The following is a 54,964-nucleotide window of genomic DNA, read 5'->3' on the forward strand; positions in this document are numbered from 1 at the left end:
AGGCGCTGGATAAGATGGAATTCGTGGGCTCTATCCTCACGCTACACAACGTGTCGGAGTTCAAGAAGCTGGACCAGGCCAAGTCGAACTTCCTGGCCACGGTGTCGCATGAGCTGAAAACGCCGCTTTCCAGCATCAACTTCAGCCTGAAACTGCTGCAGAACGGCAAAGTGGGCTCCGTGAACGAGGAGCAGCAGCGCATTCTGGCCACCATCAAGCAGGAAAACCAGCGGCTATTGAAGCTGGTGGGCGAGCTGATTGACGTGTCGAGGCTGGAATCGGGCAACATTCAGCTCAACTTCCAGCCCACCCAGGTGCGCGACATCGTGCAGTTCGCCGCCGATACCATTCAGCTCCAGCTCCAGCCCAAGCAGCTCACCCTCGACATCCAGGTGCCCGCCGAGCTGCCCCCCGTGCGTGCCGACATCGAGAAAACCACCTGGGTGTTGCTCAACCTGCTGGCCAACGGCATCCGCTACTCCCCCGAGCAAGGGCAGCTGCATATTCGGGCGGCGCTGGCCGCGGGCGGGCAGCAGGTGGAGGTGTTGGTGCAGGACCACGGCCCCGGCATTGCGCCCCAGTACCAGGAAAAAATCTTCCAGCGCTTCGTCCAGATTCCCGACAAAACCGGCTACCGTGGCGGCTCGGGCCTAGGCCTGAGCATTGCCCGCGAGTTCATCGGCAGCCAGGGCGGGCAGCTGTGGGTGGAAAGCGAGCTGGGCAGCGGCAGCACCTTCCGCTTCACGCTGCCGGTGGCGGGCTGAATAGGAAAGGGGCTGAGGCAGAGTTGATAGACATGGTTGCGTCTGTAGAGTCGTTTGCGCTCAGCATGACCGTTCTGTATCAAACACAACCAGGGCAAAGCAAGCTCAACGGAGTATAAACAAGATTTCGGGTTCGGCCAGCGAATAGAAGTAGCCTCACGTACAGCTACCTGCCACCCTGCTATTGGGGCGGGCCTTTTCTTTCGCTGATTTATTTCACTATGAAATTTTCCCTGTGTACTGCCGCGCTGCTGCTGACTGTCACGGCCGCCTCCGCCCAGATTTCGCCCTCCGAGCCGCAAAGGGGCGGAACGCTTAACCAAACTACTGTTCCTCCCCAAAATCCGGCAAATCCCACCATCAACCCCGGCACCATCGACCAACGCACGCCCACTACCAGTAACCCGACTCAGACCAGCCTGCCCGGTGCGCCCAATCAGCGACCCACTACCATGCCAGCCGGTGCGTCGGGAACCATGCGTCGCGGCGTGGGTACTCAGTCTGGAATGCCGCGCACCACTACCACTAATAGCCGCCGGGTGCGAACAGTAACTAACCCGGTTTCCACCACGCCAGCCGGTACTATTCGCCCGTAACCTGCTGTGTTATTCAGTAGAAAAGCCGCCCCCTGCTAGCAGGGGGCGGCTTTTCTACTTGAAATTTTTACTGATGCTAACGGGCTTCTTCCAACTGGCCCCCAGCTTTCAGGAGCTGATCGGAGAGGGCGGAAAGGCCGCCACGTACCTCGTCAGGCGCAGCGCGTACTACCTCTGCTACCTGGCTGCCCAGCATACTCAGGGAGCGGCCAATGGCGGCTCCGTTAAGGCCGCCGTTGCCGGCACTGAGCAACGACTGCAGGTTTCCCAGTTCGCGGCCAATATCCTGCAGGGCCGGTTCGCCGCTTTGCAGCAGGTGCTGCTGCCAGGTTTCCGTGTTATCCATGGCAGCGGTAAGCGGAATACCTGTTAGGCCGTTGCTGAGGGAGTGAGTGGTGGCGTTGAGCAGATCAATAAATACCATGAGTAGGGGAGAAGTAGGTGAATGTGAACCGGACTGACAGGGGGCTCCCGAAGCAATACGGCCCGCTGATACTATGGGTTAAGTGCCCGTGTCGCGGGTATTACGATGCCTCGGCCACGGCAATGCGGCCCAGGTTGCGCAGAATACCGCAGGCCCGGCCGGCACTGGCCTCCTTGTCTTTAATTTCAAGCATGATATCCACATCTAGGTCGCCCAAGTCATGCAGAAAGCCGTGGAACAATTCTTCCTCCAGGGAGGCTGTATGCTTGCCTTTCCGCTCCCCGTGGGCCTGGGAGCTGTAGTCCATCATCATCACGCCGTCGTGGGTGGGGTGCCAGGTGGCGGCGGCCAGACGTAAGGCCTCGGCCATTGGCTCGCCGTGGTTCAGGCATTCATGATGAAAGTTATCGAACAGGATAGGAATGCCCACGGCCTGGTGCACGCGCAGGCAATCCTGCAGGCTGAATAGCCGGTCATCGTTTTCAATGACGAGGCGGACCCGCACCGCCTCGGGCAGCCGCTGATAGGTGGCAATGAAGCGGCTGATGGCCAGCTCCCGGTCGCCGTAGAGGCCGCCCACGTGAATCTGCAGCTTATGGGTACTGTCGAGGCCCATCAGGTCCAGCATCGAGCCTTGGTAGATGAGTTCCTGAATGCTGCGCTCCACAATATCCTCACTGGGCGAGTTGAGCACCACAAACTGGTCGGGGTGAAAGGAGATGCGCATATCGTGGGCCTTCACGAAGTCGCCCACCTGCCGGAACTCAGCCGCAAAGCGCGTTTGCCAGGGAAACGTGTTGATGGGGTGGGAGCCAAATGGCACTACGCCTGAGCCAATCCGGAAAAACAGCAGACCCTGTTCTACGTTCCAGGCCAAAATGCGCAGCAAACAGCGTAGGTTGTTACTCACGGCCGTTTCCACCCGCTCATCGGAGTAGGAGGCCAGCCGAAATGTGCTGGTAGTGGTGCAATCCAGCGACTCGTTTACACAGGGATATCCAATCTTCATTCCTGGCTGTACGGGAAAGGGGAATGAAGGATAAAGCAAAATGTGGCGGGCATCCTGAACAGAGCAAAATTGTTGTAATGCGGGCCAGGGCCTGCGTTGGGCTCAGGCTGACAATTTCTTGCCGCTTATTTCACAAATCCGCTGCTATTTCACCTCGTAGCCGGTATTGTCCTTAAAGTTCTTGTTGTAGCGGCGACGGTTCTGGCGGTCCAGCTCGGCGGCTTTGGCGGCGGCTTCCTGCTGGTTGATTTCCTCCATTTTGCGGCGCTGCTTGCCTTCACGGGAGAACTGCTCATACAGCAGACTCACGGGGCTGGCCAGGGTGGGCACCGGAGCTTTAGGCGCGGCCGAATCGACGGGAAACAGGGGTTTGGGCGCGGGTGGGCGCTTCACGGCGCTGGTGGGTGCGGTACTGGGCCGCTTGATGTTACGCAGGGCCCGGTTGATGGTGGCGCGGTCGGGACGGCCTTCCGTGATACGTACCTCACCCAACTGCACGGTATCCTGCTGTAGCCTGATCTGCACGATGAGCTGGGAGAGGCCGGTGCCCGCCAGCAACAGCCGTTGTGGCTTGTGCCCCACGGCCCGAAAAACCAGTGTGTCGGTGTTCTTGGCCGTGATGCTGAAGTCGCCCTCATTGGTGGCCATAATACCAGTGCGGGTGCGCTGTAATAACACTGTTGCACCGGGAATAGGACGGCGGGAAACCGCATCAGTAACGGTACCCGTAACCCGAACCTGCGCCTGCACCAGCCCCACCACTAGCAGCAGTGGCAGCAGTAATAACCCACGCAACGCCCAACGGGCCGGCAAACGAAAACGCATCATCAGGCAGCAAACTAACGCACCCCGGGCACATAAACCCAATAAAACCTACCGGCGCTGGGGCAACATCGACGGAGCAACGCCAAAAGGAGACAAAAAGAGCCCGCCACGTTGCAGGGCAGGGAGCCGCCGGTGAGCCGGACAAAAAAAGAGCCACACCCGGCGGATGTGACTCTTCTTGCGAAATAGGTGCTGGCAGGCCAGCCTTACATCTTGGACTTTTCGCCGTCGGCGTCTTTCATTTTTACCGTGCCGTCGCTTTTCACTTTCATCTTGCTGCCGTCTTCGGCTTTCACCTTCATTTTTTCCACGTTGGTGCCCGACTGCATGTTGTCAGTAGAGGAAGTGGTGCTCATATCGGACGAGCTGCTCATGTTGCTGTTGTCCATGCTCGAGGACGAACTGCTCATGTTGCTATCATCCATGTAGCGGCTGTCCATGTAGTCCGCGCGGCTCGATTCGTAGGCTGAATACTGCGTGGGGTCGGTGAAAATGCCCTTCATCTCCGTGTCGGTGGAGGTGTATACGTCGCGCATGGCGGCGGCGCGGCCCATTGTGTCGGTGGCGTAGCGGGTTTCCAGCTCGGCCAGGCGCTGGCCGCGGTTCATGTAGGCGGTGCGCACCTTGTCGCGGGTGGCGTCGTCGAATTTCATCTTGCTAGCCATGTCCATCGACATTCGGTCGGCGCGGCGCTCAATGGCTTCGGGCGAGTAAGATGTCTGGGTGGCCGTGGTGGTGGTGGTCGTAGTCATGGCGCCGTCATTCATGGCGTCGGTGGTTTCGGCGGTTTTATTCTCGGAGCAGGAAGCCGTCAGGAAAGCGGCAGCAGCCGAGAGGATAAGCAGGGACTTGTTCATGAGTTGAGAGAAATCTGATGAGAGAAGAAGGTGGGAAAAATATAATGCAGCCTATACGGAGTGCAAGCTCGGCCGGTTACTACCGGGCCAGCAAAAAGCCACTGCGGTAGTCCACAGTGGCTGTTATTCAGATGCCGGAAAATCAAGGGTTTATCCGCGTCGCAGCTCGAATACGGTAATTTCGGGCAGGAAGCCAACCCGGCCGTGGTAGCCGATAAAGCCCAGCCCGGCATTCACGTACAAATACTGTTTGCCGCGCTGATACAGGCCTGCCCACTGCTTATAGGCATATTGCACCGGGCTCCACTTCATAAACGACAGGTTCACGCCGAACTGCATCCCGTGCGTGTGACCCGACAGCGTCAGGTCGATATCCTCGTACTGGTGCACCTGCCCGTCCCAGTGCGAGGGGTCGTGGGAGAGCAAAATTTTGAACGGTGCAGTAGGGTCAGCAGCAGCGTGGGCTTTGGCCAAGTTGCCGTACTGGGTAAAGCCCCGGGCTCCCCAGTTCTGCACGCCCAGAATAGCAATTTTCTCGCCGTTGCGCTCCACGGTGCGGGCTTCGTCGAGGAGCAGCTCCCAGCCAATTTTGGCGTGGTTCTGCTTCAGGCGGGCCAGGTTGGCGGTCCACAACGAACGGTCCTCCTTGAATTCTGGCACGTAGTCTCCATAATCGTGGTTGCCGAGGATGGAGTAAATGGGCAGCTTGGACTGGATGCCGGCCAGCGTGTCGATGTGCTCCTCCACCTCGGTGGCGTAGTTGTTCACCAGGTCGCCGGTCATGAAAATCTGGTCGGCCTGCTGCTCGTTGATGAGCTGCACCGCCCGTTGCAGCGGCTCTTTGGAGTGGAAAGAGCCCGTGTGCAAATCAGAAATCTGCAGCAGTTTGAACCCATCGAAGGAAGCCGGCAGATTGGGGAAGCGCAGCGTTACCCGGCGCACGGTGTAGTCGGTGCCGCCCTTGGCCATGCCCCAGACGAGCGATACGAACGGCACGGCCCCCAGCACCAGGGCCGCCTTGCTCAGAAACTCACTGCGCGAAATACTGGACCCGGCATTGCCGGCCGGGCGGCTGCCCAGCTGTAAGGCCCAGCGGCCCAGGCGCGTCAGGTCTTCCAGCAGCAGCGGAATCAGGATAACGATTTTGGCCGCCAGCACGGCCAGCAGCACCCCACCCAGATAGGATTTAAAGGAAGGATGCTCATGGCGGTTGCGCATGGCCCAGATGCCCAAACCCCAAACCAGCAGTGAAACCGCCCAGTACACCCCCGCCACCACGCGGCGGTTCCCGGACTCGGAAGAGGCAAAAGCGGTACGAAACGCCTGATAGCCGTACCACTCGGCGGCGGCTACCAGGGCGAAAAAGAACACGAGAAACGATGGATTGCGCATACGAAAATCAACAAATCCGCCGGCCAGGTAGTGGCCGGTACCGGATTGTTACTGGTAGAAACGGGGTTGCGGGGTTTTTGCTTTAAATTCCGGGGCTAACAACAACGGTGCCCTATGCAAGAGTTTGACAATCTGACCGAAAATATCCAACTGCCCCTGCCGCCCGAGGCTGCCACGCGGCCCTATGAAACGCCCACGGCTTTCGGTATAAAAAGCTGGGCCGAGGAAGACCGGCCCCGCGAAAAGCTGATGCAAAAAGGCCGCGCCGCCCTTTCGGATGCCGAGTTGCTGGCCATTCTGCTGGGTTCTGGCACCGCCAAGCTCTCGGCCGTGGATGTGGCCAAGCTGGTGCTCAACGCCGCCCAGAATGATTTGAACGCCCTGGCCCGCTTCTCCCTGAAAGAGCTGATGCGCCAGAAGGGAATAGGGGAGGCCAAGGCCATTACCATTATGGCGGCCCTGGAGCTGGGCCGCCGCCGCAAGGAAGCCGATGCCCCCGCCCGCGCCACCATCACCTGCTCGCGCGACATTTACCGCGTAGTGCGGCCTCACCTCCAGGATTTGCCCCACGAGGAGTTCTGGGTGGTACTACTGAACCGGGCCAACGTGGTGATGCGCACCGTGAGCATCAGTCGGGGCGGCGTGGCCGGCACCGTGGCCGACCCCAAACTCATTTTCAAGGAAGCCCTGGAGCAGCTGGCCAGCAGCGTGATTCTGGTGCACAACCACCCCAGCGGCAACAAGAACCCCAGCGCCGCCGATATTGCCCTCACCCGCAAGCTCAAGGAAGCCGGCCAGTTCCTCGACCTGCCCATCCTCGACCACCTCATCTACACCGACAACGGCTATTATAGCTTCGCCGACGAGGGCATGCTGTAGGGTGAATGTTGAGTGATGAATGATGAGTTATGAAATACCAGAGCGCTTGGATGTGCTGTGAAGAAGTTTGAATCAGGCCGTATTCACCCTACCATTCCGTAGGCGTAACGAGAGTTGCGCCGGGAATGAAGAACTTTGGGCCGGTGGTGAATCTGCTTCCGGTGTCGGCCGCTCAATTCATCACTCATCATTCATAATTCAACTCTCCCCAAGGTGCGCTTAAATCCCAAACTGCTCATTGCCCTCGGCCTGCTGCTGGTGTTCGGCTACTTTGCCCAGGATATTCTCTTCAACGACGACCAGTACGCCGCCCAATTGCGCAAGGCCCGGGAGGCTAAGAATACGGGCTTCCGCCGGGCCGAGGATTCGCCCCTGAGCCCGGAACAACGTCAGACCTTCGACAGCCTGAAATACTACGCTCCGGATACGGATTACCGCTTTGAGGCCCAACTGGAGCAGTTTTCGCAGCGCGATACCGTGGAAGTACCCCTCACCGACGGCAAGGCCGATAAGTACCTGCGCTGGGGCCGGGCCAGCTTCCTGCTCAACAAGCAGGAGTACAAGCTCACGCTGTTCCTGAAAGCCGACGGCAAAGACACCACGCTGTTCGTGCCCTTCACCGACCGCACCAACGGCTTTGCCACCTACGGCGGCGGCCGCTACCTCGACGCCCCCCTGCCCGCCGCCGGTGACACGGAAGTAGTGCTGGATTTCAACGAAGCCTACAACCCTTACTGCGCCTACGCCGACGGCTACGCCTGCCCCGTACCCCCCGCCGACAACCGCCTGCCCGTGGAAATCAAAGCCGGGGAGAAGACGTTTAAGTAATAGTATTCCACAAATGCGTGTCATTCCGAGCGGAGCGAGGAATGACACGCATTTACTCCTCCCGTAACGGCTGCAAATCCAGGCGGAAACCGGGTAAGACGGGTGCTGCATCCAGCTCCCGGGCGTAGCCGTGTAATTCCTCTGCAGGCTGGCCGACACGGTACACCCAAGCTGTTTCGGTTTCTACATCCAGCAAAAAACCTAACTGTGCGCCGTTGCTGAGCCACTGCTCCATTTTGGCTTGCAGAGTGGAAATTCGGTCGGAGGGAGATTTAACTTCAACCACAAACTCCGGGCAGATGGGCAGGAACTTGTTGCGCAGTTCCGCTGGCACCCGCGCCCAGTTTGCCTGACTAAACCACGAAGCATCGGGTGAGAGCGTGGCCTTATCGGGCAGCACGTACGCCGCCGACGATTCGCCGACGCGGTCCAGCTGGTGCTGCTTATTCCAGAGCTTGAGCTGAAAAACGACTTCGGCACTGGCCGAGCTGGAGAGGAAACCGGCGGGCGACATAAAGATAATTTCGTGGTCGGAGGTGCGCTCTACGCGCAGGTCCCGGTTGTCTTGGCAGAACTGGAAAAACTCCTCGTCTGTGAAGCCAGTAACCAGCGGGCCGCGCAGTACAATGGCCTCCTCCGAAATAGCAGGGCGGTTCGACATATAGATACTACCGGTTGTTGTACCGAAATATACACCGAAACTACCCACGCGGGTTCGTTTTCTGCCGCCCGCCCGAATCCGTACCTTTGTAGTCAGTGAGCTGCTCGTGGTTTGTTGCCAGCACAATTCTGGCAGCGAACCGCCGAGCAACCGGCAACTGACAACTCGCAACTCGTAACTGATGAAAATATCCCTCGACTGGCTCCGCACGCTCATTCCTACCGATAAACCCGCCGAGGAGATTGGCAAGCTGCTGACCGGCTCCGGGCTGGAGGTGGAAGGCATTGAGGAGCTGGAAAGCGTACCCGGCGGCCTGCGGGGCGTGGTGCTGGGCACCGTACTCACCCGCGAAAAGCACCCCGACGCCGACAAGCTCAGCGTTACCACCGTGGACGTAGGCGACGGCACCACCCGCCAGATTGTGTGCGGCGCCCCCAACGTAGCCGCCGGCCAGCGCGTGGTAGTGGCCCTCGACGGGGCCGTGCTGCACCCCTCCGAAGGGGAGCCGTTCAAAATCAAGAAGTCCAAAATCCGGGGCCTGGCCTCCGAGGGCATGATCTGCGCCGAGGACGAAATCGGCTTGGGTCAGTCGCACGCCGGCATTATGGTGCTCGATACCGACCTGCCCAACGGCACACCCGCCGCCGAGTACTTCGGCCTGGGCTCCGATGCGGTCCTGGAAATTGGCCTGACCCCGAACCGCGCCGACGCCGCCTCGCACTACGGCGTGGCCCGCGAGCTACGCGCTTTGCTGCGCCAGCCCTGCCACCTGCCCGATATCAGCGGCTTCCACGCCCCGGCCACGGCTGCCGCGCCCATCCGCGTAACCCTGGAAGATGCCGCCGCGGCCCCGCGCTACGCCGGCCTGCTGCTCGAAAACGTGCAGGTAGGTCCCTCGCCCGAGTGGCTGCAGCGCCGCCTGCGCAGCATCGGCCTTTCGCCCATCAACAACGTGGTGGACGTAACCAACTTCGTGCTGCACGAGCTGGGCCAGCCCCTGCACGCCTTCGACGCCGACCAGATCAGCGGCAACCAGGTGCGCGTGAAGCGGGCCGTGGAAGGGGAGAAGTTCACCACCCTCGACGGCACCGAGCGCACTCTCCGCGCCGAGGATCTGGTTATTGCCGATGCCAATGGCGCGCCCATGGCCCTGGCGGGCGTGTTCGGGGGCAAGGCCTCGGGCGTGAGCGAAGCCACCACCCGCGTGTTCCTGGAAAGCGCCTACTTCGCCCCGGCCGTGGTGCGCAAAACCGGCCAGACCCACCAGCTCAAAACCGACGCCTCTTTCCACTTCGAGCGGGGCACCGACCCGAACATGGCGCTCATCGGATTGAAGCGGGCGGCCCTGCTGCTGCAGGAAGTGGCCGGCGCTACCGTGGCCGCCCCCGTGGTAGACGAGTACCCCGCCCACATCGGCCATACGCCGGTGCGCCTGCGCCTGCCCCGCGTGGAGAAGCTGGTGGGCCAGTTCATTGCCCCCGAGCGCATCCGTCAGATCCTGACTGACCTCGATATCCTCATTGCGGAGGAAATTATGAGTGATGAAGTAGGAATTATGAATGGGCAAACGGGCTCAACTCATAACTCTGCACTCAACTCTCATAATTCCCCGCAAGAGTGGATTTTGTCGGTGCCGCCGCATAAGGTGGACGTGACCCGCGAGGCCGACGTGATTGAGGAAATCCTGCGCATCTACGGCTACAATCACGTGGCTCTGCGCCCCCACAACTCGGCTACGTACCTGGCCCAGTTCCCCAACCCCGACCCCGAAATTATCCGCCAGAATACGGCGCGGCTGCTCAGCGGCCAGGGATTCTCGGAAATCATTACCAACTCCATCACCAACTCGCTGTACTTTGAGAAGGAAGGGGAGCAGGACGAGACGCTGGTGCGCCTGCTCAACTTCAACAGCGCCGAGCTGAACGTGATGCGGCCCACGCTGCTGCACAGCGGCCTGGAGGTAATTCGCCACAACGTGAACCGCCGCCAGCGCGACTTGAAGCTGTACGAGTTCGGCAAAGCCTACCGCCAGAAGGCCGGCGGCCAGTACGAGGAGTACAACAAGCTGGTCATTTACCTCACCGGCAACACCGCCGCCGAAACCTGGCAGCAGAAGTCGGACAAGAGCAGCTTCCACCAGCTGGCCGGCGCGGTGCAGCAGGTGCTGGCCTCGCTGGGATTCCCGCAGCCCACCTCGCAGCCGGTGCAGCACCCGTACCTGGCCGGTGGCCTCACGCTGCTGGCCCAGAACCAGCCGGTAGCTCAGCTGGGCGCGGTATCAACGGCCATCCTGAAGCGCCTCGACGTGAGCCAGCCGGTGTGGTACGCCGAGTTGGACTGGGACTGGCTGATGCGCAAGTACAAAAACGCGCTGGTAGCCCGCGAGCTGCCCAAGTTCCCGGAAGTGCGCCGCGACCTATCGTTGGTGGTGGATAAAACCGTCACCTTCGACCAGCTCCAGCAGATTGCCCGCCGCACCGAGAAGAAACTCCTGCAGCAGGTGAACGTGTTCGACGTGTACGAGGGCGACAACCTGGGCCAGGGCAAGAAGTCCTACTCTGTGAGCTTCCTGCTCCAGGACCCTGCCCAAACCCTCACTGACCAGGCCATCGACTCGGTGATGAACCGCCTCATCCAGCAGTTCGAGCAGCAGGCTGGGGCCCTGATTCGGAAGTAAAATCAGTTACGAGTTTCCGGTTGCCGGTTACCAGTGGCAGATTAGTTATAATTTGACCCGGTAACTGGCAACCAGTAACTCCTGACTGGCAACTGGTAACTGGAAACTCGCAACCCAAAAAAATGGCATCCACCCAGCAGCTTGCGCAACTCGACCGCCTGGAGCGGCAGGTGACCACCTTAGTGGCTGCCTATCAGCAGTTGCGCGAGGAGCTGGCCGATTCGCAAACCACCATTCAGCAGCTGCAGGCCGACGTGCGCGACCGGGAGCGGCAGTTGAAGGATTTCCAGAATCAGGAGAATATCACTAAACTTGTCAATACCATAGCCGGGGAACCGGCCAATGTCAACGAGCTGAAACTTCGCCTCAACGAATACATCCGAGAAATAGATAAGTGCCTTGCCTATTTGAGGGAGTAACCACCACCATACCAACCCCACCGCCCACTGGCTACTGATGTCCGATTTATCCATCAAAATCCGCGTTGCCGATCGGGACTACCCCATGCGGGTAAGCCCTGAGGACGAGGAACGTCTGCGCCTGGCAGGCCGGCTGCTAAACGAGCGGCTGAAGGAGTTTCGGGAGCAGTACGGCATTCAGGACAAGCAGGATCTGCTGGCCATGATTGCCTTATCAACGATGGCTGACCGCCTGAAGGTCACGAAGGAAAAGGATGGGACCGATGCGGCTCTGACTGAGCGCCTCGCGCGCCTGGACAAGCTGTTGTCGGGGATGGTGCTGGTGTAGCCGAGAGCGGCTTGCCGCCACGCGAAGTAGCAGCCCGAGCAGGGCGGGGCAATCGGCCCTGCTGCCTGCGCGGGCATTGGCGTTTCTACGGAGCTATGGGTTTCTTTCTTCCTTTAACCCCCTCTTATAGCTCATGTCCGAACCTCTCTATATTGTCCTGGCCGCCGTGCTTGCCCTCGTGGTAGGCGTGGTACTGGGGCGCCTGCTGGCTGGCAAAGCCCGGCAGGACCACGAAGCCGATGCCAAAGCCCGGGCTCAGCAGTTGCTGGCCGAGGCCGAAGCCCAGGCTACCCGCACCCGCGACGAGCGGATTCAGCAGTCGAAAGATAAATTCCGCACCCTCAAGCAGGAATTCGAACAGGAAAGCCGCCGCCAGAAGCAGGCCCTCGACCAGGAACTGACCGAGCGCCGCGCCGCCGTAGTGGAGCAGGAGCAGAGCATCAAACAGCTCAGCCTCACCACCCAAAAGCAGCTGGAGCAGATTCAGCGCAAGGAAAAAGAGCTGGATGCCACCCGGGAGCGAATTGAAACGCAGGCCCAGCAGCAGCGCGAAAAGCTGGAAGCTCAGGAAGAAAAACGCAAAGCCACCCTCGAAGCCCAGCTGGCCAAGCTGGAGCAGCGCGAGCAGGAAGTGGAGCAGGAACTGGAGGAAACCCGTCAGGACCTGAGCGAAAAGCTGCAGCAGGTAACTTCCCAGCTCGAAACCATTTCGGGCCTCACGGCCGCCGAAGCTCGCGAGCAACTGGTGGAAAGCCTCAAGAACGAAGCCCAGATTCAGGCCAGCTCCTACATCAAGGACGTGGTGGCCCAGGCCAAGCTCACAGCCACCAAGGACGCCAAGAAAGTAGTGCTGGAAACCATTCAGCGCACCGCCGCCGAGCACGCTATTGAGAACTGCGTGAGCATTTTCAACATCGAATCGGACGACGTGAAGGGCAAGATTATCGGCCGGGAAGGTCGCAACATTCGGGCCCTGGAAGCCGCTACCGGCGTCGAAATCATCGTGGACGACACGCCCGAGGCCATCATCATCTCGGGTTTTGACCCGGTGCGCCGCGAGGTGGCCCGCCTGAGCCTGCACCTGCTGGTGAAGGACGGCCGCATCCACCCGGCCCGCATCGAGGAGATTGTGGCCAAAACCCGCAAGAACATCGACGAGGAAATCGTGGAAATCGGGGAGAAAACCATCATCGACCTGGGCATCCACGGCCTGCACCCCGAGCTGATCAAGATGGTGGGCCGCATGCGCTTCCGCTCGTCGTACGGTCAGAACCTGCTCCAGCACAGCCGCGAGGTAGCCAACCTCTGCGCCACTATGGCCGCCGAGCTGGGCCTGAACGTGAAGCACGCCAAGCGCGCCGGCCTCCTGCACGACATCGGCAAAGTAAGCACCGAGGAGCCCGAGCTGCCCCACGCCATCCTGGGCATGGAAATGGCCAAAAAGTACAAGGAACACCCTGACGTGGTAAACGCCATTGGCGCCCACCACGACGAGATGGAAATGACGGCCATGATTTCGCCCCTGGTGCAGGCCTGCGACGCCATTTCCGGCTCGCGCCCCGGTGCCCGCCGCGAGATGATGGAGAGCTACATCAAGCGTCTGAAGCAGTTGGAGGAAACCGCCAACGGCTTCAAAGGCGTGAACCAGTGCTTCGCCATTCAGGCCGGCCGCGAGCTGCGTGTGATGGTGGACGCCGAGAACGTAACCGACGAACGGGCAGCCGAGCTGAGCTACGAAATTTCCCAGAAAATCGAGAAGGAGATGCAGTACCCCGGCCAGATCAAAATCACCGTTATCCGCGAAATGCGCGCCGTGGCCTACGCCAAGTAGCACACGCTTTAGCTTGTGATAGTACACAACCGCCCCCGCAGCCTTGGCTGCGGGGGCGGTTGTGTTTTGGCAGTAATGCAACGCGGCAAGCAATTTCCGACTCCTGGGTAACGGTTACCTCACATAATAAAACTATATGCGCCCAACTATACTTCTTTTTAACCTGCCGGCCGCTAGTGCATCCCTGCTACTGGCCAGTTGCTCCGTGTACGCTCCGTTGCAGCCGGCAGCCCCGCTTATCCGGCAGAAGGGACAGGCCGAAGTAGCCGCCAGTGCTTACATCAATGGCCGGTTGGAAAGCGCCGTAACCTACTCACCAGTGAACAACCTGCTGGTGCGGGTTGCGGGCGGGTTGAAAACGGGCGGCGGCGACTCCAGCTACTTCCGCATCAGGCAACTGGAAGCGGGTGTGGGCACATACCGGGACCTGGGTAACGGGTGGGTAATAGGCGGGTTGGCCGGTTACGGAGGCGGAAAAAGTAGCCGACGGTTTGAGGATGGTGGTTTCGAAGCCCGCTGGGATACAGTGAGATTTCGCAGCTATGCGGCTAAATTTCAGAAGCTCCACGCGGAAGTGTACGTGGTGCGGGATGAAAGCTGGCTGAACGCCGGACGTCTGGGGTACGGAGCAAGCGTGCGGCTGGCGCAGGTGCGGTTTACCTCCTTAACAGACCAAGGCACACCTGTGCCACTGCGCCAGATGACGCGGGTAGAGCCGATGGCCTTTATCAGTTTTAGCAACCCGGATGCATTTTCCTGGCTACAACTGCGTTTGACCACTAGTCTGTCCATATCACCGGATGAGCGGAACCAGCCCTCCCCGGATGAGCGTATTCGCAATACCAAGGAAGGCCGGCTATTCACTTCCCTGGGATGTACGATTTACCCACATCGGTTCAGGGAGTAACCGTATTAGCTCGCCTTCACCAGCTTGGCGAATAAGTTGTTAAGCGCCTCCGCCCAAGTAGGGTGGGCGAATACGGTGTTCTGCAGGTCGTCGCAGGTGAGGCCGCCGGCCATAGCCAGCTGAATCATCGACATGATTTCGCCGCCCTGCTCACTGAAGATAGTGGCCCCGAGGATGTGGTTTTTGTCATCGACGAGTACCTTCATAAAGCCGTCGGTAAGGCTGGTTTCCTGGGCCCGGCCCACCACGCGTACCGGCATGGTGGCTACGCGGTAGGCTATCTTTTCGTGGCGGGCCTGCTTTTCGCTGAGGCCGATGCGGCCCAGCTGGGGCTGGGTGAATACCACGTAGGGCAGGGGGCGGGCTTTGGCCGAGCGGCGCTTGCGGTGCAGAATATTGTCGCGCACCACGCGGTAGTCGTCGTAGGCCAGGTGGGTGAACTGGGGGCCGGGGTGCACGTCGCCGAGGGCGTAAATACCACGCACGTTGGTTTGCAGCCGCTCGTTTACCAGCACGTAACCTTTTTCATCGGTTTCCACGCCGGTGGTTTCCAGGCCTAGGTCGTCGGTGTTGGGCTCCCGGCCCACGGCCACCAGCAGGTGGGAACCGCGCAGGCGCCGCTCCCCGTCGGGGGTACTGGCCGTGAGGGTGTACTCGCCGTCGGCGTTGCGTGAGACGCGGCGCACTTCGGCTTCCAGCACAAACTCCACGCCGTCGGCTTCCAGCTGCTGGCGCATGGCTTGGCACACGTCGTCGTCCTCGCGCTCCAGCAGGTTCTTGGCCGCGTCGATGATGGTGACGCGGCTGCCGAAACGGCGGAACATCTGCCCGAACTCCAACCCAATGTAGCCCCCGCCCAGAATCAGCAGGTGCTCGGGCAACTGCTTGAGGTCGAGGATATCTACATTAGTAAGAAAGCCGCTTTCGGCCAGCCCCTCAATGGGCGGTACGGCTGCCCGGGTGCCGGTGTTGACGAAAATGAGCGGGGCCGTCAGTTCCTGTATTTCTCCCGAATCAAGCTGTACCCGCAGCACGCGGGCACTGCGGAAGCGGGCATGCCCCATGAGCACGGTAATACCTGTCTGCTCCTTGGTCAGATTAGCGCGCACTCCGTCGCGCTTGTGCTGAATGATGGCGTTCTTGCGCCCGATGATAGCCGGAAAATCTGGTTTAGGGACACTGGTTTTTACGCCGTATTCGGCGGCGGTGGCTACTTGGTGCACGCGCTCAGCAGAGGCCAGCAGGGCCTTCACCGGTGAGCAGCCGTAGTTGATGCAGGAGCCACCCAGCAGGTATTTTTCAATGAGGGCTACCTTACGGCCCGCTTTAGCCAGCGCCGTAGCCAGTGGGTTGCCGGCTTGGCCGGAGCCAATGATGATAGCATCAAAACGAGTAGGACGGGGCATACGTGGAGAGGCAGATAAGTGAGCCGTCCGGAAGCCGGACAGTATTCCCCTATACGGCCAAAACCGGTAAACTGCCGGTCCGGGGCCGAAAGCTGCACAACGAAACCCGTCTGCCGACGTTGTGGGGTCAACTTCCTATCTTCCCGTTGCCTATGCTGAGCCTGCTTCGTCGCGTTGCATTTTTGGGGGTGCTGCCGCTGCTGGCCGGCTGCTCGTCGTTGTACTTCCCGCCTCCGCCGCAAGTGCCGCTACTCACCCAGAAGGGCGAGTGGAGCGGGGGCATCCATACTAACTTCAGCCAGAATACCGCCGTACAGGGGGCCTATGCCGTGTCCGACCATCTGGGTGTGATGGGCTCGGCCTCGTTTCTGCACACCGATAAGAAGAAGCGGGCCGAGGACCACGACTTCGGGGAACTGGGCTTGGGCTACTACACCCGTCTGCGCGACTCGCGGGTGCTGGAGGTGTACGGCGGCTACGGCCTGGGCCACACCAAGCGCGTGGAGCGCACGCCCGCTGAGGGCATTACCCGCACCCTCGAAGGCAGCCTCGACAAGTACTTCGTGCAGGTCAACTACACCTCCAAGGACAAGAAAACCTACCACGTGCTCGGCCGCGACTGGCCCGTAACCTACGGTACAGCCCTGCGCGCCAGCTACGTTACGCTCACCAACTTTCGCCTCGACGGCCAGCCCCATACGCCTGAAAACAACATCTTTCTGGAGCCTATTACCTACACCCGCATCAACCTGGTGGGGCCCATTGACTTTCAGTTGATCAGCGGCAGCAATTTCGGGCTGCGGCACCGGCGGTATTTGAAGGCGGCTAACTCCGTGTTTCAGTTTGGGCTGGTGGTGAACGTGGGCGGGCAAAGCGGAGGAAAATAACTGGGAATACGGAATCGGAAAAAATTTAACCCGCCAGGACTGCTATTAACCGAACTCTGTTGATGGCCTGAATGGTAGCTATACCTTGTGAAAGATTCTGCTCTTTCTGGTGTTTCTCATTCAGTGGAAACACCTACCTGCCTGAAGCTCCGGAAAAGACGCCGCGTTGATGAGCAAGCCGGAAAGCGGCAGGTGTAGTGCACGGTAACGGGCAAAAATAAAAGAACCCGGAAGGCCGGCGACGCCGAAAAAAGTTAATGGATTACTGAGAGTCGCTGCCGTCGCAGGTGGGTGCCCACCCGCAGCTCGGCAATGTATGTTCCGGAGGCAGGGAAACCCTGGATGTCCAGCCACTGCTCATGTTGACCCGGTTGTTGCACCGCGCCGCGCTGTAGCAGTAAAATTTCGCGCCCCTGCATGTCCAGAATGCGCAGCCACACCGGTGCCGCCACCGGAATAGTATAGATCAGCTGAGTGGAAACGGCTACCGGATTTGGGTAAGCGGGGGCAAACCGCATGTATTTTTCAATGAGTTCATCATTGTCCGCCTCCTCCATGTCCGTCTCATCCCGGGAAACGGGTGTGTTATCCACAATTGGTTTGCCGGTTGGCTCCAGCTGTGGGCCGGCCTGGTGTTTCACCTGTACATACTGGTGCCCGATAAAAGCGAGGTGTTTGGCATCCCAGACGTCCTCCTGCCCTTGGTCTAGCATCGTCTGGCAGTAAGCTCGGTACACTTGACGCTGGTTGCTTATCTGGGCGGCGGTGAGGTTCACGGGGCGTTTGCTCACATCGTAGCCCACATACTGAAAAAACCGGCATTCCAGCTGCTTCATTACGTTCAAGGCGAGGGAGCCCGCCAGGTAGTGGTCAGAGTGGTCACTAGGGTTACACCGGGTATCCGTCTGCGGAATGTGCAGCGTGAGTTGACCTTTAATGGCCTCTTGTGCCAGCAGAGTCCGGATAGTCTGCGTTAAATCGTTCCAGGAGGTATAGGCGGGCCCGCCATTCAGCGGCACCAGCGGGCGGTTGGCGTCGCGCAGCTGCTGCAGGCTCTGAAAGCGGCCCCGGGCTAGGCCTTTGCCCTGCAAGCCTCCATCGGGCAGGTGAAGGTAGAATGCCACCGCATTCCGCGAACGGTACGCGTCAATGGCGTGTCCGTTTACGAGTACTTTTTCCGAGAATGCCGTGGCTGTCACCGGTGACAGCGGGTTGGTAACCTGTTGCACGGAGGCCCGATGGCCCGCTTCCCGCCCCTGCCAGTAACGATCTGTGGTTACGTCGGCCTGCCCGCCAGTAAGGCAGATAAATACCAGCTTACGACGCGTGTGCCGGGCCTCCTCGCAGATGGCGGCACCCATAAACAGTTGCCAGTCATCAGGATGAGCCGTGATGATGGCCGTCCACCGGGGAGTTTTCTGGAGGGATTTGGGTTGATTTGGAACGACAAACGGACTGGCAACGGGGCCCTGCGCCAAACAGGGCAGGGGGCAGAGTACTCCCAATAGGAAAATCCAGAGTAGCAGTTTTCTCATACGGTGCTGGCAGTACGGTAGCAGAACAAAGCCCCGTTGATTTCAAAGTTATTGGTCCAGCTTCAGGAATCCAGACAATTTTTCAAACCTCTGGGCGAAGCTGCCAGAAATCTTGCCCAATGCACGCTATGGATAGATCAACGGCGCAAAATGGCCGGTCGAACACATTAAATAGATGTCCTTGATGAAAGGAGGAGCTGTTTAAAATAAAAAGCGGCTTCCAGTGACGGAAGCCGCTTTTTATGAAGCTAACTTGTTGATATACTGATTATTTGCTGCCCAGCACGCGCAGCATTGTGTCGCCGATTTCGGCGGGCGAGTCCACTACGTGGATGCCGCACTCACGCATGATGGCCATTTTAGCCGCGGCCGTGTCGTCGGCACCGCCTACAATGGCTCCGGCGTGGCCCATGCGGCGGCCGGGAGGTGCAGTCTGGCCGGCAATGAAGCCTACTACGGGCTTTTTGTTGCCGGTTTCCTTGATCCAGCGAGCTGCTTCGGCTTCCATGCCACCGCCGATTTCACCGATCATCACGATGCCCTCGGTTTCGGGGTCGTTCATGAGCAACTCTACGGCTTCTTTGGTGGTGGTGCCGATGATGGGGTCACCGCCGATGCCGATGGCCGTCGTCTGGCCCAGGCCGGCTTTAGTGAGCTGGTCCACGGCTTCGTAGGTCAGGGTGCCCGATTTGGACACGATGCCCACGCGGCCTTTCTGGAAGATAAAGCCGGGCATGATACCCACTTTGCACTCACCAGCCGTCATTACGCCGGGGCAGTTGGGCCCAATCATGCGCAGGCCTTCGCGGCCTTTCAGGTACTCCTTCACCGCAATCATGTCCTTGGTCGGAATGCCTTCAGTGATGGTCACAATCACCTTGATGCCGGCATCGGCAGCCTCCATGATGGCGTCGGCGGCAAACGCCGGCGGCACGAAGATGATGCTGGTATCGGCACCGGCCTGCTGCACAGCTTCGGCTACGGTGTTGAACACGGGCCGGCCGAGGTGCTGGGTGCCGCCTTTGCCGGGCGTTACGCCGCCCACCACGTTGGTGCCGTACTCAATCATCTGCTGGGCGTGGAACGAGCCTTCGGAGCCCGTAAAGCCCTGCACAATCACTTTGGAATCCTTGTTTACCAGAACACTCATGAGAAGAAGTGGGGTTAGCGGAAGATGCTGATGGTTGGGGTGGGATGCTACCGCAGCGGCGGGGCCGGCGGCGGGGCAAAAGTAGATGTTTTTGCCGCTTAGCCGAAGCGAAGCCCAGATTTATCGGTTCGCGGCGGAGGGATAATGCCTGGGAAGTGCTTTTCCGCCGCGTGGAAGCCTTCTATAGGCCCCCGGCAAACTTTGGCGCGCAGCCAGTGGCTCCCGTCCGGAATCCGTACCTTTGCGGCCTCTCTTCCCGTACCTCTTACCTCTCTCACCCACAGTATGTACCTGAATAACATTGTGGAAGCCGTGGGCAATACGCCCCTGGTGAAGCTCAATAAACTCGCGGCCGGCATTAAAGGCACCGTGCTGGTTAAAGTAGAATACCTGAATCCGGGTAACTCGGTGAAGGACCGCATGGCCATTAAAATGGTGGAGGACGCCGAGCAGGCCGGCCTGCTGAAACCCGGTGGTACCATCATTGAGGGCACCAGCGGCAACACTGGTATGGGCCTGGCCCTGGCGGCCATTGCCAAAGGCTATAAGTGCATCTTCGTGATGAGCGATAAGCAGAGCAAGGAAAAGCAGGATATCCTGCGGGCCGTGGGCGCCGAGGTGGTGGTATGCCCCGTGGACGTAGCCCCCGAAGACCCCCGTTCCTACTACTCCGTAGCGAAGCGCCTGAGCGAGGAAACGCCCAACTCGTTCTACCCCAACCAGTACGACAATATGTCGAATACGGCGGCGCACTACGAGAGCACCGGCCCCGAAATCTGGGCGCAGACGGAGGGTAAAATCACCCATTTCGCGGCCGGCGTGGGCACGGGCGGCACTATCTGCGGCTCGGCCAAGTACCTGCGGGAGCAGAATCCCAACATCGTGACGGTGGGCCTGGATACCTACGGCTCCGTATTCAAGAAATACAAGGAAACGGGCATTTTCGATGAAAACGAAATCTACCCGTATAAAACTGAGGGCATCGGGGAAGATATTCTGCCCAAAAACGTAGATTTCGATCTGATTGACCTGTTCATCAAGGTAACCGATAAGGATGCGGCATTGATGACGCGGCGGCTTGCCAAGGAAGAAGGCCTGTTCGTAGGCTGGTCGTGCGGTTCCGCCGTGCACGGAGCCTTGGAATATGCCAAAGAGCATCTGCAGGAAAGCGATACGATGGTCATTGTTCTGCCCGACCATGGAACCCGCTACCTGGGTAAGATTTACAATGACGACTGGATGCGGGAGCAGGGCTGGCTGTAAGCCCCTTCTCCTCTTCTTTCTCACACATAACTAGGGCTAGGGTATGGCTAACAAATTGCGCACTGTAGTGCTGGTGGATGACAATGAAACAACTTGTTTCCTGAACAACCGGCTGTTGAGCCGGCTGGATGTGGCGGAACAGGTGCTCACGTACTTCCGGGCCGAACAGGCTTACCAGGAGCTGTGGGGCACTACCAACGATGGCCAGGCCCCCACGCCGCCGGAGCTGGTGTTCGTGGATTTGAAGATGCCCGGCATGGATGGCTTCGAGTTTCTGAAACTGTATAGCTCCCTGCCCGAAGATGTGCGCAAAAAAACCGTGTTGGCCGTGCTAACCACCTCTATGCACGCCGCCGATACTGCCCGCGTAGCCCAGCACGAAGGGGTGGAGTACCTCGCCAAGCCCCTCACGGAGGAGAAAATGGAAAAGCTGCTGCAAAAGCGGTTTTAACTCTAGAACTGAGAATTTAGAAGCAAGAAGTGAGACGTACGTTCAGTGGCGCTTTGCCAGAACGTACGTCTCACTTCTTGCTTCTAAATTCTCAGTTCTAACATTTACACGACTGCCTCTACGAAGCGGAAGGCTTCGCCGTCGAACAGGCCTTTGTCGCTGAGTTTGAGGCTGGGGATAACCAGTAGGGCCATGAAGGAGAGTGTCATGAAGGGAGCCTGAAGGCCGGAGCCCAATTCCTTGGCCAGAGCATCAATGGCCGTATAGGCGGCCGCCACCACCGGGCCCGGCTGGTCGGACATGAGGCCTGCCACTGGCAGGGGCAGAATCAGTTCCCGGCCATCGGGAGCTACCACGGCGAGGCCGCCCCGGGCCTCAATTACCAGGTTTACGGCTCGGGCTAAGCTTTCATCGTCGCAGCCTACGGCGGTAATGTTGTGCGAATCGTGGCCGACGCTGCTGGCCAGGGCCCCGTGCCGGAGCCCAAAGCCCTGAATGAACGCCACTGCTGGCGGGGCCGCGTGGTAGCGGTTTACCACCGTGAGCTTAAGTACATCCTGCGGCACGTCGGGTATCACCAGTCCGTTGGCTACCCGGGCCGGTACGTCGTGGCGGGCGGTGATGAGCTGCCCGTCGAAGCACTCAATGACGCGCACGGTGGCGGCCGCCTGCGGAGCAGGCAGCCGGAAGTCGGCGGCCCGCACGGGGTTGGTGTCAAAGTTGTTGATAACGTCCACGGGCACTCCGGCAAGCAGGGACTGGCCGTTTTCGGCTACCAGCGCACCATTCAGGTAGGTCTGCTGCACGGTGAAGTCGCACAGGTTATCCACCACAATAAAGTCGGCCGGGTCGCCTTCCCGGAGCAGGCCTACGGGCAGGCGGTAGTGCTCTACGGGGTTGCGGCAGGCCACGCGCAGTACCTTCAATACATCCTGGCCCCGGGCCACGGCCCGCTGCACCAGGTGGTTGATGTGGCCCAGCAGCAGGGTGTCGGGGTGCTTGTCGTCGGAGCAGAACATCAGGTGCTCGTAGTGTTCCGGCAGCAAATCAATCAGGGCCTCGAAATTGCGGGCCGCTGAACCTTCCCGAATCAGCACCTTCATGCCCACGGCCAGCTTGTCGAGGGCTTCTTCGGCCGTAAAGCACTCATGGTCGGTGCTGATGCCGGCCGAGGCGTAATGAGCCGCATCCGGGCCGCGCAGGCCGGGGGCGTGGCCATCCACGGGGCGGTTGTACTGCTGGGCCAGCCGGATTTTCTCCATCACCTGCTCGTCGCGGCTAAGCACACCCGGCCAGTTCATCATCTCGGCCAGGTAGCCGACTTCCGGATGGTCGCGGAACAGCAGCTCAATGTCCTGGGCGGTTATTTCGGCCCCGGCGGTTTCAAACGGCGTGGCCGGTACGCACGATGGGGCCCCAAAGCAGAACTTAAAGGGCACCTGAGCCCCGTTGCGCAGCATGTACTGCACACCGGCCACCCCCAGCACATTACCGATTTCGTGCGGATCCGATACGGTGGCGACGGTGCCGTGCGCCACGGCCAGGCGGGCAAACTCGGAGGGCACCAGCAGGGAGCTTTCCACGTGCACGTGGGCATCCACGAAGCCGGGCAGGGCGTAGGGTAGGGCTGCGTCGGGCAGAGTAGCGCCGGTGGGCTCAATGCGCCGGATGCGGCCGCCCGCCACGTGCACCGTGGCCGGGGTTATGGTGTTGGCAAACAGGTTAATAACATTGGCGCGGAGCTGAAAATCGGCGGACATGAGGCGGGGGCGGGGCTCAGTGAAAAGTACTATTATCGGGCGGCTAACGGGTAAAGAACCGTATATTTGCCGAAAATCCGTGCCGTGAGAAAGATTGTGACTTTGCTACTGGCCGCCCTGCTTGGAGGGTCGGGCCTGCTAACGGCCGGGTGTGCTACCCGCAGCCCCCAGCAGAAAAAAACGGCTTCCATCAAGCGCAAAGCCAAATTCGGTAAGCTGCCCTGTCCCTGCGAAAGTCATTAGCGCTTCTGCCGGTAGTTCTGATAAAAGTTGTCCGGTTTCGTATCTAACGCTCTGCCCGTTTCCGTGAAGTACATTGTCTGCTATAGTTTGCTGCTGGTTGCGTTGCTCCTCGGCGCTGGTACAGCGCATGGGCAGATGAACCCAGTGTACCATAATATGGGCGGGCGCACCGCCCGGGCCCTCAGCGGACCAGGTGCCTGCCAGTTGGCCGATGGACGCTGGCAGTCCGGCAAGCTACGGTTGGAGCCCTCGGGCCACCTGCGGATTCAGCCCGCAGAAGGGGAATCCAATGTGTATCAGGCGGGGGAAGTGCAGGGGTTTACACTAAAAACCGATACGTTCGGCGTGGTTCGCAACGTGCATACTCCCTCCCAAAGAATAGGTGCGGCATTTGCCCAGAAACTGTACCGGTACGGGCAGTTCACGGCGTATAAGTTTGACCCGCGCTACACGGGCGCAACGGAAACTTTTCTGGGAATGGAAACCGCCAATCCTTCCTATGCAATGGACCTAGTGCTGCAACCCGCCACCGGCGACGCGGTGCTGGTGCCAACGGGCCGGAATGCTTTCACGCAAACCATGCTCCGCCTGGTAGGAAATTGCCCGGAACTAGCCACGCAGATCACCAAAGGCAAGCTGGGCCGCCAGCACATGCGGCAAATTTTACAGACCTACGCCCGCTGGCAGCAAGCCAATCCGCAGTCTGCTACCAATTAACCCCTTGAGTATGCCCGATGAGAATCCGCTGGCTGCGCTGGTAGCCGCCGCCGAAGCCGTGCGCCAGCAGCTGCACGTGAACACCTACGATGCCGCCGCCGTGCAGCGCCTCGCTGAATTTATCGAGGAGCAGCGCCCCACCATCAAGGAGGCGGAACGCCAGGGCGTGATTACCGCGTTGGGTTGCTTTCTGGGCCAGTGCCTGGTAGAAGCTTACCAGGGCGAGTGGGCCACCGGCCGCGACGGCACCACGGGCGTGGGAATCAACGAGGTGAATTTCTTTAACCCTTTTTACCGCGTAAGCGAGCAGCTGACCAAGGGCCTGAGCCACTCAGTTGCCACGTTTTTCGCGAGTGTACCCGAGCGCCTGGCCGCCAAGCCAAGCCGTAAAACCTGGATTTAGTGAGCCCTTTTCGTCAGCCCGAGCCTAGCAGCGAACCTGTCATGCGAAAAATCGTCATTGCCATCGACGGCTATTCTTCCTGCGGTAAAAGCACCACGGCCAAGGCCGTGGCCGCCGAGCTGGGCTACGCCTACATTGATACCGGGGCTATGTACCGGGCCGTCACGCTCTACCTGCTGGAGCACGGTATTGCCTTCGATGACTTGCCCCGCGTGGAGCAGGCCCTGCACGAGATGCACATCAGCTTCAAGCGCAACCGCAAAACCGGCCGCAACGAGCTGTGCCTGGATGGCGTGATTCGGGAAGACGAAATCCGGCAGATGCGCATTTCCAACCTCGTGAGCGAGGTATCGGGCATACCGGCCGTGCGCCACGCTATGGTGCGGCAGCAGCAGCGCATGGGCCGTAAGCGCGGCGTGGTAATGGACGGGCGCGACATCGGCACCACCGTATTCCCGGATGCCGAAGTCAAGGTGTTTATGACGGCCGAGGTGCTCACCCGGGCCCTGCGGCGGCAGGAGGAGCTGGCCGTGAAGGGTGAGCAGGTATCAGTGGAGGAAATTGCCGATAACCTCAGCAAGCGGGACCATCTCGACTCTACCCGCACCGAAAGCCCTTTGCGCCGCGCCCCCGATGCCGTACTGCTCGATACTACCCACATGCTCATCGATGAGCAGGTGGATTTCGTACTGGAACGGGTGTCGGCCACGCTGTTTTCCCTGGCCGCGGCGGGCTGGACACAGAATACCACCAACTAGCGCGGGTTTCGCGTAGTAAGGGAGAGGAAAATGCCTCCCGATTGTTACTCTCAGATTGCGGCACAGGATTCGCAGCAAAAGGCAGCGGGCGGGGCTAGTTTGGCCCTGCTCTCCACGTTAAGGAGCTCATGAACGTCACCATCGATAAAAATTCCGGCTACTGTTTCGGCGTTGAGTTTGCCATTCAGATGGCCGAGGACGAGCTGGCCCAGCAGGAAACTCTGTATTGCCTCGGCGACATTGTGCACAACCGCATGGAAGTGGAGCGCCTGCACGCGCTGGGGCTGCGCATCATCGACCGGGAGCAGCTGGAGCAGCTGCACGATGCCAAGGTGCTTATCCGGGCCCACGGCGAGCCACCGGCAACGTACGAGCTGGCCCTGCGCAACAACATTGAGCTGATTGATGCTTCCTGCCCCGTGGTGCTCAAGCTGCAGAACCGCGTGAAGCACGCCTTCGACGCCAGCACCCGCCAGAACGGCCAGATTGTGATTTACGGTCAGCCCGGCCACGCCGAAGTAACCGGCCTTACGGGCCAGACGCTCAACCAAGCCATCATCGTCATGACGGAGCAGGACCTCGACCAAGTGGACTTCTCCCGCCCCGTTACCCTGTTCAGCCAAACCACCAAAAGCACGGCCGGCTTTTACCACATGAAGGCCATAATAGAAGACCGGATTCGGGCCGCCGGGGGCTCTCTGGAAGAGTTTGATGCCAACGACAGCATCTGCCGGCAGGTGAGCAACCGGGAGCCGGCGCTGGCCAAGTTTGCCACCCAGCACGATGTTGTCATCTTTGTGAGCGGCCGCAAAAGCTCCAACGGCAAGGCTCTGTTTTCGGTGGTCAACAAAACCAACCCGCGCAGCTACTTCGTGGAGAACGAGGAGGAACTGCAGGACGAGTGGTTCCACGGGGCCGACTCAGTGGGTATCTGCGGGGCTACCAGCACGCCCATGTGGCTGATGCAGCGCGTGAAGGACCGCATTGAGGAAGTAGCCGAGCACGTAGCGTAAGCACGTAATGCGCTCATTCCGAACGAAGCGAGGAATCTGGCACAACCACCAACCGGTTGCCTCAGATTCCTCGCTTCGTTCGGAATGACAGTTTTCAGGGTATCCGTCTCTGCCTAACTTGCCGGCTCTATCCCTTCCTCATGCGGCGCATTCTCAATTACTTTCTCAGCGGTTTTCTGATTGTAGCCCCCATCGGGCTGACGATTTACATCCTGTACGCGCTGCTGCGCTGGCTCAACGACCTGTTTACGGGCCTGAGCTTTGATGTACCGGGCCTGGGGCTGGTGGTGGCCGTGCTGCTGATAACGGCGGTGGGGTTCGTGGCCAAATCGTTTCTGGTGCGCCCGTTCCTGATTATCACCGAGCGGCTGCTGCACCGCACGCCGCTGGTGAGCATCATCTATTCCAGCCTCAAAGACCTGTTCGACGCCTTCGTGGGCGACAACCAGAAGTTCAACCGCCCGGTGCTGGTGCGCCTGAGCGCCGCGGACCAGACCTTTAAAATGGGCTTCGTCACCCAGCCCAGCATGCAAGCCATCCACCGCGACGACCTGCTGGCCGTGTACTTCCCGCACTCCTACAACTTCTCGGGCGAGCTGGTGCTGGTGCCCATCCAGAACGTCACTTACCTCGATCTGCCCAGCTCCGAAGTCATGAAGTTCATCGTGTCGGGCGGCGTCTCGCGGCTGGGGTGAACGGTGAAGTGGTGAAATGGTGAAATTGTGATTTAGTGAAGTGGTGATTTAGTGAATGTTCTGGCGGCACTGGTGCAGCTGCAACGCCAGAACATTCACTAAATCACCACTTCACTAAATCACAATTTCACCTTTGTACAGTTGCTCACTTTCTTCGTCGAATACCACGAACGTGACTTCCAGCTCTTGGTGCTGCGCTAGAAACGTGTGCACTTCGTGCACGGCAATGGCGGCGGCTTCGGCTTTGGGGTAGCCGTAAATGCCGGTGCTGATGCCGGGGAAGGCCACGCTGCGGGCCCCGTTCTCCACGGCCAGCCGCAGGCAGTTGCGGTAGCAGCTGGCCAGCAGCTCCGGTTCCCGCTTGTGGCCCCCGTTCCAGACCGGCCCCACCGTATGGATGACGTAGCGGGCCGGCAGCCGGCCGCCGGTGGTCAGCACGGCCTCGCCGGTGGCTAGGCCCCGGCCGTAGTGGCCGGCCCGCAGGCGGCGGCAGGCTTCCAGAATTTCGGGCCCGCCGGCCCGGTGGATGGCGCCGTCCACGCCCCCGCCGCCCAGCAGGCTGGAGTTGGCGGCATTCACGATGGCGTCGGTATCGAGGTGGGTGATGTTGCCGCGGTAAAGCAGTACGCGGCCGAAACGGTGGGCGGCCGCCCGCCAGTTGGTAAAGGAAGCAGGCATACAGGGAAGCAGAAGTGCCCGGGCCGAAACAGTTCGGGAGGCTTATTTGACGGTTCAAGTACGCGAAATGGCCGCTTGGGTAACCCGGGTTTTGGGTATCTTCTTGAAAAGAATAGGTTTGTTTCATCCTACTACCTAAACGCCCCCGCACTATGGAAACCCCGGCCCGTGACCCCCAACTGTGGCGCCTTGCAAAGGCCCGCGCCAAATTCAAGTCGCACCTGATTACCTACGTGCTGGTGAACCTGCTGCTGTGGGCCATCTGGGCTTTCACAGATGGCTATTCCCGCCGCCACGGCTATAACTCCTTGCCCTGGCCCGTTTTTCCTACCGTGTTCTGGGGCTTCGGCCTGGCTATTCAGGGCCTGACCACGTACGGCGTGCTGGGAAAAACCAGCCTAATGGAACGGGAATACGAAAAGCTGCTGCGCCGTCAGGACAAACAGCAAGCGTAGTAGCCGCGTGGCGGCCGGGCAACCTTCCGGCCGCCTCCGCGGTTTCACGCAGTATATGACACTGACCTCCCCGCTTTCCGCCCTGCTGCTGGCCCCGCTGCTGCTGGTTTCGGCCGCTACGCCGCCCCATCCGGCTCCGGCCCCCGATGCCAACCTGAGCAAGATCAAGCTGCCCGCCGGCTTTACCATCAGCTACTTTGCGAAGGGCGTGAAAAGTGCCCGGGAGCTGGCCGTGGGCCCCGATGGAACCGTGTATGTGGGCACCAAGGACGACAAAGTGTACGCCCTGCCCGACCGCAACAAGGACGGCCGCGCCGACGAAGTTGTTACCATTGCTACCGGCCTGAACGCGCCCAACGGCGTGGCCGTGCGCAATGGGGCCCTCTACGTAGCCGAAATCAACCGGATTCTGCGCTACGACAACATTGCCCGGCGCCTGAAGCAGAAACCCCAGCCGGCCGTGGTGTACGGCAAGCTGCCCACCAAGGAGTGGCACGGCTACCGCTACATTGCCTTCGGGCCCGATGGCAAGCTCTACGTGCCGGTGGGCGCGCCCTGCAACACCTGCCTGCCCGAGGAACCCATCTACGCCACCATCAACCGCATGAACCCCGACGGTTCCGGCCTCGAAACCTACGCCTACGGGGTGCGCAACACCGTCGGTTTCGACTGGAGCCCCCGCGACAAAGCCCTCTGGTTTACCGACAACGGCCGCGACCAGCTGGGCGACAACCTGCCCGCCGATGAGCTGAACCGCGCCGCCGGGCCCGGCCAGCACTTCGGCTTCCCGTATTTCTTCGCCGGCGACGTGGCCGACCCCGAGTTTGGCAAGGGCAAATCGGCCGCTACCTACGTGAAGCCGGCCCGCAAGCTGGGGCCCCACGTGGCGGCTTTGGGCATGAAGTTTTACACCGGCACGAAGTTTCCGGCCCAGTACCGCAACCAGATTTTCATTCCCGAGCACGGCTCCTGGAACCGCAGCAACAAAATCGGCTACCGCATTAGTCTGGTGAAGCTGGATGCCACCGGCAAGCAGGCCTTGAGTTATGAAACCTTCGCCGATGGCTGGCTACAGGGCCAGACGCCCTGGGGCCGTCCGGTATGCCTGCTGGTGCTCCCCGACGGGTCCCTACTCGTGAGCGACGACCAGAACGACGCGGTGTACCGCATTAGCTACAAGGGGTAGCGGTGAAATAGTAAGATAGTGAAATGGTGAGTTTGCTGTGCTATTAGCGCTGCCTGTGCATATTGCGCTGGTAGCACAGCAAACTCACTATCTCACCATTTCACCTTTGCTATGAAGCAGCGCGCACCGAAACGCACCGTGGGACGGCGGGAACTGGTCGATTTTCCGCAGTTTCAGCTCTGGGGAGTAGAGGCCAAGATTGATACCGGGGCCTACACCGGGGCCATTCACTGCTCCAACATCCACGTGGAAACTGACGCCGCGGGCCGGCAGCGCCTTCACGTGCAGCTGCTTGACCCCTCGCACCCCAATTTCGACGGTTCCCCCATGCAGTTCGAGCAGTTTACCCTGCGCGACATCCGCTCCTCCAACGGGGAGGTGCAGGAGCGCTACGTCATCCGGGCCGTGCTGCGGCTGTTTGGGGAAGACTTTGAAACCGAGTTTTCACTTTCCGACCGTTCCGATATGCGCTACCCGGTGCTGCTGGGGCGGGTGCTGCTGCGGCAGGCCCGGCTGGTGGTGGACGTGGCCCGGCGCAATATTTCCCACAAAAATCAGCTGGCGGCTCGCTAAAAAACCGTGGGGCGTGCCGCTGGGTGCGCCTATCTTTGCGGCGGTGAGCCCTGCAGCTCCCGTAACTCTTCCATTACCTATTCCTGTTCAATGAAACTGGCTATTCTCTCGCGTGAGCCGAAGCTATACTCTACCACCCGGTTGGTAGAAGCCGCCGCGCAGCGCGGGCACGAAGCTGTGGTAGTGGACCACTTGCACTGCAACCTGGTGCTGGAAAAAGGCAAGCCCGGCATTATCTATCAGGGGCAGAAGCTGGAAGGCTTCGACGCCATTATCCCGCGCATCGGGGCTTCCGTCACGTTTTACGGCTGCGCCGTAGTGCGTCAGTTTGAAATGATGAAGGTGCGCACGGCCGTGGAAAGCCAGGCCATCGTGCGCAGCCGCGACAAGCTCCGTTCCATGCAGATTCTGGCCCGCGCCGGCGTGGGCATGCCCAAAACGGCCTTCACCAACTACTCCGACGAGGTGCCCGAGATGATCCGGCAGGTGGGCGGCGCGCCCGTCATCATTAAGCTGCTGGAGGGTACCCAGGGCCTGGGCGTGGTGCTGGCCGAGTCGGAAAAGGCGGCGCAGTCGGTGATTGAGGCCTTTCACAACCTCAAGGCCCGCATCATTGTGCAGGAGTTCATTGCCGAAAGCAAGGGGGCCGACCTGCGGGCCTTCGTGGTGAACGGTGAGGTGGTGGGGGCCATGAAGCGTCAGGGCAAGGAAGGCGAGTTCCGCTCCAACCTGCACCGAGGCGGCTCGGGCACCCTCGTGAAGCTCACCCGGGCCGAAAAAGCTGCCGCCCTGCTGGCTACCAAGGCCCTGGGCCTGGGCATTGCCGGGGTGGATATGCTGCAGAGCAAGCGCGGCCCACTGGTCCTGGAGGTGAATTCTTCGCCCGGCCTGGAGGGCATCGAAAAAGCTACCGGCCTCGATATTGCCGGCAAAATCATTGAATACACGGTAGATCTGGCCAAAAAGAAAAAGGGGAAAAAGCCCGCCGCCGCACCCGCTCCCGCTCAGCCGGACGCCCAGCCGGAGTAGGGGGCCGCGCTTGGCCTTACCGGCCGGAGTTGCGTATGACCGGAAAGGGGGGCGCGAGTCGGCCGGTGGTTGGGAGTGGGAGTGGCCGGGGAGTTGTCCGTTTTTTTCTGCCACCGGGCCCGCTGCGGGGCCATAACCGTTGCCTGCCAGTGTACTCCATCACGCCTCCCGGGCCGCTTTGCCTCAACAGCCTCACCATTCAGCCCGGCGAGCAGGTGCTCACGCGGCTGGTAATTTCGCGCCTGCCTTCCGGAACGGTCATTGACATTCCGGTGCACGTGTTCCGCTCCCTGGAGCCCGGCCCCACCGTGCTGCTGCTGGCCGGCATGCACGGCGACGAGGTAAACGGTATTGAGGTAATCCGCCGCCTGATCCGCCGCAATATGCTGCAGCCGCTGCGGGGCACCATCATTGCCATTCCCATCCTCAATATTTACGGTTTTCTGAACTTTTCGCGGGAAGTACCGGATGGCAAGGATGTGAACCGCTCTTTTCCTGGCAACCCGCGCGGCTCCCTGGCCAGCCGCGTAGCGCACCGCTTCATGCGCGAAATCATGCCTCTCATTGATTACGGCATTGATTTCCACACAGGTGGCGCGGCCCGGGCCAATATTCCGCAAATCCGCTGCCTGCTGCACCAGGACGCTGAAACCGATGCGCTGGCCGAGGCATTTTCGGCCCCCTTCACCCTGCATGCCGGCCTGCGTCCCGGCTCATTGCGCGAAACCGCCATGCAGGAAGGCCGCCGCATTATCGTGTACGAAACCGGCGAGTCGCTGCGGCTCGATGAGGAGGGTATTGACCTGGGTATTGCGGGTACGCTGCGGGTGCTGCATCACTTGGGCATGCTGCCCGAAGCTGCGCCGGCCAACCAGCCCTCGGTGGTGTGCGTGCGCTCTACTTGGCTGCGGGCCAAGTACGCGGGGCTGTTTCGCAGCCTGGTGAAGTTGGGTGATTACGTGGAGAAAGGTCAGGTATTCGGCTCCGTGGCCGACCCTTACGGGGAGCGTTCCGTGCGGCTGGAGTCGCCGGTGGCGGGCTACATCATCGGCCTCAACCACATGCCGGTTGTCAACCAAGGCGACGCGCTGGTGCACGTGGGCCGCACCGACCTGGTCCCCAGCCGCACCGATCTGGCTGCTCCCTTCGACGAAAAACCCACCAAACCCACCGAGGTAGAAACCGAGGAAGACGAAGAAGCCGGGGAGGAAGAACCGGTATAGACAGCGGGGCTTGAGAAGTATCCGGAGCTGCGCCGTGCTGTCGGCAACTTTCCCGTACTTTGGCCTGCCCAACAGCGGCATTTCTCCTTATTTCCTCATTTTTGAATGAAAAATTCTCTTCAACTGGCCATTAACGCAGTGCTGGTCATTGCCGTAGCAGTGCTGTTTTACCTGCATTTTGCCAGCAAGCCAACCACGGCGACGCGCAAGCCGGTTGCCGTGGTGACCACCACCGATTCCGCCAACACCGTAACCACCGTCCCGGCCGAGGAGGAGGAACCAACTGCTACCGCAGCCGTGGCCGATACCAATAAAGTAGCCTACGTGGAGTCGGGCAAGCTGCTGGATGGCTACCAGGGGATGAAGGACGCGCGTAAGAGCTTTGAAGCCAAGGCCCGGCGCTGGGAAGCCCAGAACCAGACGCTGGTCCGCGGCTTCCAGACGGCCGTGCAGCAGTACCAGCAGAAGGCCGAAGGCATGACGCAGGAGCAGCGCGCCGCCACCGAGCAGCAGCTGCAGCAGCGCCAGATGCAGGTAGGGCAGGAGCAGGAAAAGCTCCAGCGCCAAGCGCAGGAGGAAGAAGCCAAGATGACCCAGCAGGTGCTGGAGCGTATCAATAAGCAGATTGAGAAGTACGGCAAAAGCAACGGCTACCGCCTCATCCTCATTGCCGCCCCCAGCGGCACCATTGCCTACGGCCGCAAAGACCTCGACATTACCAACACCGTGCTTAAGCACCTCAACGACGAGTACCGGGGCGTGAAGAAGTAACATTTCAGGTTTTACCTACATTCCAGCGGCCCGGCTTTCTTGAAAGTCGGGCCGCTGGTGCGTTAAACCCGTGGCAGCGGGCCGTGTCTAACTTCCGGTTCAGGTGCCTCACTCCGGGGCTCCTCCTGTTACGCTTCTCACTGCCCATGAAAAATCTGCTGAAGTTTCCGGCTTTGCTGGTTATGTTGCTGCTGGTGGGTTCTGTACTAACGAGCTGTGTAGCCACCGCACCAGCGGCGGCGGTTGTAGTGCAGTCCCGCCCGTACTACCGGCCCCATTATCGGCCATACTACCGGCCGGCCCCCGTGGTGGTAGCCCCGCGCTCGATTATTGTAGCGCCGGCTCCGCGCCCCTACTACAACTACCGCCCGCACCGCTTCTACCGGGTTCGGTAGAGGAGCCTGCTCCATTGCAAACGAGTCCCGTTGCGCCATACAGCGGGACTTGTCTGTGATATTTACTGCCGGATGAACGGCCGCATCAGCAGGCCGTGGCGTGTACGTACCCGCAGGCTGTACCAGCCCGGCGGCAGCTGGTGCACCGGCAACTCTAGGCGGAGCTTGCCGGCCCGGGGCACAGCGGAAAGCTGCTGCACCAGCTGGCCCGTAGCGGCCCGGATTTCCAGCGTTACGGGCCGGGCCGCTGGGTCGTCGGCGTCCAGTTCCAGCTGCAGCACATCCGTGGCGGGCTGGGGGTACAGATGTAGCGGCCGGGTTGCCAGCGTTGCGGATTTGGTGGGGGTTAGGGTCTGGAAGCTGCTGTAGTTGGTGCGCCGCTGGTTCACGAACTGAGCCAGGAGCGGCGCGTACAGCTGCTCCGTGCGGCGCGTGAGGCGGTTTTGGGCATCATAGCGCAGCTGGGCCCGCAATTCATTGGTGAGCACCCAAATTCCGTTCAGCCAGTCTTCCTGGCGGTAGCCGGTGCTGTTGCCCTGGGCATCAACGGGCTCAGTGTAGCGCATAAAGTTCTGCCAGCTGCCCGCACTGGCTTCCTCCACCAGCTGCACCACGGTGCCAGTGGGAGAGTAGCTGAGCGTGTGCCGCTGAAAATCGGTCCATTGGCCGGTGTTCTGCCAGCTCTGCACCCGGAAGGAGGCGGGTTGCTGCCGGTTCCAGTCGTGCCAGACCAAGTCGAGGAGGCGCTCCTCGTTTACCCATTCGGTACCATTCCAACGCTGGGCCAGGGCCTCCGTCCATTGGCCGTTGCCGAGCTGGTACCGGAAGCGAATGTCATCGACAAATATACCGGCCTTGAAGAGCCGGACCACTTGTTCAGTAAGCGTCGGGCCGGTGTACGTGTTCACGTACCGGTAGCCGTCGGTGGTTTCCCAGGCCCCATTTACCCAGGCCTGGGTGAGCTGCTCGGTCAGCTGCTGGCGGGCATCATAGGTGGAGAGGTAGCGGAACTCATTTACCCAGGGCGAGCCGTTGCCAGTCTGCCTGATGTTTTCCAACAGATTGCCTTGCGCGTCGTACGCGAAGGTTTCCCGCTGGAAAATGGTGGCCGTGGCCGAGTCGGCGGTAATGCGCTCAGCCAGCTGACCCTGAGCCGTGTACGTCAGCCGGTCAAGCAACGGCTGGGTCCAGGCCGCTTGGGCGGGCTCCCAGTCGTAGCGCACGGCCTGCTGAGGGCGTGAAAACGTAGCCTGAGGGCCGCGCGACAGCGGCTGCATAGCCCGGACTGCGGACCGACTCACGGCCGCAGGCAACCGCTGAGCCAGCACTGGCAGAGGATCAATTACCCAGAGAAGCAGCAGTAAACACAACGCTTTCATAGCCTGAGAAGAAAGAGATTCCGCAGCTGATGCTGGCCGCGTGCTACTAAAATATACAGAATTGATGAAGGTTTGTAAAGGAAAATTTATATTTAATAGTGATAAAAATAAAAAGTGGTTCTTCCTTTCAGAAAAACCACTTTTCAGGAAATGCATTCTAGGTACGCCTGTCCACCAGCGGTGCTGACAGACGGAGAATTGCTGGCTAGAAAGCGAAGCGCAAGCTTACGGCCGCATCGTTGTAGAAGCCGGTGTAGCCATCAAACACCTCAAAGAACGGCTTGTAATCAACACCCACCGTGAAGGGCAGATCTTCCATTTTATACTCCAGGCCCAGCACCAAGTCGGCTCCGCCCACAATGTAGCGCTGGTCGTCGCGGTAGTACACGTAGTAGAAGTCCCGCTCCTTACGGCCCCGCACGAACCGGCTGTCCAGCACATAGTAGCGGCCCTGGTAGGAGCCGATGTGGCCTCCGGCCCCGTAATAGAACTGCAGGCCTTTAAAATCGGAAATGGGCAGGTGCTTTTCCAGCAGCAGCGTGAGCCGTCCGCCCCGGGCCTGGTACTCACGGGTGAGCAGGCCCTCGAAGGCTACGTTGTTTTTCCCGCTCAGAAAGTGCTTGAAGGTGAGGCCCGATGACCACCCGCCGCCCCGCAGACCAATGCCAGTTTCGTAGCCAGCCCCGGCACTGCCTTTTTTGCGGCTTTGGGCCTGTACTCCCTCACTCGTAGCCACTACCAACCCCAGCGCCACGGCGCCTACTAACAACTGCTTCATGCAAAAAGGTACAAATGGTTATCCGGCAAAAGTACAAACTGACTCGCTAATCTGCAGATGCGCGCCAGAAGTGGCAGCCCGCTCCAAGGCAGGTCTGGTTTATTCGGGAGCGTGGAGCAACTGGGTATGCTCGGGGGCGAGCTGAACCAAACCCTGTTTGTACAAGGTGCCGAGAGCTTTCTTGAAGACTTTCTTGCTCATGCCCAGGCGACGGTAGATGGAATCCGGCTCACTCTTATCTCCCAGGGGCAGCAGGCCGTTGGGGGCGTTGCGTAGGTGCGCCAGCAGGGTCTCGGCGGCGGCCAGGGCCTCATCGTAGCCGGGTTTCTGCAGGCTCAGGTCCAGCTTGTCATCGGGGCGCACCTGCTTCACGTAGCCGGTCAGCACGTCGCCGAGGCGCAGGGGGCGGAATACCTCATTGTGGTACACCAGGCCCTGATGGGTGCCGTCCACAATCATTTTGTAGCCCAGGTCGGTTTCCTCGGCCACGAACAGGTTGGCCGCGTCACCGGTTTTGCCGGGGAAGGGCTGGTCGCTCAGAAACCATTCCCACTTGGCCGAGGCCACAATCCGGTCGGTGGTTTCATCCAGGTACACGAACACCGTTACCCGCTCGCCGGGGCGCAGGTTGCGGCGCTGGTTACGGTAGGGCAGAAACAAATCCTTCTCCAGACCCCAATCCAGAAACGCGCCGGTAGTACTCACGTCGCGCACGGAAAGAGCCGCAAACTGGCCTACGCGCACGTAGGGCTCCAGGGTGGTGGCAATCAGGCGGTCTTCCGAGTCGCGGTACACGAACACGCGCAGCACGTCGCCCACGCGGGTGCCGGCCGGAATGTACTTGCGCGGAATCAGCAGGTCGCCGTCGTCGGAGGTCAGGTACATCCCGAAATCCACCTCGCGGGCTACTTCCAGGTCATTAAAATCACCAAGGTTCATAGAATCACAGATTAGCACTGATGAACGTGCTGATTGTTGCGCTGGTACAGGCGTACTAGGGTAAGCCGTAAAGGTACGCAGGCCCTGGTGGGTAATGCAGGGATGAACGAGAATAAGAGTTCCCGTACAGGAGCACCGGCTGCATGAGTATGGGTATTGGGCCAAGAATCTGCAACCGGCGAGCAAACGGAGGCTGTCTGCAATTTACTGGTAGCGCACAATGCCCGGCTGCCCAAAGCTGAAATCGGAAAAGTCGTAGTAGGCCCGGGAGTTTTCGAAGATGCGGATGCCGTTGGGCGAGGTCATCCCCCGGGGGTAGAAGCCGAACGTAATCTGGAAGGTGCGCAGGGCGGCGTACTCGTTGCGGAAGCGCAGGCCCAGCCCGAAGCCGGTGTAGGGCGCCTCGGCGAAGGGCAGCGTACGGTTGAGGGTGCGGGCGTTCAGCCAGGCCACGTCGGCGAAGGCCAGTGCCGCCATCCGGAAACCCAGAAACGAAACGGGCGTGAACATTGTCGCCTCGTAGTTGAGCGTAACCCGGCTGGAACCCGTGAGCAGCCCGGCGGGCTGGAAACCCCGCAGGCCCCACTCCCCGTTAATGGTCAGGGGCTGCTCGCCGGGGCGGCGGTTGAGCCCGATGCTGTTGCGCTGCCACAGAAAATGCCGCCACTGGTAGTTGCCCGTGTGGTAGAGACGCGTAAAATACAGAAGCTCGGCATTCAGCAGACCCTGCTGCCAGTTGTTGCCGCGCCCCCGGATAAAGGAGCCAAACTCCCCGTTCAGATACAGGTAGCCCCGCTGAGGATGATAGCCACCGTACGCCAGGCGCAGGCCCAGGTAGCGCCGGTCCGTCACCTCGTTGAACTCGTAACCCGCAGTAAAGCTGGCCAGCGTACCCGTCGGAATATCCTCGGTGCGCCCGAAGCCGAACAGGTACTTATCCTTGTAGTAGCGCCGCACACTGTAGCCAACGGTGCCCAGCAGCAGGTTGGCACTTTCGTAGTCGGGGGTGGGCTTGCGGCTGAAGCTGGTGCGGATAGTGCGGGCTGAGACAATCAGGCGGCCGGGGTTCTCGTAGGCTAAGTCATAACTTTTCAGCCGTAGCGCCCGGCCCAGCCACGCGTCCTGCGTGTTATAGCGCAGGGGCTGAAAAATATAAGGATCCTCCTGCGTTCCGCTGCCCTCAATGGCTACCAGCCGGTCAACGTATTCGTAGCTGAGGGCCCCGGCGTACCGGGTGTTCACAGAGTAGAAGTCACGGCTGAGCCGCGCGCTGGCTTCCCGGGTGCGGGTCTGGCTGAAGTAGCGGGCCTGCCCGTATAGAAAGTCGCGAAAAGGCACCTGATACGTGCCCAGGTAGCGCCATGTCTGGGCCTGCGGCCCATCGTCGCGGCGGCCGTACTCCAGGCGGTTGCGCAGCTGATGCCCCTGGCCCAGAAAGTTCACGTCGCGCAGACCAATGACGCCGGCCTGCACGTCGCGCAGCTGCAACGAGCCGCTGATGCTGAAAATATCCTTGGTAACTACCTGCACATCCACGCTATCGGCCGTCGATGTCCGCTCGTTCACGTACACGCGCGCATCCAGCAGCTCAGCTGTCTGGCGCAGCAGGCGTTCCGATTCAGCCAGATCCTGGGGTTCCAGTTCCTCGCCCTCCCGAAAAAGCAGCACCTGCCGCACCCGGGCTTTGGTGGTTTTTATGTGCAGGGTGTTGCCGATTTTTTCCAGAACGTTACGGGGCACCCGAGTGGTATCGGATATACTGAACCCAAAGGCATCAAGGGTACGGATGTTGATGCGCCGCACAATCTTGTAGTTGTGCCGGTCAAACTGCCGGTCCAGCAGGGTTGCGTCCAGCCCAGCCCGGTCCTCGCGGCGCTCCGTGAAGTTAAACAGGGCCGACGCGGCTTTACCCGCAATGGTTTTGCGTTTGGTGTAGGCCTTCAACCCGTTCAGCATACGCTCCTCGTCAAAGCGCCTCCGCAGAGAGTCGGGGCGGGTTTTGTTGAGCCGGGTAGTGTCGCGGGCGGGCATGGTTGAGGTTTGGGCCGCTGCATTAAGTATGCAGGTCCAACCGAGCACCAACCCCCCAAGCCAGAACAGATATTTCATTATGCAGCCGACACCAGATCTGGCAAGATACAACGCGCCAGGGCTTCAACGCCACTATATAGGTAGCTGCCGGGGCTGCTGGTCTTTGGTAAAAAGACTGGCTGAGCCGGTTACAGGTATTCTGCTCCTTCGGGAACAATTCTAAAAAAATTAGCCTTGTATGATATTGCTTCATGAAGTGTAAACTTCTATTTTTAAGCCGAGAAAGTACCCTATGAACGACCAGCGGATACAGGAAAAGCTAAGTATTTTGGCCGATGCCGCCAAGTATGATGTCTCGTGCTCCAGCAGCGGCGGCAAGCGGAAAAATGAAGACAAAGGCTTGGGCAACGCCGAGGGTATGGGCATCTGCCACAGCTACACCGAGGACGGCCGCTGCGTGTCCCTGCTGAAGATTCTGCTCACCAACCACTGCATCTTCGACTGCGCCTACTGCGTGTCGCGCCGCTCCAACGATGTGAAGCGCGCCGCTTTTACCGTGGATGAAGTGGTGGAGCTGACCATGAACTTCTACCGCCGCAACTACATTGAGGGCCTGTTCCTGAGCAGCGGTATTTTCTCCTCGCCCGACTACACGATGGAGCGGCTGGTGCGCATTATCAAAAAGCTGCGCACCGAGCACCGTTTCAACGGCTACATCCACGTGAAGGCCATTCCGGGCGCCTCGGAGGAGCTGATTCAGGAAGCCGGCCTGTACGCCGACCGCCTGAGCGTAAACATTGAGCTGCCCTCGGAAATGGCCCTGCAGAACCTGGCTCCCGAGAAAAACTACGAGGAGATTCTGACGCCGATGGCTCAGATTCGGGACGGCATCATTCAGAATAAGGAAGAAAAGGCGCTGTTCAAGAAAGTGCCGCAGTTTGCCACCGCCGGTCAAAGCACCCAGCTTATTGTGGGCGCGTCGCAGGAAAACGACCTGCAAATCATCAATTTGAGTGATTCCCTGTACAAAGGCTTCGGCCTGAAGCGGGTGTACTACTCCGGCTACATCCCGATTACTGACGACGCCCGCCTGCCCCAGGTAACGCAGCCGCCCCTCATCCGGGAGCACCGCCTCTACCAGACGGACTGGCTGATGCGCTTCTATGGTTTCCAGGCCGATGAAATTCTGGACCCGGCGCACCCTTTCCTGGACCTGGAAATCGACCCCAAGCTGGCCTGGGCCCTGCGCAACCGCCACGTGTTTCCGGTGGATATCAACGTGGCCGACTACGAGATGATCCTGCGGATTCCGGGGGTAGGGGCGCGCTCCGCCAAGCGCATCGTGGCTGCCCGCCGCTTCGGGCCGCTCAGCCTCGACCACCTGCACAAGTTTGGGGTGGTGCTCAAGCGGGCCAAATTCTTCCTGACTTGCCGCGGGCAGGCCCTGGAGAAGCGCGACTACGACGAGCAAACCATCCGCCGTCAGATTCTTTTCGGGGCGGGCTCCGTCCGCTCCGCCCTGGTTACTCAGCAACTTGATCTATTTGCCCAAGCCTCTTAAAACTGGTTTTTGGGTGGTGGTTTTTGGTTTGTGGTAGCAAGCCGAAACCATAACGAAAAACCACCAACCGATAACCGATAACCAACCAGTCATGACTGTTTCTCATCGCGCCGCCGACGCGTCGGCCGCTACTGCTTCCGCCCCGAAACCCGTGAAAGTGGCCCGGGTGGCCTGCTGCTGCAAGCTCGCTGATTTGCTGCCGCTGGTGCAGCAGATGCATCAGGACACGGTGCAACGCCCCGCCAAAGCTGGTGGGCAGTCGTCGGAGGCGGCCTGAAACGGTTGCGTGTAGGCACCATTCTTACCTAATCTTGCTCACGTATGGCACTAACTCGAATTTCGGGAACGGCGGGAGCAGTTGGTGGGCCAGCTGCCCGGCAGCGTCCTGCTCCGCAACTCACCAACGCGCCCCTCGATTACGCCTACGACGGCACGTTTGAGGGGCTGCTGACGGTGCTGTTCAGTATTTATGACCGGAAGTCGGCGCCCAACAGCATTCAGCCGCTGGGGGCAGTGCAGGGCGGCTTGTTTGTGCAGCCGGTGGAGGTTGCCACCGATGAGGCCACGGCTGCCCGCGTGTGGAAAGGTCTGTTGCAGTACATGGATGCGGAAGCCCGCACCCGGCTGTTTCACACTTTCCTCAGTGAGCAACCCGACCGGGAACTGGTTATTTTCCGCTACGCCGACTTGGCTATGCGCGCCGGCCGCGACATATCGGAGCACTACGCCGACGATAATGTGCGCCGGGTGCAGCGTCTGGCCCAGCAGATGTACCGGGAAAAGCACCGGATGGAGGCTTTCGTGCGCTTCGAGAAAACGCAGGACGGCCTGTTTCACGCCACCATCGAGCCCGATTTCGACGTGCTGCCGCTGATTGCCGCCCACTTCACCAAGCGCTACGCCGACCAGCGCTGGCTGATTTATGACCGGCGCCGACACTACGGCCTCTACTACGATTTGCACCGCACCGACATTGTGCAGTTTGATGCCGATACTGCGCCCCAGCGCAGCACGGCCGTATCGGCCACGGTGCTGGATGAGCGGGAGCCGCTGTACAAGCTGCTCTGGCAGGCCTATTTCGACCACGTAAACATTCCAGAACGGAAAAACATGAAGCTGCACCGCCGCCACATGCCGCTGCGCTACTGGAAATACCTGAGCGAGAAACAGCCCCGGGAGCAACGCTTCGAGCCTATTCGGAACAAGCGCCCCGTGCAGCCCGGCGGGCCGGCCCTGGGCGCTGGTGCGGCCGACGCGGAGTAGGAGAGCAGCGGGAAAGGCGTAATTTGCGGCCGTTCTTCCATTTCGGCTTCTCTTTATTCTATGGGTTCGATTCTCGTTTTCGGTGGTAGCGGCCAGCTGGGCCAGTGCCTGCAACACGTAGCGCAGCAGCGCAGCATCACGGATATCGTGTTTCTGCCCGAGCAGCAAGCCAACATCCTGAACCCGGACGTGCTGCGCACCACCTTCGAACAGTACCGGCCCGCCTACATCATCAACTGCGCCGCCTACACGGCCGTGGACAAGGCCGAGGACGAGGTGGATATTGCCCGCAAGGTGAACCGGGACGGCGTAGAGAACCTGGCCCGGCTGTGCGGGGAGTTCAACACCACGCTGCTGCACGTATCCACCGATTTCGTGTTTGCCGGCACCGGCAACCAGCCGCTCACGGAAACCGACCCGGCCGAACCCATCAGCGTGTACGGCCTCACCAAGCTGGAAGGCGAGCAGGTGATTGCGCCGCACACCAGCCAGTATTTCATCCTGCGCACCAGCTGGCTGTACTCGGAGTACGCCAACAACTTCGTGAAAACGATGCTGCGCTTCGGCAAGGAGCGGGAAGAAATGCGCGTGATCTGGGACCAGCTGGGTACGCCCACCTACGCCATTGATTTGGCCGGAGCCCTGCTCCACATCATCCAGACCGGCAGCACCGAATACGGCATCTACCACTACAGCAACGAGGGTGTGACCTCCTGGTACGATTTCGCAGTGGCCATTTTCGAGTTGGGCGGTCTGCCCACCCGCACCGTGCCCATCCGCACCGCCGAGTATCCTACCAAAGCCACCCGCCCCGCCTTCTCGGTGATGGACAAAACCAAAGCCAAAACCACCCTGGGCCTCGCCATCCCGCACTGGCGCGAAAGCCTAAAGGTGTGCATGAGCCGGCTGGCAGAGCAAGGCTAGTTCCCCGTCATGCAGGAGGTATACCAAGGTCGTCGGGTTATCTGGCAGAGCAAGGCCAATCAACTCCTGACTATCGGTGTTTGCTTTCTGTTTGTAGCGGTGAGCATCTGGCTCGGGGCAGGGTATAATTCCTTTGCTTTCTGGTTGGGCATGCTTCTGCTCGGTGGCAGTGCAGTTGTTATATTGTATAGAATGTTCTCTCCCGACATTCTATTGGTGGACCCGAACAGCGAGCAGGGGCGTGCAATCCGGAAAGAGCTGGACAATGCTTTACTGGAGCAGATAAGCGTGTATGAGGATGGTTTGCTGGTACGGGAGAATCCAGACTTACCAGCGCGTCATTTTGCGTGGCGAAACCTGACGGCGGCCTTCGGCTACAAAATAGACCTCTATTCTTCCGACGAAATTTGCCTCGACCTGTTTTGGGCAGATGCGCCGCGCCTGATACTTTCCGAGTCGATGCCGCAGTGGCTTGCTGTGCTGGCGGAGCTGCAGAAGCAGGTGCCGACAGTGCCTCCCGGCTGGTACGCGGATATTTCCGTTCCGGCATTCGAAACAAAGCTGACCCTCTTATTCGAAAAGGATGGCCTGAGTCTTCCGGAAGCCGAGCAGCTATATTACGGTAGCAAAGGTTAGGCTGCCGCTACGCTGTGCGCCCATAAAAGCGGTTCGCCAGGTACGCCAGCGTTACCAAACCCAAGCCCACGGCGCAGACGCCGGGCCACTCGAAATAGGTCCAGGCGAGGCCGCCGAGGAAGGAGCCGGCGGAGGCACCCAGGAAGCAGGCCGTCATGTACACGGTGTTGAGGCGGCTGCGGGCTTCGGGGCGGAGGCTGAAAATGCGCGTCTGGTTGGAAATGTGGGTCATTTGCTGGCCTACATCCAGCACCACCACGCCGGCAATGAGCCCGAGCAGATACGTGCCGCCGAAGCCCAGCAGCACGTAGGCCCCCAGAAACAGCAGAATCCCCAGGTTCAGGGCGTAATCGGCGCCTTTGCGGTCGGCGGATTTACCGGCGAAGGAGGCAGCAAAGGCCCCGGTAGCCCCAATCAGCCCGAACAGGCCGGCCACCTCGGCCCCGTAGCGGTAGGCGGGGCTTTCCAAAAAGAACACCAGCGTGGTCCAGAACGCGCTGAAGCCCCCGAACATGCACGCGCCCACCAGCGCCGAGCGGCGCAGCACCGGCAGCTCCCGCATCAGCGTACCCAACGAGCGAAGCAGGCTACCGTAGCTACCCGCAAACTGCGGCTGGTTGCGCGGCAGCATCCGGGCCAGCACCGCTGTGAGCAGTACCATCAGCACAGCCCCCACCCAGAACATGGTGCGCCACCCAAACTGCGCCCCCACGTAGCCGCTGACGGTACGCGAGAGGAGCACCCCAATCAACAAGCCGCTCATTACCCGGCCTACTACCTGGCCCCGTTCTTCGTCGCCGGCCAGGGAGGCGGCCAGGGGAATAAGCAGCTGCGGCACCGCCGAGAACAGCCCGATAAGCAGGCTGGCCGCGGCCAGCAACCCGAACGAGGGAGCCAGCGCGGCCCCCACCATGCACGCGGCCGAGCACAGCAGCAAGCCCAGCGTCAGGCTTTTTCGCTCCCGCTTGTCGCCCAGCGGTACTACCAGCAGCAGGCCCAGCGTATAGCCCACCTGCGTAACGGTAGCCACCAGGCTGGCCCGGCTTTCCGACAGCCCAAACGTGCGCCCGATTTCGGCCAGCAGGGGCTGGTTGTAGTAAATATTGGCCACCACCAGGCCGCAGGTCACGGCCATCAGCCACACCAGCCCCGGGGCCATCCGGGTAGCTGGGGCCGGGGCCGTTACCACCGGCGGCCCACCTCCACGCAATTCGCTCATAAAAACGTAAAACCGCCGGACGTAGCGTACGGCGGCATAAGTACGAGTAGCACAAACTGCTAAGTCCCCCGGAAGGTTGCAACGGAGGTATGTGAGTGAGTGAGTGAGTGAGTGAGTGAGTGAGTGAGTGAGTGAGTGAGTAGGTGGCCGTCATTGCGAGGCGCAGCCGAAGCAATCCTTCCTGTTCAGGATGCTCAACGCTGACCTAACGAAAGCCCCTGACGTTCACGCAGACGCCAGGGGCTTTTGAGTAGATCAAGGGTTTGCGCTTCGAATAGGAAGGATTGCTTCGGCTGCGCCTCGCAATGACACGTCACTCACTCACTCACTCACTCACTCACTCACTCACCCCAGCGCCTGGCGCTTGTACATGCCGGGCGTGACGCCTTCGTACTGCTTAAAGATTTTCTGGAAATAGGCTGTGTTGTTGAAACCGGCCCGGAAGCACACGTCGGCTACTTTTACCAGGGGGTTGCGCAGTAGCCGCTTGGCTTCCTGCAGGCGCTCCTGAATCACGTATTCCACGGGCGTGAGGCCCAGTTCGCGCTTAAATACCCGGAAAAAAGTGGCTTTGCTCATGCAGGCCAGCTCGGCCAGTTTTTCCACGGTAATCTGCTCGGTGAGGTGCTGCTTGATGTACTGCACCACGGCCGCAAACCGGTGGGAAGTGGCGTGCTGCTGGTAGTTGTGGAACAGCAGCTGCCGGGCCTGGGTCTGCATCAGGCGCACCAGCATTTCCTGAATGGTAAAGCCCGCTAGCACGTCTTTGATGCGGCCTGTGTCGCGGGAGAGCTGCACAAGGCGCTCCAGGGTGCTGGTAAGCTCGGGCGTGTTCTGAAAGTGGGCGTGCTCGAGGGTATTGAGCTGCCAGGGCAGGTGCGTTTCGGCCCTGGGGAACTCCTCGTTCAGCAGTTCTACCGTGTGGCGAATGGTTTCGGTGGGAATGGCCACGGCCAGGCACTGGGTGGGCTGCTCGGTGGTGGCCTCGGGGAAGTCAATCACCATCGTTTCGTTTTCGCCCACCACCACCGACTCGCCCGGCAGGTACTCAAAGGCCGGCTGCCCGGACAGGTGCATCACCTTTTTGCCCTGCAGCATAGTGGTGAGCACCACCGGGCCCAGGCTCAGTGACACCTGGTGAGCTGTGCGGTGCGTTTCAAACACGTTCAGCTCAAATGCCTCCAGCGTATACACCGTGCGGTTTTCCACCAGCGTGGATAGCTGTTCGGGCTGATGCAGGGCAAGGGGGGCGGGCACGTGAACCATACGAAAGAAGCCAGAATGCAGCCGCTGCCGCCGGCTCGGCCGGCGCAAGGACCTGGGTAGGAGGACACTTAAAGCTACGTAACCCAGCGGCGGAAAGCAACGGCCAAGGCAGCTCAGGCCGCAAAGTAGGCCCACGGAGCGTGAAATGACAGCTATGGTAAGTGAGTACTTACAAGTTGATAGGAAAGGTGATGTTATTGCGACGATAGTAGAGCGGAATGGGGACGGTTGGGCCCTAGTTTGGCAGTATCAACTATATACCTTCCCACCAACGCTACTTGCCTTATGGAAACTCTGGAAAAACCCACCACGCTGGTTGAGCGCCCCAAGTTTAAAGCGCACTACGACAACTTTATCGGCGGCAAATGGGTGGCCCCGGTGAAAGGCCAATACTTCGAGAATATCTCGCCCATCGACGGCAAAGTCTTCACTAAAGTGGCCCGCAGCTCAAAGGAGGACATTGAGCTGGCCCTGGACGCCGCCCATGAAGCCTTCAAAACCTGGGGCAAAACCTCGGCCACGGAGCGCAGCAATATCCTCAACAAAGTGGCTAACCTCATCGAGGAAAACCTGCCCCACCTGGCCGCCGTGGAATGCGTGGAAAACGGCAAGCCCATCCGGGAAACAACCCTGGCCGACCTACCGCTGGTGGTAGACCATTTCCGCTACTTCGCCAGCGTAATCCGGGCCGAGGAAGGCAACGTGACGGAACTGAACGCCACCACCGTATCCATGAACATCAACGAGCCCCTGGGCGTGGTGGGCCAGATTATTCCCTGGAACTTCCCGCTGCTGATGGCTACCTGGAAGCTGGCCCCGGCCCTGGCCGCCGGCTGCTGCGTGGTGATGAAGCCCGCTGAGCAAACGCCCGCCTCCATTATGGTGCTGATGGAGCTGCTGCAGGACGTACTACCGGCCGGGGTGGTGAACGTGGTAAACGGCTTCGGGCTGGAAGCCGGTAAGCCGCTGGCCTCGTCGCCGCGCATTCAGAAAGCCTCCTTCACGGGCGAAACCACCACGGGCCGCCTCATTATGCAATACGCCGCCGAAAACCTGATTCCAGTGACGATGGAGTTGGGCGGTAAGTCGCCGAATATCTTCTTCAAAAGCGTGATGGACGCCGACGATGACTTCCTCGACAAAGCTGTGGAAGGCGCCGTGATGTTTGCCCTGAACCAGGGCGAAATCTGCACCTGTCCCTCGCGTATGCTCATCCAGGAGGATATCTACGACGAGTTCATCGAGCGGGTAATTCAGCGCGTGAAGGCCATTAAGCTGGGCAACCCGCTGGATATGGAAACCATGATGGGAGCCCAGGCCAGCAACGACCAGTTCGAGAAAATCCTGAGCTACCTGGAAATTGGCAAGGCCGAAGGGGCCGAGGTGCTCTGCGGCGGCGACGCCTACCAGCAGGAAGATGGGGCCCTGGCCGAGGGCTACTACATTCAGCCCACCATGTTCCGGGGCCACAACAAGATGCGCATCTTCCAGGAGGAAATCTTCGGGCCGGTGGTATCGGTAACCACCTTCAAAACGGTTGAGGAAGCCATAGCCATTGCCAACGACACGCTCTACGGCCTCGGGGCCGGGGTATGGACCCGCGACGCCCACGAACTGTACGAAGTGCCCCGCGCCATTCAGGCCGGCCGCGTGTGGGTAAACTGCTACCACGACTACCCCGCTGGCGCGCCCTTCGGTGGCTATAAAGCCTCCGGTTTCGGCCGCGAAAACCACAAGATGATGCTGGCCCACTACCGCCAGAACAAAAACATGCTCATCAGCTACAGCCAGCAGAAGCTCGGCTTCTTCTAGCCGCTGAGTGAATGAGGCAATGGTGAGCGGCACTTCCGCCGGCCCGAGGCAGGGACCCGGAAAGGCCGCTCACCATTTGCCGTTTCGCGCAACCTGCGGGGGCTTGGTATAGTCTGTTAGATGATTCAATAACTAGCTGACTATATGAAAACTACCATGCTATTAGGTCGTTTGCTGGCGGCCGTGGGACTCACCCTGGTGGCTGCTTCGGGCATTTTGGCCCAGCAACTGCCACTGCCCGGCCACCCCAACCCCAACTGGACGCTGCTTAAAACCGAACCGCTGTTCAGCAGGCCGGATGCTGACCCCAATCAGCCAATGCCAGTGCCCATGCCCAACATCGACGCCCGGGGCGGCGTGAAGGACAGTGCGGGCCGCTGGGTGATTTACTATGACCCGCAACGGAATGTACGCTACAACATGGCCGACCTGAAACGGAACCGCCTGCGCGTGCAGGACCTGCGCACGGGCACCGTGTACACGTACGCGCCCAAAAAAGGTGTTTCCCGCTAATTGTCTGCCCCGCCGGCTTGTCCGGTTTTCGCTCTTCAACTATGCCCACCGAACCCACTCCGCGCGTACTGGTAACGCCCGCTGCCGAGGCCACCATCGACCTGCTCCGTGAGGAGCACGGGCCCCTGATGTTCCACCAGAGCGGCGGCTGCTGCGACGGTTCCTCACCCATGTGCTTTGCCAAGGGCGAATTCCGGGTGGGGACCAACGATGTGTGGCTGGGCCGGATTCACGGCTGTGACTTTTTCATGAGCGCCTCGCAGTTTGCGTATTGGAAGCACACCCAACTCACGGTAGATGTAGTGAAAGGCCGCGGGGCCAGCTTCTCGCTGGAAATTCCGCTGGGCGTCCGGTTTCTGATTCGCTCCCGGCTGTTCACCGAGGAGGAAGAGCAGAACATGGCCCCGGTGTATGATGGGGAAGAGTACGAGCGCCGGCCTTCGGAAAGGTTGTAAGGAGCCTGGGTACGGCGGAGATTGTACGTGGTAATACCGCCGAAATCCGTAAAAGGTACCAGAGAAATCCGTAGTTATTGAATGGTTATAAGGCGTTTGGGAGGCGTACTCTTACTGTCTGCTTCACGGGGAAGCTAGGCTGTAGAAGTACTAAACACCACCTCCGCGTATGTTTTACCACGATAGAGAGCTCCAGTACAAAGTCCGCGTTGATAAGCCCAACCCGGCATTTGCCCGCATGCTGCAGCAAGCCATTGGTGGTATCGAAGGCGAAATTCGGGTGTGCCTGCAGTACCTGTTTCAAGCCTGGGGGGCCCGCGGCCCCGAGAAATACCGCAACATGCTGCTGGAAACGGGCACCGAAGAAATCAGCCACATTGAGATGCTGGCTACGGCCGTGGCGCTGAATCTGGAAGGTGCCCCCACCAGCTTGCAGGAAGAATTTGCCGGGGATAAAGTAGTGGGTGCTATTCTGGGAGGAATGGACCCGCGCCACATCCTCTCCTCGGGTATGGCGGCCCTGGCCACGGATACCAACGGGGTGCCCTTCAATGGCTCCTGGATAGTGGGCAGCGGTAATATTGTAGCCGACATGTACAGCAACGTGGCGGCCGAGGCTACGGGCCGCACGCTGGCCACCCGCCTCTGGCATATGACCGATGACGCCGGCATGAAGAATTTTCTAGCCTTCCTGATTGCCCGCGACACTATGCACCAGCAGCAGTGGCTGGCTGTTATTGAAGAAAATGGCGGCCTGAACGCCCTGCCGGTGCCCAATAGCTTTCCGCAGAGCGAGGAAGTGCAAGGCTTCAACTATGCTTTTGTGAGCACTTACATCGGCAACGAGGCTACTGCCGGTGGGCGCTGGACGAAGGGCCCCTCACTTGATGGGAAAGGAGAGTTCCACGTGGAGAAGGCCGCCCCACTAGGCGGCGTGCCGAAGCTGGCGCCGCCCGTGCCCAGTGCCTTCGCTCAAAAAGAGCAAATGACGGCCATAGACTCGTTGATTGGGAAGGTAGCCACTAAAATTGAGGGTGCACTCGGCAGCGGCGTCCACCACTCCAACCAGGAAGACCGACAATAGCGTGGTAGCGTAGTGACTAAAAATAAAAAGCCCCGACCAATTCGGTCGGGGCTTTTATGTATTCTATGGCAATAATAGCTTAGTTGGCCACTTTCACGGGCAGGCCTTCGAGCTGCACGTAGCTAAGCTTCCAGGCGTTTTTCTTGTTCTTCTTCCAGAGCAGAATGAAGTTGCCTTCCCCTTCGCCCCGGGGCTGGCCGGGGCCTTCGGGCTCCACATCGGTGGAGAAGGTCCCGGCCTCATAAGCAATACCAGCATCGGCGCCAGTAGAGGTAGTGTACGTTTTCAGATTAGAAATGGTGCCGAGTGTGGCTCGTACCCACTTATCCGATACTTCCGACTTGCCGTTGAAGCGCGTGGCACCCTGGGCATATTGCACATCGTCGGCCAGCAAGGTGTCTAGCTGCGCGGTGTTTTTTGCATTCCAGGCCCCTATAAACTGTTGGTTGAGGCTTTGCACGTTTACAGCGGCGGCATCTTCGGCCTTAGGCGCGGAGCAGGAGGCCAGCAGCGTGCCGGCCAGCAGAAAACCAAAAACGGGTTTCATGGGAACAGAGGTTAGGTGAGGGCTGAACGGGAGAGAAGCAAGGGGAACAGAAAGCCCAGGCCCGGGGGCCTGGGCTTTGAAGCTAATAAAGGAAACCGGATTACCAGCTCTTACGACGAACTTCCGAAGTCGGGTAAGCGGCGTCGCGGGCACCGTAAGCCGTGTTGGGCAGATAGGCCGAGCTCATAGCCAACGCGGTAGGAGCAGCACCGGGAGCCGAGAAGCTGCTCATCATGGCCGGGGTGGTAGCAGTAGGAGCGGCGGCCACCGCAGCGGCACGGGCAGCGGCCTGGCTACGGCCCTGGGCAATACCCTGGCGGTAAGCAGCGGCGCGGCGGGCCTCAGCGCGACGGGCGGCGGCTACGCGGGCAGCTTCAGCGCGGCGCTTGTTATCGGCGTTGCGGCCAATGCTGTACCCAATGGCACCACCGGCTACACCACCCACGGCACCACCTACTACGCGGTTCTTTTTGTTGATTAGGGCACCAGCGGCAGCGCCACCCAGACCGCCAATGATGGCGCCTTTGGCACTGGAGCTAACCTTGCGGTCCTGCGCAAAGCTGCTGGCAATGGTGGTGAAGAACATAACCAGGGCGAGAAGCAAACTTACCTTTTTCATGTCGAGAGAAATTTAGGTTCAACGGGCCGGTTGTGTTGTGACCCTGAATGTGGTTTTGCAAGCACCATGCCAATACGGCCAGAATCGGCTGCGGGTTTACCGCAAAAAAGCTAGGGCCGGGTGGCGTTGCAGAAGCAAAGAGCTTTATTCAAAACCGGCTTTAAATGACTATTAGAGCCGGTTTTGCGTACTGGCCAGAATGCAGGAGAAAATACTATTTAAGGTGCTGAAAAGTTTTTCGCTGACGGGGCTGGGAGTCTTGTTGCTACCCGCTAATCCGGTTCCGGAACTGCAACGCTTTGCCCTGCACACCGCGCTGAAAGTACAGTTACGTTTCCCCGGCGGCCATCAGATTTCCGTTGTAGCCAGCGTGGAAGAAATATCCCGCCCACACGAACCGGAAACCCGAGGATTATTACTCGCTCAGGAGGAACTCGAACCCATTCCGCCGGACACTGCGGTGTGGTGGACTGGACAGGAAGCCGGTTGGGAGGATTTATTCTAGCGGAGCCAGCCCCCGGCCCGCAGCCAGTTGCGCAGCCGATCCATCCACGCATCGGGGGTAGTAGGGTTAGGCATACCGAAGCCGTGGCCGCCTTTAGGGTACAGGTGCATTTCGGCGGGTACGCGGTGGTGCAGGCAGGCCTCGTAGAAGCGCAGACTGTTCTGCACTTTCACTACCTCGTCGTCCTGAGCGTGTACCAGAAAAACGGGCGGCGTTTGGGCCGTTACCTGCTCATCGGCGGAGTAGAGGCGGATTTGTGCGGGCGTAGGATGGTCGCCCAGTAGGTTGGTGCGGGAGCCCAGGTGCGCTAGGCTATCAGAGAAACTGATAACCGGGTAGAGCAGCATCAGGAAATCGGGGGCGGCGGAAGTGGCGCTGAACGTGCCGGCCGGGTTGCCCGGCACCACGCGGCGGGTGGTACCGGCCGTTGCCGCCAAGTGCCCGCCCGCCGAAAAGCCCATCAGCCCAATGCGGGCGGGATTGAGGCCGTACTCCTGGCTGCGCTGCCGCACCAGCCGCACGGCCTGTTGGGCATCGAGCAGCGGGGCGGTGGATTTGTCCAGCTGGCTGGCGGCATCGGGCAGGCGGTATTTCAGTACAAAGGCCGTAATGCCCCATTCGGCCAGGCGGCGGGCCACGTCGTAGCCCTCGTGGTCCATAGCCAGGCGGGCGTAGCCACCCCCGGGGCAGATGATGATGGCCGTACCGTTGGGCTGCGTGGGCCGGGAAACGGTGAGCGTGGGCTGGACGACCTGGGAAATGCGGATGCTGCCATTCGGCTGCTTCTCCACCACCTCCTGCACCTGGCTGGGCCGGGAGTTGGGCACCGGGCCGGGGTAGAGCGGCCATTCCGGGGCCGTTTGGGCCTGAAGCCCCGCGGAAGAAAGTCCCATACACAAGAACAGGAAAAGAAGCTTTTTCATGACAGACCAAGCCGGTATCTAGCGTGTACGCGGCGGCGGTGAAGATAGGCAGTGTACTCTGCCCTGCAGCTGCCTTAAACGGGGTAACGACACTTGTTTGTCATCCTGAGCGAAGCGAAGGACCTTATCACGCCAGAACGATAACCGTGTTAACGACTCGCTCAAACGTGATAAGGTCCTTCGCTCCGCTCAGGATGACAGGCAGGTATCTTTTCCCAGCTTCTGAATTACGCGGCGGCGAGGCAGGTGGCGGCTTTTTTGAGGGTGGCGGAGGTGCTCCAGGTGCGAAGCTGCTGCTGCACCGTCTCGGGGGCAATGCGGCGGGCACGGGTCAGTAAATCCACGTAGGCTTCGATGAGCTTGCGGGTGTTGCGCAGGGGGGCGGCGGGCAGCAGGGGCAGCAGGGCTTCCAGCAGCTGGCGCAGGGCATCATCGGTGGGGCCGCTGATGGCGCGGGCGGCGCTCAGGGCCTCGGCCAGCCGCAGCATCGGCACAAACTCGGCAACCAGCAGGCGGCCCAGGGTGCGGCCCAGGGCCTCGGGCACCAGCCGTTGGTGTTCGATGGCGGCCAGCACCACTTCCAACGCCAGGGCGCGGGTGGTGGGGGCAGCGTGCGTGAGGCTCAGGGCCAGCAGCAGAGTAGCCACCTCAGTAAATACCGGCCCGGGACCCAGCAGACTGGTGAGGGCAGCCTGCAATGCCTGCTGACCGGCGACCTCCTTATCAACGGTGCGGGCCGCCGTCTGTACCACGTGCCAGAGCAGGGTATCGGGGTGGTTGGGCAGCAGGGTGAGCAGGAACGGCAGCGCGCTTGTGAGGGGCCACAGGGCGTACTGGTGATGCTGCTCAGGGGCCGCGTGCAAAGAGTAGACCAGCAACCCGGAGGGCAACGGCCGGGCCGGCGCGGTGGCCTGCACGCTGAGCTCGGTCCAGGTATTGGTAATGGTGGGCTGTGCCTTGTTCCAGGTCTGGGAGTAGGTGTGCGACTTCGGCGTGAGCTCCCAGGCAGGCAGCCAGGGCTGGGCCAAACCGGGGTAGGTGCCCAGGGCCTGCAGAGCGGGCAGCTCGGCCTGGGGCTGGCGGGTGCGGGCGGCCACGGCCCACAGCCAGGGCAACGCATCCGTCAGGGCAGGGGCGGACCCCGCCGCCGGCCGCTGCAGAAACGGAATCAGCTGGCTCAGCCGCTCGGTCAGGCGTTTTTCAAGGGGTGGCCGGGTGAAGGCGGGCAGGGTCCAGTTGGCGGGCTCGGGGCCCAGAAAGGCGGTGAGCAACGGGCGCAGCTCGGGGTGGCGGAATAGCGGGAGCAGGCGGCGGGCCTCGGCTACATCGGCGGGGGCGGCTACGGCCGTGCGGGCCAGGGCCAGGGTGAGGTCGGCGGCGTTGGGTTCCTGGCCGGCTTCCTCGTAGTCGAGCAGGCGGCGCACCAACACCGAGGGCGCCACCCAGTGCGGGGCGTGGCTGGGCGTGCTCAGCAACGGCAGCGGCTGGCCCTGCTGCAACGCGGCTTCGGCGGCGGCCAGGCGCTGCTGCTCCAGGTGCAGCAACGGGTCGGGGCGGCTGTAGGTGTGGGGCCGCAGCGACACCTGCGCCACCAGCAGGCGCGGGAAGCCCAGGTACCAGCTAATCAGCAGCGCCAGTACCAGCTCCTGCCGGCCGTTGTGGCTGTCGTTGAACGAGTAGCTGAGCAGAGCTGCCCGGGTTTCCTCTTCCGACTTCCCCTTCAACTGCCACCGCAGGGCCTGCACCAGGTAGGGGTGCAGCTGCCGGGCGTAGTCGGCCGGGTACTGGCCGTGCAGGCGCAGCAGCCCCTCCACCCAGCGCTCCACCGCGGCCGGCTCGTGCTGCTGCAGCACCTGGCCCGTCAGAAACAGCAGCTCGTGCCAGTCGCGCACCGGCTCCAGAGCCGTGGCCGGCGAAATATCGGGCACGAAGCCGGAGTGGGGCGCGTAGTGGTCGGCAACCGAAGGGGCTTCGGGAGCGGGCAGGTAGGGGGCGAGAAGCTGGCGGGCCGGAGGCGTCAGCAGTTCGGCGTAGAGGCAGAGGCTGGCGGTGAGGTCGGCGGCTTCGGCGGCCGACAGCAAAGGGCGGCGGGCCCCCAGCACGGTATGCAGCATGCGGGCGGCGCGTTCCTGCACGGCCGCGTCGGCGTTGGCCAGGGCGGTAGTGCTGAGGGTAGCCAGGGCCGGGGCCAGGGCTGGAGTACGGCGCAGCAGCTTTTCCAGGCCCCCGAACAAAGTGCGCAATCCGGCGCGCACATCCTGGCGGGTAAGCAGGCCCTCGGCGTAGAGCAGCAGTGGGTCGGCGGCGAAATCGGGGTGCTGCCACAGGTCCTTGAGCTGCTCCAGGGCGAAGTTCACCACCAGCGGCAGCGGGTGCGCCAGCAAGTCCACCAGCTCGGTTTGCCGGGCCAGGCGCTCCGCAGGTGTGGGGCGCAGGGCCAGAAACAGCGTGCGAAACCAGGTGAGCAGCGGCCGGCGGAAGTCGCGGCGCAGGGCCTGCAGGCAGCGGTTGAGCAGCTCGGGCCGGGCCAGGTGGCCCTGCTCGGTGAGGCTGCGGAACACATCCAGCCAGCGCAGCGGCTGGGGCGGGTGCAGCTCCTGCCAGTCGTGCCAGCTATGGGACTGCACCAGCCGCCGCCAGCCCGCGGGCATGGGTGGCTGCACCTGGGCCTGGAAGCCATCCACGGCCGTGTCGAAGTCGAACACCAGCGGCAGGTCACGGGTCAGCAGCGTGGAGTCGGCGGCGAGGCGGGCAGTTACCTCGGCCAGGGCATCGGCCGGCACAGGCTCCTGGCGGCTGAGCTCGGTTGCCCACTCGTGCAACAGCGCCGGTACCGCGCCGGCAAACAGCCGGGGCTCATAAGCCAGCAGCTGCCGGCGCTCCAGCTCGCGCAGCAGCTGGTAGGCCGGGCGGCTCCAGGCGTTGCGGTCGGCCCACTGCCGGAAAAAGTCACCCAGCCAGTCGGGGCGGGTGTGCTCCACCACGGCCCAGAAGTGGGGCAGCTGCTCTGACAGCAGGCTCCAGAACTGAAATCCGGGACTCAGGGCTTCCTTGCGCGAGTACGTGCGCAGACCGGCCAGGCGCAGCATAAACAGCTGTTCGTCGGTGCCGGCCCGGCCCCAGCTGCCGTTGGGCTGCTGCCGGAAATCTTCCAGCTCCCGGCGCAGCTGCCGGGTGCGCTGGCGCACAGCCACCACGTCGGATTTGGGCAGCTGCAGCAGAAATTCTACCAGTGCGGGCGTGGTTTGGTGGCGGATGATGGACTCGAACGACTCAACAGCGGAAGCAGACATCGGAAAGGGCAGAAAAAAGGCGGAGAAAACAACAGGAAAGGCAAATGGCAGGGCACAGGCGGGTCCGGCGACCCACCCCAGGCCCCTTTGCAGCGGGCACCGGGCGGGTCGAAACACAACTACCCTAGACAGAAGAGAAAAGGCGCTGGGCTACTTCACGAAGCGCAGCTGGGCCGCCAGTACGTGCTTGCAGGGGCCGCGCTGGCCCTGATGGCCGCTGTACCAGGGA

At 60.7% G+C, this 54,964-nt stretch carries 55 protein-coding genes and 1 pseudogene (2 of these 56 running past the window's edge); 34 read left to right on the plus strand and 22 right to left on the minus strand.

What is annotated here, in order from left to right; translation table 11 throughout:
* Both ACN19L_RS15595 and ACN19L_RS15600 read left to right on the plus strand, forming a co-directional pair.
* Positions 1–764, plus strand: partial view of an ATP-binding protein gene (locus ACN19L_RS15595; protein WP_426490396.1) — the end only. 1,024 nt of this gene lie to the left of the window's left edge; the window shows 764 of its 1,788 coding nt (coding positions 1,025–1,788); its start codon lies off the left edge, out of view; its stop codon occupies positions 762–764.
* A 221-nt stretch (positions 765–985) separates the two neighbouring features.
* A complete protein-coding gene (locus ACN19L_RS15600; protein WP_426490397.1) occupies positions 986–1,360 on the plus strand; it encodes a hypothetical protein in 375 nt (124 codons plus the stop codon).
* Between the two features lie 76 nt (positions 1,361–1,436).
* Here ACN19L_RS15600 and ACN19L_RS15605 read toward each other — a convergent pair whose 3' ends face one another.
* From ACN19L_RS15605 to ACN19L_RS15625, 5 genes are all read right to left on the minus strand, one after another.
* Positions 1,437–1,784, minus strand: a complete 348-nt coding sequence (locus ACN19L_RS15605) for a hypothetical protein (RefSeq protein ID WP_426490398.1) — start codon at positions 1,782–1,784, stop codon at positions 1,437–1,439.
* A 100-nt stretch (positions 1,785–1,884) separates the two neighbouring features.
* Positions 1,885–2,793, minus strand: a complete 909-nt coding sequence (uvsE, locus tag ACN19L_RS15610) for a UV DNA damage repair endonuclease UvsE (protein ID WP_426490399.1) — start codon at positions 2,791–2,793, stop codon at positions 1,885–1,887.
* A 144-nt stretch (positions 2,794–2,937) separates the two neighbouring features.
* Positions 2,938–3,621, minus strand: a complete 684-nt coding sequence (locus ACN19L_RS15615) for a carboxypeptidase-like regulatory domain-containing protein (protein ID WP_426490400.1) — start codon at positions 3,619–3,621, stop codon at positions 2,938–2,940.
* A gap of 203 nt (positions 3,622–3,824) precedes the next feature.
* Positions 3,825–4,475 (minus strand): hypothetical protein, encoded by a 651-nt coding sequence (locus ACN19L_RS15620; RefSeq protein ID WP_426490401.1) that lies wholly within the window; start codon positions 4,473–4,475, stop codon positions 3,825–3,827.
* Positions 4,476–4,625: 150 nt separating this feature from the next.
* Positions 4,626–5,867: a metallophosphoesterase gene (locus ACN19L_RS15625; protein WP_426490402.1), complete on the minus strand. Its 1,242-nt coding sequence runs from the start codon at positions 5,865–5,867 to the stop codon at positions 4,626–4,628.
* 114 nt (positions 5,868–5,981) lie between these two features.
* Here ACN19L_RS15625 and radC point away from each other — a divergent pair, with 114 nt between their 5' ends.
* Positions 5,982–6,746 carry a RadC family protein gene (gene radC / locus ACN19L_RS15630; RefSeq protein ID WP_426490403.1) on the plus strand — a complete coding sequence of 255 codons (765 nt, stop codon included), beginning with the start codon at positions 5,982–5,984 and terminating at the stop codon, positions 6,744–6,746.
* Between the two features lie 213 nt (positions 6,747–6,959).
* Entirely contained in the window at positions 6,960–7,574 is a 615-nt protein-coding gene (locus tag ACN19L_RS15635) for a DUF1684 domain-containing protein (RefSeq protein WP_426490404.1), read from the plus strand.
* Between the two features lie 52 nt (positions 7,575–7,626).
* On the opposite strand, the gene ACN19L_RS15640 is transcribed toward ACN19L_RS15635, so the two are convergent.
* On the minus strand, positions 7,627–8,235 hold the full coding sequence (locus ACN19L_RS15640; RefSeq protein ID WP_426490405.1) for a Uma2 family endonuclease: 609 nt from the start codon (positions 8,233–8,235) through the stop codon (positions 7,627–7,629).
* A gap of 181 nt (positions 8,236–8,416) precedes the next feature.
* On the opposite strand from ACN19L_RS15640, the gene pheT reads away from it, so the two are divergent.
* The 5 genes from pheT (at position 8,417) to ACN19L_RS15665 (ending at position 14,397) form a co-directional block, all read left to right on the plus strand.
* The gene (gene pheT, locus ACN19L_RS15645) at positions 8,417–10,912 is read left to right on the plus strand and encodes a phenylalanine--tRNA ligase subunit beta (protein ID WP_426490406.1); all 2,496 of its coding nucleotides are present in this window, start codon (positions 8,417–8,419) and stop codon (positions 10,910–10,912) included.
* 122 nt (positions 10,913–11,034) lie between these two features.
* Positions 11,035–11,331 (plus strand): hypothetical protein, encoded by a 297-nt coding sequence (locus tag ACN19L_RS15650; RefSeq protein ID WP_125420402.1) that lies wholly within the window; start codon positions 11,035–11,037, stop codon positions 11,329–11,331.
* A gap of 37 nt (positions 11,332–11,368) precedes the next feature.
* Complete coding sequence (locus tag ACN19L_RS15655; protein ID WP_426490407.1) at positions 11,369–11,659, plus strand: cell division protein ZapA; 291 nt, start codon at positions 11,369–11,371, stop codon at positions 11,657–11,659.
* 133 nt (positions 11,660–11,792) lie between these two features.
* Entirely contained in the window at positions 11,793–13,490 is a 1,698-nt protein-coding gene (gene rny / locus ACN19L_RS15660; protein WP_426490408.1) for a ribonuclease Y, read from the plus strand.
* A gap of 319 nt (positions 13,491–13,809) precedes the next feature.
* Positions 13,810–14,397 carry a hypothetical protein gene (locus ACN19L_RS15665; RefSeq protein ID WP_426490409.1) on the plus strand — a complete coding sequence of 196 codons (588 nt, stop codon included), beginning with the start codon at positions 13,810–13,812 and terminating at the stop codon, positions 14,395–14,397.
* A gap of 5 nt (positions 14,398–14,402) precedes the next feature.
* Here ACN19L_RS15665 and ACN19L_RS15670 read toward each other — a convergent pair whose 3' ends face one another.
* Complete coding sequence (locus ACN19L_RS15670; protein WP_426490410.1) at positions 14,403–15,803, minus strand: mercuric reductase; 1,401 nt, start codon at positions 15,801–15,803, stop codon at positions 14,403–14,405.
* A 152-nt stretch (positions 15,804–15,955) separates the two neighbouring features.
* On the opposite strand from ACN19L_RS15670, the gene ACN19L_RS15675 reads away from it, so the two are divergent.
* Positions 15,956–16,690, plus strand: coding sequence for a hypothetical protein (locus ACN19L_RS15675; RefSeq protein WP_426490411.1), 735 nt, complete (start codon positions 15,956–15,958; stop codon positions 16,688–16,690).
* Positions 16,691–16,944: 254 nt separating this feature from the next.
* Here ACN19L_RS15675 and ACN19L_RS15680 read toward each other — a convergent pair whose 3' ends face one another.
* Both ACN19L_RS15680 and sucD read right to left on the minus strand, forming a co-directional pair.
* Complete coding sequence (locus ACN19L_RS15680) at positions 16,945–18,225, minus strand: T9SS type A sorting domain-containing protein (RefSeq protein WP_426490412.1); 1,281 nt, start codon at positions 18,223–18,225, stop codon at positions 16,945–16,947.
* A gap of 268 nt (positions 18,226–18,493) precedes the next feature.
* The gene (sucD, locus tag ACN19L_RS15685; RefSeq protein ID WP_426490413.1) at positions 18,494–19,375 is read right to left on the minus strand and encodes a succinate--CoA ligase subunit alpha; all 882 of its coding nucleotides are present in this window, start codon (positions 19,373–19,375) and stop codon (positions 18,494–18,496) included.
* A gap of 285 nt (positions 19,376–19,660) precedes the next feature.
* Between sucD and ACN19L_RS15690 the strand changes: the two are divergent.
* Both ACN19L_RS15690 and ACN19L_RS15695 read left to right on the plus strand, forming a co-directional pair.
* A pseudogene (locus ACN19L_RS15690) lies at positions 19,661–20,635 on the plus strand (PLP-dependent cysteine synthase family protein); the annotation flags it as partial.
* 46 nt (positions 20,636–20,681) lie between these two features.
* Positions 20,682–21,089, plus strand: coding sequence for a response regulator (locus ACN19L_RS15695; protein ID WP_426490414.1), 408 nt, complete (start codon positions 20,682–20,684; stop codon positions 21,087–21,089).
* Positions 21,090–21,193: 104 nt separating this feature from the next.
* On the opposite strand, the gene ade is transcribed toward ACN19L_RS15695, so the two are convergent.
* Positions 21,194–22,849 carry an adenine deaminase gene (gene ade / locus ACN19L_RS15700; RefSeq protein ID WP_426490415.1) on the minus strand — a complete coding sequence of 552 codons (1,656 nt, stop codon included), beginning with the start codon at positions 22,847–22,849 and terminating at the stop codon, positions 21,194–21,196.
* A 378-nt stretch (positions 22,850–23,227) separates the two neighbouring features.
* On the opposite strand from ade, the gene ACN19L_RS15705 reads away from it, so the two are divergent.
* From ACN19L_RS15705 to ACN19L_RS15725, 5 genes are all read left to right on the plus strand, one after another.
* Positions 23,228–23,809 carry a hypothetical protein gene (locus ACN19L_RS15705; protein ID WP_426490416.1) on the plus strand — a complete coding sequence of 194 codons (582 nt, stop codon included), beginning with the start codon at positions 23,228–23,230 and terminating at the stop codon, positions 23,807–23,809.
* Between the two features lie 10 nt (positions 23,810–23,819).
* Positions 23,820–24,212, plus strand: a complete 393-nt coding sequence (locus ACN19L_RS15710; protein WP_426490417.1) for a hypothetical protein — start codon at positions 23,820–23,822, stop codon at positions 24,210–24,212.
* A 41-nt stretch (positions 24,213–24,253) separates the two neighbouring features.
* Entirely contained in the window at positions 24,254–24,970 is a 717-nt protein-coding gene (gene cmk / locus ACN19L_RS15715; protein ID WP_426490418.1) for a (d)CMP kinase, read from the plus strand.
* 128 nt (positions 24,971–25,098) lie between these two features.
* Complete coding sequence (locus tag ACN19L_RS15720; protein WP_426490419.1) at positions 25,099–25,983, plus strand: 4-hydroxy-3-methylbut-2-enyl diphosphate reductase; 885 nt, start codon at positions 25,099–25,101, stop codon at positions 25,981–25,983.
* Between the two features lie 140 nt (positions 25,984–26,123).
* Positions 26,124–26,678, plus strand: a complete 555-nt coding sequence (locus ACN19L_RS15725; protein ID WP_426490420.1) for a DUF502 domain-containing protein — start codon at positions 26,124–26,126, stop codon at positions 26,676–26,678.
* 114 nt (positions 26,679–26,792) lie between these two features.
* Here ACN19L_RS15725 and ACN19L_RS15730 read toward each other — a convergent pair whose 3' ends face one another.
* On the minus strand, positions 26,793–27,356 hold the full coding sequence (locus ACN19L_RS15730) for an O-acetyl-ADP-ribose deacetylase (RefSeq protein ID WP_426490421.1): 564 nt from the start codon (positions 27,354–27,356) through the stop codon (positions 26,793–26,795).
* Between the two features lie 152 nt (positions 27,357–27,508).
* Between ACN19L_RS15730 and ACN19L_RS15735 the strand changes: the two genes are divergently transcribed.
* The 7 genes from ACN19L_RS15735 to ACN19L_RS15765 all read left to right on the plus strand — a co-directional run bounded on the left by ACN19L_RS15735 (position 27,509) and on the right by ACN19L_RS15765 (position 32,988).
* Positions 27,509–27,811 carry a 2TM domain-containing protein gene (locus tag ACN19L_RS15735; protein WP_426490422.1) on the plus strand — a complete coding sequence of 101 codons (303 nt, stop codon included), beginning with the start codon at positions 27,509–27,511 and terminating at the stop codon, positions 27,809–27,811.
* A gap of 55 nt (positions 27,812–27,866) precedes the next feature.
* Positions 27,867–28,997 carry a PQQ-dependent sugar dehydrogenase gene (locus ACN19L_RS15740; protein ID WP_426490423.1) on the plus strand — a complete coding sequence of 377 codons (1,131 nt, stop codon included), beginning with the start codon at positions 27,867–27,869 and terminating at the stop codon, positions 28,995–28,997.
* A 111-nt stretch (positions 28,998–29,108) separates the two neighbouring features.
* Positions 29,109–29,570 carry an ATP-dependent zinc protease gene (locus ACN19L_RS15745; RefSeq protein ID WP_426490424.1) on the plus strand — a complete coding sequence of 154 codons (462 nt, stop codon included), beginning with the start codon at positions 29,109–29,111 and terminating at the stop codon, positions 29,568–29,570.
* A gap of 90 nt (positions 29,571–29,660) precedes the next feature.
* On the plus strand, positions 29,661–30,599 hold the full coding sequence (gene rimK, locus ACN19L_RS15750) for a 30S ribosomal protein S6--L-glutamate ligase (RefSeq protein ID WP_426490425.1): 939 nt from the start codon (positions 29,661–29,663) through the stop codon (positions 30,597–30,599).
* 149 nt (positions 30,600–30,748) lie between these two features.
* On the plus strand, positions 30,749–31,822 hold the full coding sequence (locus tag ACN19L_RS15755) for a succinylglutamate desuccinylase/aspartoacylase family protein (RefSeq protein WP_426490426.1): 1,074 nt from the start codon (positions 30,749–30,751) through the stop codon (positions 31,820–31,822).
* 105 nt (positions 31,823–31,927) lie between these two features.
* On the plus strand, positions 31,928–32,593 hold the full coding sequence (locus tag ACN19L_RS15760; RefSeq protein ID WP_426490427.1) for an OmpH family outer membrane protein: 666 nt from the start codon (positions 31,928–31,930) through the stop codon (positions 32,591–32,593).
* A gap of 146 nt (positions 32,594–32,739) precedes the next feature.
* Positions 32,740–32,988, plus strand: coding sequence for a hypothetical protein (locus ACN19L_RS15765; RefSeq protein WP_426490428.1), 249 nt, complete (start codon positions 32,740–32,742; stop codon positions 32,986–32,988).
* Between the two features lie 62 nt (positions 32,989–33,050).
* Here the strand turns inward: ACN19L_RS15765 and ACN19L_RS15770 are convergent, their stop codons facing one another.
* From ACN19L_RS15770 to ACN19L_RS15785, 4 genes are all read right to left on the minus strand, one after another.
* Positions 33,051–34,367 (minus strand): hypothetical protein, encoded by a 1,317-nt coding sequence (locus ACN19L_RS15770; RefSeq protein WP_426490429.1) that lies wholly within the window; start codon positions 34,365–34,367, stop codon positions 33,051–33,053.
* Positions 34,368–34,572: 205 nt separating this feature from the next.
* Positions 34,573–35,145 (minus strand): hypothetical protein, encoded by a 573-nt coding sequence (locus ACN19L_RS15775; protein ID WP_426490430.1) that lies wholly within the window; start codon positions 35,143–35,145, stop codon positions 34,573–34,575.
* 99 nt (positions 35,146–35,244) lie between these two features.
* The gene (locus ACN19L_RS15780; protein WP_426490431.1) at positions 35,245–36,084 is read right to left on the minus strand and encodes a CvfB family protein; all 840 of its coding nucleotides are present in this window, start codon (positions 36,082–36,084) and stop codon (positions 35,245–35,247) included.
* Positions 36,085–36,288: 204 nt separating this feature from the next.
* On the minus strand, positions 36,289–38,115 hold the full coding sequence (locus ACN19L_RS15785) for a hypothetical protein (RefSeq protein ID WP_426490432.1): 1,827 nt from the start codon (positions 38,113–38,115) through the stop codon (positions 36,289–36,291).
* Between the two features lie 292 nt (positions 38,116–38,407).
* Between ACN19L_RS15785 and ACN19L_RS15790 the strand changes: the two genes are divergently transcribed.
* The 5 genes from ACN19L_RS15790 (at position 38,408) to ACN19L_RS15810 (ending at position 42,499) form a co-directional block, all read left to right on the plus strand.
* Positions 38,408–39,676 carry a putative DNA modification/repair radical SAM protein gene (locus tag ACN19L_RS15790; protein WP_426490433.1) on the plus strand — a complete coding sequence of 423 codons (1,269 nt, stop codon included), beginning with the start codon at positions 38,408–38,410 and terminating at the stop codon, positions 39,674–39,676.
* Between the two features lie 91 nt (positions 39,677–39,767).
* Positions 39,768–39,953, plus strand: a complete 186-nt coding sequence (locus tag ACN19L_RS15795) for a hypothetical protein (RefSeq protein WP_426490434.1) — start codon at positions 39,768–39,770, stop codon at positions 39,951–39,953.
* Between the two features lie 44 nt (positions 39,954–39,997).
* Complete coding sequence (locus ACN19L_RS15800; RefSeq protein ID WP_426490435.1) at positions 39,998–40,939, plus strand: TIGR03915 family putative DNA repair protein; 942 nt, start codon at positions 39,998–40,000, stop codon at positions 40,937–40,939.
* 60 nt (positions 40,940–40,999) lie between these two features.
* Positions 41,000–41,863: a dTDP-4-dehydrorhamnose reductase gene (rfbD, locus tag ACN19L_RS15805; RefSeq protein WP_426490436.1), complete on the plus strand. Its 864-nt coding sequence runs from the start codon at positions 41,000–41,002 to the stop codon at positions 41,861–41,863.
* 9 nt (positions 41,864–41,872) lie between these two features.
* Complete coding sequence (locus ACN19L_RS15810) at positions 41,873–42,499, plus strand: hypothetical protein (protein ID WP_426490437.1); 627 nt, start codon at positions 41,873–41,875, stop codon at positions 42,497–42,499.
* 7 nt (positions 42,500–42,506) lie between these two features.
* On the opposite strand, the gene ACN19L_RS15815 is transcribed toward ACN19L_RS15810, so the two are convergent.
* A complete protein-coding gene (locus tag ACN19L_RS15815) occupies positions 42,507–43,718 on the minus strand; it encodes an MFS transporter (protein WP_426490438.1) in 1,212 nt (403 codons plus the stop codon).
* Between the two features lie 345 nt (positions 43,719–44,063).
* Positions 44,064–44,984 carry an AraC family transcriptional regulator N-terminal domain-containing protein gene (locus tag ACN19L_RS15820; RefSeq protein ID WP_426490439.1) on the minus strand — a complete coding sequence of 307 codons (921 nt, stop codon included), beginning with the start codon at positions 44,982–44,984 and terminating at the stop codon, positions 44,064–44,066.
* Between the two features lie 285 nt (positions 44,985–45,269).
* Between ACN19L_RS15820 and ACN19L_RS15825 the strand changes: the two genes are divergently transcribed.
* The 4 genes from ACN19L_RS15825 (at position 45,270) to ACN19L_RS15840 (ending at position 48,848) form a co-directional block, all read left to right on the plus strand.
* On the plus strand, positions 45,270–46,796 hold the full coding sequence (locus ACN19L_RS15825; RefSeq protein ID WP_426490440.1) for an aldehyde dehydrogenase family protein: 1,527 nt from the start codon (positions 45,270–45,272) through the stop codon (positions 46,794–46,796).
* Between the two features lie 144 nt (positions 46,797–46,940).
* Positions 46,941–47,309, plus strand: coding sequence for a hypothetical protein (locus tag ACN19L_RS15830; RefSeq protein ID WP_426490441.1), 369 nt, complete (start codon positions 46,941–46,943; stop codon positions 47,307–47,309).
* Between the two features lie 41 nt (positions 47,310–47,350).
* Positions 47,351–47,764, plus strand: coding sequence for a DUF779 domain-containing protein (locus ACN19L_RS15835; protein ID WP_426490442.1), 414 nt, complete (start codon positions 47,351–47,353; stop codon positions 47,762–47,764).
* Positions 47,765–47,933: 169 nt separating this feature from the next.
* Positions 47,934–48,848: a manganese catalase family protein gene (locus ACN19L_RS15840; protein WP_426490443.1), complete on the plus strand. Its 915-nt coding sequence runs from the start codon at positions 47,934–47,936 to the stop codon at positions 48,846–48,848.
* 79 nt (positions 48,849–48,927) lie between these two features.
* Here the strand turns inward: ACN19L_RS15840 and ACN19L_RS15845 are convergent, their stop codons facing one another.
* Together ACN19L_RS15845 and ACN19L_RS15850 are read right to left on the minus strand one after the other, a co-directional pair.
* Positions 48,928–49,395 (minus strand): nuclear transport factor 2 family protein, encoded by a 468-nt coding sequence (locus ACN19L_RS15845; protein WP_426490444.1) that lies wholly within the window; start codon positions 49,393–49,395, stop codon positions 48,928–48,930.
* A 100-nt stretch (positions 49,396–49,495) separates the two neighbouring features.
* Positions 49,496–50,014: a YMGG-like glycine zipper-containing protein gene (locus tag ACN19L_RS15850; protein WP_426490445.1), complete on the minus strand. Its 519-nt coding sequence runs from the start codon at positions 50,012–50,014 to the stop codon at positions 49,496–49,498.
* A 199-nt stretch (positions 50,015–50,213) separates the two neighbouring features.
* On the opposite strand from ACN19L_RS15850, the gene ACN19L_RS15855 reads away from it, so the two are divergent.
* Positions 50,214–50,519 (plus strand): hypothetical protein, encoded by a 306-nt coding sequence (locus ACN19L_RS15855; protein ID WP_426490446.1) that lies wholly within the window; start codon positions 50,214–50,216, stop codon positions 50,517–50,519.
* Here the strand turns inward: ACN19L_RS15855 and ACN19L_RS15860 are convergent.
* The 3 genes from ACN19L_RS15860 to ACN19L_RS15870 all read right to left on the minus strand — a co-directional run.
* Positions 50,516–51,412: an alpha/beta hydrolase gene (locus ACN19L_RS15860; RefSeq protein ID WP_426490447.1), complete on the minus strand. Its 897-nt coding sequence runs from the start codon at positions 51,410–51,412 to the stop codon at positions 50,516–50,518. The two genes, ACN19L_RS15855 and ACN19L_RS15860, sit on opposite strands and share 4 nt — an antisense overlap.
* Positions 51,413–51,669: 257 nt before the next feature.
* Entirely contained in the window at positions 51,670–54,735 is a 3,066-nt protein-coding gene (locus tag ACN19L_RS15865; protein ID WP_426490448.1) for a DUF6493 family protein, read from the minus strand.
* A gap of 150 nt (positions 54,736–54,885) precedes the next feature.
* Positions 54,886–54,964: the end of an SWIM zinc finger family protein gene (locus ACN19L_RS15870; protein ID WP_426490449.1), read on the minus strand. It continues 1,268 nt past the right edge of the window; only the last 79 of its 1,347 coding nucleotides appear in the window; the start codon falls outside the window, past its right edge; its stop codon occupies positions 54,886–54,888.

Origin of the sequence: Hymenobacter sp. 102, assembly GCF_049949205.1 — a bacterium.
GTDB lineage: Bacteria > Bacteroidota > Bacteroidia > Cytophagales > Hymenobacteraceae > Hymenobacter.

What these genes read in the sequence shown, in the direction of transcription:
- ACN19L_RS15770 (WP_426490429.1), bottom strand. Translation starts at nt 34,367, where the DNA reads ATGAAAGCGTTGTGTTTACTGCTGCTTCTCTGGGTAATTGATCCTCTG.
- ACN19L_RS15680 (WP_426490412.1), bottom strand. Translation starts at nt 18,225, where the DNA reads ATGAGAAAACTGCTACTCTGGATTTTCCTATTGGGAGTACTCTGCCCC.
- ACN19L_RS15615 (WP_426490400.1), bottom strand. Translation starts at nt 3,621, where the DNA reads ATGATGCGTTTTCGTTTGCCGGCCCGTTGGGCGTTGCGTGGGTTATTA.
- rfbD (WP_426490436.1), top strand. Translation starts at nt 41,000, where the DNA reads ATGGGTTCGATTCTCGTTTTCGGTGGTAGCGGCCAGCTGGGCCAGTGC.
- rimK (WP_426490425.1), top strand. Translation starts at nt 29,661, where the DNA reads ATGAAACTGGCTATTCTCTCGCGTGAGCCGAAGCTATACTCTACCACC.
- ACN19L_RS15710 (WP_426490417.1), top strand. Translation starts at nt 23,820, where the DNA reads ATGCCCGATGAGAATCCGCTGGCTGCGCTGGTAGCCGCCGCCGAAGCC.
- cmk (WP_426490418.1), top strand. Translation starts at nt 24,254, where the DNA reads ATGCGAAAAATCGTCATTGCCATCGACGGCTATTCTTCCTGCGGTAAA.
- ACN19L_RS15740 (WP_426490423.1), top strand. Translation starts at nt 27,867, where the DNA reads ATGACACTGACCTCCCCGCTTTCCGCCCTGCTGCTGGCCCCGCTGCTG.
- ACN19L_RS15860 (WP_426490447.1), bottom strand. Translation starts at nt 51,412, where the DNA reads ATGGGACTTTCTTCCGCGGGGCTTCAGGCCCAAACGGCCCCGGAATGG.
- ACN19L_RS15620 (WP_426490401.1), bottom strand. Translation starts at nt 4,475, where the DNA reads ATGAACAAGTCCCTGCTTATCCTCTCGGCTGCTGCCGCTTTCCTGACG.
- ACN19L_RS15810 (WP_426490437.1), top strand. Translation starts at nt 41,873, where the DNA reads ATGCAGGAGGTATACCAAGGTCGTCGGGTTATCTGGCAGAGCAAGGCC.
- ade (WP_426490415.1), bottom strand. Translation starts at nt 22,849, where the DNA reads ATGTCCGCCGATTTTCAGCTCCGCGCCAATGTTATTAACCTGTTTGCC.
- ACN19L_RS15850 (WP_426490445.1), bottom strand. Translation starts at nt 50,014, where the DNA reads ATGAAAAAGGTAAGTTTGCTTCTCGCCCTGGTTATGTTCTTCACCACC.
- ACN19L_RS15720 (WP_426490419.1), top strand. Translation starts at nt 25,099, where the DNA reads ATGAACGTCACCATCGATAAAAATTCCGGCTACTGTTTCGGCGTTGAG.
- rny (WP_426490408.1), top strand. Translation starts at nt 11,793, where the DNA reads ATGTCCGAACCTCTCTATATTGTCCTGGCCGCCGTGCTTGCCCTCGTG.
- ACN19L_RS15600 (WP_426490397.1), top strand. Translation starts at nt 986, where the DNA reads ATGAAATTTTCCCTGTGTACTGCCGCGCTGCTGCTGACTGTCACGGCC.
- ACN19L_RS15650 (WP_125420402.1), top strand. Translation starts at nt 11,035, where the DNA reads ATGGCATCCACCCAGCAGCTTGCGCAACTCGACCGCCTGGAGCGGCAG.
- ACN19L_RS15780 (WP_426490431.1), bottom strand. Translation starts at nt 36,084, where the DNA reads ATGAACCTTGGTGATTTTAATGACCTGGAAGTAGCCCGCGAGGTGGAT.
- ACN19L_RS15735 (WP_426490422.1), top strand. Translation starts at nt 27,509, where the DNA reads ATGGAAACCCCGGCCCGTGACCCCCAACTGTGGCGCCTTGCAAAGGCC.
- ACN19L_RS15670 (WP_426490410.1), bottom strand. Translation starts at nt 15,803, where the DNA reads ATGCCCCGTCCTACTCGTTTTGATGCTATCATCATTGGCTCCGGCCAA.
- ACN19L_RS15745 (WP_426490424.1), top strand. Translation starts at nt 29,109, where the DNA reads ATGAAGCAGCGCGCACCGAAACGCACCGTGGGACGGCGGGAACTGGTC.
- ACN19L_RS15730 (WP_426490421.1), bottom strand. Translation starts at nt 27,356, where the DNA reads ATGCCTGCTTCCTTTACCAACTGGCGGGCGGCCGCCCACCGTTTCGGC.
- ACN19L_RS15790 (WP_426490433.1), top strand. Translation starts at nt 38,408, where the DNA reads ATGAACGACCAGCGGATACAGGAAAAGCTAAGTATTTTGGCCGATGCC.
- ACN19L_RS15725 (WP_426490420.1), top strand. Translation starts at nt 26,124, where the DNA reads ATGCGGCGCATTCTCAATTACTTTCTCAGCGGTTTTCTGATTGTAGCC.
- ACN19L_RS15845 (WP_426490444.1), bottom strand. Translation starts at nt 49,395, where the DNA reads ATGAAACCCGTTTTTGGTTTTCTGCTGGCCGGCACGCTGCTGGCCTCC.
- ACN19L_RS15825 (WP_426490440.1), top strand. Translation starts at nt 45,270, where the DNA reads ATGGAAACTCTGGAAAAACCCACCACGCTGGTTGAGCGCCCCAAGTTT.
- ACN19L_RS15785 (WP_426490432.1), bottom strand. Translation starts at nt 38,115, where the DNA reads ATGCCCGCCCGCGACACTACCCGGCTCAACAAAACCCGCCCCGACTCT.
- radC (WP_426490403.1), top strand. Translation starts at nt 5,982, where the DNA reads ATGCAAGAGTTTGACAATCTGACCGAAAATATCCAACTGCCCCTGCCG.
- ACN19L_RS15815 (WP_426490438.1), bottom strand. Translation starts at nt 43,718, where the DNA reads ATGAGCGAATTGCGTGGAGGTGGGCCGCCGGTGGTAACGGCCCCGGCC.
- ACN19L_RS15830 (WP_426490441.1), top strand. Translation starts at nt 46,941, where the DNA reads ATGAAAACTACCATGCTATTAGGTCGTTTGCTGGCGGCCGTGGGACTC.
- ACN19L_RS15705 (WP_426490416.1), top strand. Translation starts at nt 23,228, where the DNA reads ATGAACCCAGTGTACCATAATATGGGCGGGCGCACCGCCCGGGCCCTC.
- ACN19L_RS15835 (WP_426490442.1), top strand. Translation starts at nt 47,351, where the DNA reads ATGCCCACCGAACCCACTCCGCGCGTACTGGTAACGCCCGCTGCCGAG.
- ACN19L_RS15840 (WP_426490443.1), top strand. Translation starts at nt 47,934, where the DNA reads ATGTTTTACCACGATAGAGAGCTCCAGTACAAAGTCCGCGTTGATAAG.
- sucD (WP_426490413.1), bottom strand. Translation starts at nt 19,375, where the DNA reads ATGAGTGTTCTGGTAAACAAGGATTCCAAAGTGATTGTGCAGGGCTTT.
- pheT (WP_426490406.1), top strand. Translation starts at nt 8,417, where the DNA reads ATGAAAATATCCCTCGACTGGCTCCGCACGCTCATTCCTACCGATAAA.
- ACN19L_RS15760 (WP_426490427.1), top strand. Translation starts at nt 31,928, where the DNA reads ATGAAAAATTCTCTTCAACTGGCCATTAACGCAGTGCTGGTCATTGCC.
- ACN19L_RS15795 (WP_426490434.1), top strand. Translation starts at nt 39,768, where the DNA reads ATGACTGTTTCTCATCGCGCCGCCGACGCGTCGGCCGCTACTGCTTCC.
- ACN19L_RS15775 (WP_426490430.1), bottom strand. Translation starts at nt 35,145, where the DNA reads ATGAAGCAGTTGTTAGTAGGCGCCGTGGCGCTGGGGTTGGTAGTGGCT.
- ACN19L_RS15865 (WP_426490448.1), bottom strand. Translation starts at nt 54,735, where the DNA reads ATGTCTGCTTCCGCTGTTGAGTCGTTCGAGTCCATCATCCGCCACCAA.
- ACN19L_RS15640 (WP_426490405.1), bottom strand. Translation starts at nt 8,235, where the DNA reads ATGTCGAACCGCCCTGCTATTTCGGAGGAGGCCATTGTACTGCGCGGC.
- ACN19L_RS15855 (WP_426490446.1), top strand. Translation starts at nt 50,214, where the DNA reads ATGCAGGAGAAAATACTATTTAAGGTGCTGAAAAGTTTTTCGCTGACG.
- ACN19L_RS15675 (WP_426490411.1), top strand. Translation starts at nt 15,956, where the DNA reads ATGCTGAGCCTGCTTCGTCGCGTTGCATTTTTGGGGGTGCTGCCGCTG.
- uvsE (WP_426490399.1), bottom strand. Translation starts at nt 2,793, where the DNA reads ATGAAGATTGGATATCCCTGTGTAAACGAGTCGCTGGATTGCACCACT.
- ACN19L_RS15625 (WP_426490402.1), bottom strand. Translation starts at nt 5,867, where the DNA reads ATGCGCAATCCATCGTTTCTCGTGTTCTTTTTCGCCCTGGTAGCCGCC.
- ACN19L_RS15765 (WP_426490428.1), top strand. Translation starts at nt 32,740, where the DNA reads ATGAAAAATCTGCTGAAGTTTCCGGCTTTGCTGGTTATGTTGCTGCTG.
- ACN19L_RS15695 (WP_426490414.1), top strand. Translation starts at nt 20,682, where the DNA reads ATGGCTAACAAATTGCGCACTGTAGTGCTGGTGGATGACAATGAAACA.
- ACN19L_RS15655 (WP_426490407.1), top strand. Translation starts at nt 11,369, where the DNA reads ATGTCCGATTTATCCATCAAAATCCGCGTTGCCGATCGGGACTACCCC.
- ACN19L_RS15605 (WP_426490398.1), bottom strand. Translation starts at nt 1,784, where the DNA reads ATGGTATTTATTGATCTGCTCAACGCCACCACTCACTCCCTCAGCAAC.
- ACN19L_RS15820 (WP_426490439.1), bottom strand. Translation starts at nt 44,984, where the DNA reads ATGGTTCACGTGCCCGCCCCCCTTGCCCTGCATCAGCCCGAACAGCTA.
- ACN19L_RS15800 (WP_426490435.1), top strand. Translation starts at nt 39,998, where the DNA reads ATGGCACTAACTCGAATTTCGGGAACGGCGGGAGCAGTTGGTGGGCCA.